General features: G+C 60.8%; 48 protein-coding genes and 1 pseudogene (1 of these 49 only partly in view). 18 read left to right on the top strand and 31 right to left on the bottom strand.

From position 1 onward, the window contains the following. A pseudogene (locus tag NKH70_RS25220) lies at positions 1 to 131 on the top strand (IS5/IS1182 family transposase); the annotation flags it as partial. Positions 132 to 618: 487 nt separating this feature from the next. On the opposite strand, the gene NKH70_RS25215 reads toward NKH70_RS25220, so the two are convergent. The 6 genes from NKH70_RS25215 to NKH70_RS25190 all read right to left on the bottom strand — a co-directional run bounded on the left by NKH70_RS25215 (position 619) and on the right by NKH70_RS25190 (position 8,379). Next, positions 619 to 1,233, bottom strand: coding sequence for an AAA family ATPase (locus NKH70_RS25215; RefSeq protein ID WP_353026296.1), 615 nt, complete (start codon positions 1,231 to 1,233; stop codon positions 619 to 621). Between the two features lie 4 nt (positions 1,234 to 1,237). Then, positions 1,238 to 1,837 (bottom strand): AAA family ATPase, encoded by a 600-nt coding sequence (locus tag NKH70_RS25210; protein ID WP_353026294.1) that lies wholly within the window; start codon positions 1,835 to 1,837, stop codon positions 1,238 to 1,240. A 226-nt stretch (positions 1,838 to 2,063) separates the two neighbouring features. Next, positions 2,064 to 4,397: a M23 family metallopeptidase gene (locus tag NKH70_RS25205; protein WP_353026293.1), complete on the bottom strand. Its 2,334-nt coding sequence runs from the start codon at positions 4,395 to 4,397 to the stop codon at positions 2,064 to 2,066. Further along, a complete protein-coding gene (locus NKH70_RS25200) occupies positions 4,394 to 4,804 on the bottom strand; it encodes a DUF1036 domain-containing protein (protein WP_352530738.1) in 411 nt (136 codons plus the stop codon). The genes NKH70_RS25205 and NKH70_RS25200 overlap by 4 nt, the downstream gene beginning before the upstream one ends. 108 nt (positions 4,805 to 4,912) lie before the next feature. After that, the gene (locus tag NKH70_RS25195) at positions 4,913 to 7,600 is read right to left on the bottom strand and encodes a serine/threonine-protein kinase (protein WP_353026292.1); all 2,688 of its coding nucleotides are present in this window, start codon (positions 7,598 to 7,600) and stop codon (positions 4,913 to 4,915) included. 5 nt (positions 7,601 to 7,605) lie between these two features. After that, positions 7,606 to 8,379 (bottom strand): PP2C family protein-serine/threonine phosphatase, encoded by a 774-nt coding sequence (locus NKH70_RS25190; protein WP_352778884.1) that lies wholly within the window; start codon positions 8,377 to 8,379, stop codon positions 7,606 to 7,608. A 260-nt stretch (positions 8,380 to 8,639) separates the two neighbouring features. On the opposite strand from NKH70_RS25190, the gene NKH70_RS25185 reads away from it, so the two are divergent. Beyond that, positions 8,640 to 9,245, top strand: a complete 606-nt coding sequence (locus NKH70_RS25185; RefSeq protein ID WP_353026290.1) for a helix-turn-helix domain-containing protein — start codon at positions 8,640 to 8,642, stop codon at positions 9,243 to 9,245. 5 nt (positions 9,246 to 9,250) lie between these two features. Then, on the top strand, positions 9,251 to 9,886 hold the full coding sequence (locus NKH70_RS25180) for an RES family NAD+ phosphorylase (RefSeq protein WP_353026300.1): 636 nt from the start codon (positions 9,251 to 9,253) through the stop codon (positions 9,884 to 9,886). A 132-nt stretch (positions 9,887 to 10,018) separates the two neighbouring features. On the opposite strand, the gene tssM (NKH70_RS25175) is transcribed toward NKH70_RS25180, so the two are convergent. The 3 genes from tssM (NKH70_RS25175) to tagH (NKH70_RS25165) all read right to left on the bottom strand — a co-directional run bounded on the left by tssM (NKH70_RS25175) (position 10,019) and on the right by tagH (NKH70_RS25165) (position 16,451). Then, positions 10,019 to 13,579 (bottom strand): type VI secretion system membrane subunit TssM, encoded by a 3,561-nt coding sequence (gene tssM, locus NKH70_RS25175; RefSeq protein WP_353026288.1) that lies wholly within the window; start codon positions 13,577 to 13,579, stop codon positions 10,019 to 10,021. Between the two features lie 22 nt (positions 13,580 to 13,601). Beyond that, complete coding sequence (gene tssL, locus NKH70_RS25170) at positions 13,602 to 15,107, bottom strand: type VI secretion system protein TssL, long form (RefSeq protein ID WP_353026287.1); 1,506 nt, start codon at positions 15,105 to 15,107, stop codon at positions 13,602 to 13,604. Positions 15,108 to 15,407: 300 nt separating this feature from the next. Beyond that, complete coding sequence (tagH, locus tag NKH70_RS25165) at positions 15,408 to 16,451, bottom strand: type VI secretion system-associated FHA domain protein TagH (protein ID WP_353026286.1); 1,044 nt, start codon at positions 16,449 to 16,451, stop codon at positions 15,408 to 15,410. Between the two features lie 294 nt (positions 16,452 to 16,745). Here tagH (NKH70_RS25165) and NKH70_RS25160 point away from each other — a divergent pair, with 294 nt between their 5' ends. The 3 genes from NKH70_RS25160 to NKH70_RS25150 are packed head-to-tail and all read left to right on the top strand — an operon-like array spanning position 16,746 to position 20,595. Continuing rightward, positions 16,746 to 19,073 carry a type VI secretion system Vgr family protein gene (locus NKH70_RS25160; protein ID WP_353026285.1) on the top strand — a complete coding sequence of 776 codons (2,328 nt, stop codon included), beginning with the start codon at positions 16,746 to 16,748 and terminating at the stop codon, positions 19,071 to 19,073. Between the two features lie 8 nt (positions 19,074 to 19,081). Continuing rightward, entirely contained in the window at positions 19,082 to 19,510 is a 429-nt protein-coding gene (locus NKH70_RS25155; protein WP_352778896.1) for a DUF6484 domain-containing protein, read from the top strand. Positions 19,511 to 19,554: 44 nt separating this feature from the next. Next, complete coding sequence (locus tag NKH70_RS25150) at positions 19,555 to 20,595, top strand: HEAT repeat domain-containing protein (protein ID WP_353026283.1); 1,041 nt, start codon at positions 19,555 to 19,557, stop codon at positions 20,593 to 20,595. A 28-nt stretch (positions 20,596 to 20,623) separates the two neighbouring features. Here the strand turns inward: NKH70_RS25150 and NKH70_RS25145 are convergent, their stop codons facing one another. The 17 genes from NKH70_RS25145 to tssA are packed head-to-tail and all read right to left on the bottom strand — an operon-like array spanning position 20,624 to position 40,788. Beyond that, the gene (locus tag NKH70_RS25145; protein ID WP_352778900.1) at positions 20,624 to 21,493 is read right to left on the bottom strand and encodes a hypothetical protein; all 870 of its coding nucleotides are present in this window, start codon (positions 21,491 to 21,493) and stop codon (positions 20,624 to 20,626) included. An 8-nt stretch (positions 21,494 to 21,501) separates the two neighbouring features. Next, positions 21,502 to 22,584 carry a DUF4150 domain-containing protein gene (locus NKH70_RS25140; RefSeq protein ID WP_352778903.1) on the bottom strand — a complete coding sequence of 361 codons (1,083 nt, stop codon included), beginning with the start codon at positions 22,582 to 22,584 and terminating at the stop codon, positions 21,502 to 21,504. A gap of 13 nt (positions 22,585 to 22,597) precedes the next feature. Continuing rightward, positions 22,598 to 23,605, bottom strand: coding sequence for a hypothetical protein (locus NKH70_RS25135; RefSeq protein WP_352778905.1), 1,008 nt, complete (start codon positions 23,603 to 23,605; stop codon positions 22,598 to 22,600). After that, positions 23,602 to 24,690, bottom strand: a complete 1,089-nt coding sequence (locus tag NKH70_RS25130; protein ID WP_353026282.1) for a DUF2169 family type VI secretion system accessory protein — start codon at positions 24,688 to 24,690, stop codon at positions 23,602 to 23,604. The genes NKH70_RS25135 and NKH70_RS25130 overlap by 4 nt, the downstream gene beginning before the upstream one ends. After that, positions 24,690 to 25,250: a type VI secretion system-associated protein TagF gene (gene tagF / locus NKH70_RS25125; protein WP_353026280.1), complete on the bottom strand. Its 561-nt coding sequence runs from the start codon at positions 25,248 to 25,250 to the stop codon at positions 24,690 to 24,692. The genes NKH70_RS25130 and tagF overlap by 1 nt, the downstream gene beginning before the upstream one ends. Continuing rightward, positions 25,232 to 28,768, bottom strand: a complete 3,537-nt coding sequence (gene tssM / locus NKH70_RS25120) for a type VI secretion system membrane subunit TssM (RefSeq protein WP_352719898.1) — start codon at positions 28,766 to 28,768, stop codon at positions 25,232 to 25,234. Before tssM (NKH70_RS25120) ends, tagF begins: the two co-directional genes overlap by 19 nt. Before the next feature lies 1 nt (position 28,769). Beyond that, on the bottom strand, positions 28,770 to 30,092 hold the full coding sequence (icmH, locus tag NKH70_RS25115; RefSeq protein ID WP_352719896.1) for a type IVB secretion system protein IcmH/DotU: 1,323 nt from the start codon (positions 30,090 to 30,092) through the stop codon (positions 28,770 to 28,772). Between the two features lie 4 nt (positions 30,093 to 30,096). After that, the gene (gene tssK, locus NKH70_RS25110; RefSeq protein ID WP_352719894.1) at positions 30,097 to 31,431 is read right to left on the bottom strand and encodes a type VI secretion system baseplate subunit TssK; all 1,335 of its coding nucleotides are present in this window, start codon (positions 31,429 to 31,431) and stop codon (positions 30,097 to 30,099) included. Positions 31,432 to 31,470: 39 nt separating this feature from the next. Beyond that, positions 31,471 to 31,926, bottom strand: coding sequence for a type VI secretion system lipoprotein TssJ (tssJ, locus tag NKH70_RS25105; protein ID WP_352719892.1), 456 nt, complete (start codon positions 31,924 to 31,926; stop codon positions 31,471 to 31,473). A 3-nt stretch (positions 31,927 to 31,929) separates the two neighbouring features. After that, entirely contained in the window at positions 31,930 to 33,408 is a 1,479-nt protein-coding gene (tagH, locus tag NKH70_RS25100; protein ID WP_353026278.1) for a type VI secretion system-associated FHA domain protein TagH, read from the bottom strand. Next, complete coding sequence (tssG, locus tag NKH70_RS25095) at positions 33,405 to 34,472, bottom strand: type VI secretion system baseplate subunit TssG (protein ID WP_352977996.1); 1,068 nt, start codon at positions 34,470 to 34,472, stop codon at positions 33,405 to 33,407. The genes tagH (NKH70_RS25100) and tssG overlap by 4 nt, the downstream gene beginning before the upstream one ends. After that, positions 34,436 to 36,310: a type VI secretion system baseplate subunit TssF gene (gene tssF / locus NKH70_RS25090; RefSeq protein WP_353026277.1), complete on the bottom strand. Its 1,875-nt coding sequence runs from the start codon at positions 36,308 to 36,310 to the stop codon at positions 34,436 to 34,438. Before tssF ends, tssG begins: the two co-directional genes overlap by 37 nt. Before the next feature lies 1 nt (position 36,311). Continuing rightward, complete coding sequence (gene tssE, locus NKH70_RS25085; RefSeq protein WP_352623471.1) at positions 36,312 to 37,067, bottom strand: type VI secretion system baseplate subunit TssE; 756 nt, start codon at positions 37,065 to 37,067, stop codon at positions 36,312 to 36,314. After that, positions 37,054 to 37,515 carry an Hcp family type VI secretion system effector gene (locus tag NKH70_RS25080; RefSeq protein ID WP_023678576.1) on the bottom strand — a complete coding sequence of 154 codons (462 nt, stop codon included), beginning with the start codon at positions 37,513 to 37,515 and terminating at the stop codon, positions 37,054 to 37,056. Before NKH70_RS25080 ends, tssE begins: the two co-directional genes overlap by 14 nt. 46 nt (positions 37,516 to 37,561) lie before the next feature. Further along, on the bottom strand, positions 37,562 to 39,064 hold the full coding sequence (gene tssC / locus NKH70_RS25075) for a type VI secretion system contractile sheath large subunit (protein ID WP_352719882.1): 1,503 nt from the start codon (positions 39,062 to 39,064) through the stop codon (positions 37,562 to 37,564). Positions 39,065 to 39,066: 2 nt separating this feature from the next. Further along, positions 39,067 to 39,603 (bottom strand): type VI secretion system contractile sheath small subunit, encoded by a 537-nt coding sequence (gene tssB / locus NKH70_RS25070; protein WP_352665767.1) that lies wholly within the window; start codon positions 39,601 to 39,603, stop codon positions 39,067 to 39,069. Positions 39,604 to 39,609: 6 nt separating this feature from the next. Beyond that, complete coding sequence (gene tssA / locus NKH70_RS25065; RefSeq protein WP_352719879.1) at positions 39,610 to 40,788, bottom strand: type VI secretion system protein TssA; 1,179 nt, start codon at positions 40,786 to 40,788, stop codon at positions 39,610 to 39,612. Between the two features lie 337 nt (positions 40,789 to 41,125). On the opposite strand from tssA, the gene tssH reads away from it, so the two are divergent. From tssH to NKH70_RS25035, 6 genes are all read left to right on the top strand, one after another. Continuing rightward, positions 41,126 to 43,876, top strand: coding sequence for a type VI secretion system ATPase TssH (gene tssH / locus NKH70_RS25060; protein WP_352719876.1), 2,751 nt, complete (start codon positions 41,126 to 41,128; stop codon positions 43,874 to 43,876). A gap of 129 nt (positions 43,877 to 44,005) precedes the next feature. Further along, on the top strand, positions 44,006 to 44,239 hold the full coding sequence (locus NKH70_RS25055; RefSeq protein WP_352719874.1) for a plasmid stabilization protein: 234 nt from the start codon (positions 44,006 to 44,008) through the stop codon (positions 44,237 to 44,239). Between the two features lie 438 nt (positions 44,240 to 44,677). Next, entirely contained in the window at positions 44,678 to 44,974 is a 297-nt protein-coding gene (locus NKH70_RS25050; protein WP_292655791.1) for a nucleotidyltransferase family protein, read from the top strand. A 7-nt stretch (positions 44,975 to 44,981) separates the two neighbouring features. After that, the gene (locus NKH70_RS25045) at positions 44,982 to 45,275 is read left to right on the top strand and encodes a HepT-like ribonuclease domain-containing protein (RefSeq protein WP_352719871.1); all 294 of its coding nucleotides are present in this window, start codon (positions 44,982 to 44,984) and stop codon (positions 45,273 to 45,275) included. 179 nt (positions 45,276 to 45,454) lie between these two features. Then, positions 45,455 to 46,552, top strand: a complete 1,098-nt coding sequence (locus NKH70_RS25040; protein ID WP_353026276.1) for an AI-2E family transporter — start codon at positions 45,455 to 45,457, stop codon at positions 46,550 to 46,552. A 271-nt stretch (positions 46,553 to 46,823) separates the two neighbouring features. Further along, positions 46,824 to 47,033 (top strand): hypothetical protein, encoded by a 210-nt coding sequence (locus NKH70_RS25035; RefSeq protein ID WP_352719867.1) that lies wholly within the window; start codon positions 46,824 to 46,826, stop codon positions 47,031 to 47,033. A 94-nt stretch (positions 47,034 to 47,127) separates the two neighbouring features. Here NKH70_RS25035 and NKH70_RS25030 read toward each other — a convergent pair whose 3' ends face one another. Continuing rightward, the gene (locus tag NKH70_RS25030; RefSeq protein ID WP_353026298.1) at positions 47,128 to 48,117 is read right to left on the bottom strand and encodes a Tim44 domain-containing protein; all 990 of its coding nucleotides are present in this window, start codon (positions 48,115 to 48,117) and stop codon (positions 47,128 to 47,130) included. On the opposite strand from NKH70_RS25030, the gene NKH70_RS25025 reads away from it, so the two are divergent. The 6 genes from NKH70_RS25025 to NKH70_RS25000 all read left to right on the top strand — a co-directional run bounded on the left by NKH70_RS25025 (position 48,056) and on the right by NKH70_RS25000 (position 53,314). After that, positions 48,056 to 48,376 carry a hypothetical protein gene (locus NKH70_RS25025; RefSeq protein WP_353026301.1) on the top strand — a complete coding sequence of 107 codons (321 nt, stop codon included), beginning with the start codon at positions 48,056 to 48,058 and terminating at the stop codon, positions 48,374 to 48,376. The genes NKH70_RS25030 and NKH70_RS25025 overlap by 62 nt on opposite strands. Before the next feature lie 79 nt (positions 48,377 to 48,455). Then, positions 48,456 to 49,175 carry a FadR/GntR family transcriptional regulator gene (locus tag NKH70_RS25020; RefSeq protein WP_352719865.1) on the top strand — a complete coding sequence of 240 codons (720 nt, stop codon included), beginning with the start codon at positions 48,456 to 48,458 and terminating at the stop codon, positions 49,173 to 49,175. 14 nt (positions 49,176 to 49,189) lie between these two features. After that, positions 49,190 to 50,395: a mandelate racemase/muconate lactonizing enzyme family protein gene (locus NKH70_RS25015; RefSeq protein ID WP_353026275.1), complete on the top strand. Its 1,206-nt coding sequence runs from the start codon at positions 49,190 to 49,192 to the stop codon at positions 50,393 to 50,395. A gap of 39 nt (positions 50,396 to 50,434) precedes the next feature. Further along, positions 50,435 to 51,418, top strand: a complete 984-nt coding sequence (locus NKH70_RS25010; protein ID WP_502908395.1) for a sugar ABC transporter substrate-binding protein — start codon at positions 50,435 to 50,437, stop codon at positions 51,416 to 51,418. 181 nt (positions 51,419 to 51,599) lie between these two features. After that, positions 51,600 to 52,580, top strand: coding sequence for an ABC transporter permease (locus NKH70_RS25005; protein WP_352978149.1), 981 nt, complete (start codon positions 51,600 to 51,602; stop codon positions 52,578 to 52,580). Between the two features lie 2 nt (positions 52,581 to 52,582). After that, positions 52,583 to 53,314 (top strand): ATP-binding cassette domain-containing protein, encoded by a 732-nt coding sequence (locus NKH70_RS25000; RefSeq protein ID WP_254819755.1) that lies wholly within the window; start codon positions 52,583 to 52,585, stop codon positions 53,312 to 53,314. Between the two features lie 52 nt (positions 53,315 to 53,366). Here the strand turns inward: NKH70_RS25000 and NKH70_RS24995 are convergent, their stop codons facing one another. The 4 genes from NKH70_RS24995 to NKH70_RS24980 form a co-directional block, all read right to left on the bottom strand. After that, complete coding sequence (locus tag NKH70_RS24995; protein ID WP_352719856.1) at positions 53,367 to 54,365, bottom strand: sugar-binding transcriptional regulator; 999 nt, start codon at positions 54,363 to 54,365, stop codon at positions 53,367 to 53,369. 99 nt (positions 54,366 to 54,464) lie between these two features. After that, positions 54,465 to 55,520, bottom strand: a complete 1,056-nt coding sequence (locus tag NKH70_RS24990; protein ID WP_353026274.1) for a hypothetical protein — start codon at positions 55,518 to 55,520, stop codon at positions 54,465 to 54,467. Then, positions 55,521 to 56,603 (bottom strand): ABC transporter ATP-binding protein, encoded by a 1,083-nt coding sequence (locus NKH70_RS24985; RefSeq protein ID WP_352719852.1) that lies wholly within the window; start codon positions 56,601 to 56,603, stop codon positions 55,521 to 55,523. Positions 56,604 to 56,678: 75 nt separating this feature from the next. Further along, positions 56,679 to 56,946, bottom strand: the final stretch of a protein-coding gene (locus NKH70_RS24980; protein WP_353026273.1) for an iron-containing alcohol dehydrogenase. 1,055 nt of this gene lie beyond the right edge of the window; only the last 268 of its 1,323 coding nucleotides appear in the window; its start codon lies beyond the right edge, outside the window; it ends in the stop codon at positions 56,679 to 56,681.

The following is a 56,946-nucleotide window of genomic DNA, read 5'->3' as shown; positions in this document are numbered from 1 at the left end:
AGCGCACATTCGCATGGCTGGGGCGATGCCGCAGGCTGGCCAAGGACTGGGAGAAATCCCTCGCTTCCGCAGAAGCCTGGATATACGTCGCTCACATTCGCCTGCTCACCCGCAGGCTCGCAAGAAGTTGATATCAAAACACTCTTTTTGATTCAGGCTCTTAGATATCACCGGCCTTGTGGTTGCCCTATTATGCCCCCGGCCGCTTGTTCTTGACGTAGTCCAAAGCCTCGATCCGTGCACGTCAGTCACAAGTACAATTAACTTCGGCCCGAAGGCGCAGGAGCCGTCGGTGCCGACGACTTTTACACTCTTACCGTTGTCAGGATGAAGCGCGTCGATCGGATTGCTGAGCGGTATCATTTCAATTTCCATTCGTGTTCTCCTCGTTTCTTGTTTTGGTGTGTCGAAGTGCCCGCCGGATTCCACCGGCGGTAGGTGCTTCCACCGCCAGCGGGGTATAAGGGGTGGTGGTGGCTAGATCGGTGGAAGGCGATGGTATGGCGGTAGTAGTCCGGTGGAAGGCCGCGGTGGAATCATGCCGCACCGTAATTTTCAGATGCCAAGATGAGCCGCTTTCTCTGTCGAGAAGGCGGGCCGTCCATAACAATCTTGATTTCATCCGATTCCAAAAGGCGCTGCGTCGCGTCGGGCAAATTGGCGTTTTGATACCCCGCCGGCATCGGTGTGCTTGGCCATCTTCGCAGGCGCATGATTTGTGCCAGTGAGGTCGGAAACGGTCGGGCCAGTTCGATTGAACGTTGACAGCAGCTTCTTGAACGTCTCGTCAGCGCGTCTGCTTATAATACCGGCAACAGCGGACGGCTTGCCGTCATCCAACGCGAACACACCTTCTTGCCAGCGCATGCGTATCTCTCCGCCCTTCTTGCCGTAGTTGGCCTTCATGGTGGTAAGGGTACGAACATCTGGGTCTGCCCCGTCTCCGCTTGCCGTGGTGAGGTACAGCCGCGATCGGGCGCTATTATTCCAGGCGGTGCTACCGGACGAGCCAGTGCCGGTCTGCATACCCGCGACCGACGGGTGGGAGAGCAAAAGGACGGCCATGTCCAATTCGATGGCCGGCTTGCGGAGCATGCCGATGAACTGGCGGACGTGATGGCGCTTTATCTCATCGCCCCCAAAGAGGTCCGCTGACGTGTCCAACACTAAAAAGCCGGGGCGGAATTCGATAAGTCCCTCCACCAGCTTGACCATGTTTTCGGTCGGCTGCATTACGCTAGCCTTGTTCGGAACGGGCAAGCAAAGCGTCGCGGCCGGCCATGGGGAGAAGGCGAAAATCCGACATGTCTGACAGGCTGCGCTGATGTTCGTACGTTATGGCGGCTAGTCGCCGGTGGAATTCGTCACTTTCGTCCTCAGCGCCTAAGTACATCACTCGACCGGTCATCGGCCGAAGCCCAACCGTTTCGCACCCCATCGCGCTCGCCGCCGCAATCTGTAGTGCCAAGAGGGACTTTCCGACGCCACCATCGCCGTTAAGAATCGTTATCTGGCGACGCGGTATCAGCCCGTCCAGAAACCATTCCCGAGTCGGGACCGGCATGCCTTGCCAGTCTACAGGGTTGATGAAGGGAGGTGGATCGTTGTCGTTGGCAGCTAATGGTTCGCCGTCCTCTAGGCTGTATCGGATGGACTGCTGCACACCCTTCAACCAACGGGTTGAAAATTTCAGTTTGAGACGCCCGATCGTGCTTACAAAATTGTAAACACAAGTAGCGCCGTCGGGATCGACTACGTGAGTGCCACCGCGGTCGGACTGCCACTCTCGAGCGCTTTCCAGGTCGAACTCTGCCGCCTCAGGCTGCGGTGCGGTCATGCGGCGTCGGCTCCATGAGCGCGGCGATAGCGGCGCTGGCGATTTCGGCAACAAGTGGGCGTCAGAAAGTGACGACGCGGCCGCCGAGGGCGTTCGGCGCAAACAGGCTGTGGCCCCCGTCTGGCCGCCGAGAGAGTTTCAGATTGAATACCCTCACATCATCGCGGAAACCCAGTCGTGTGCGTGTACCGAAAGCGGTTACGATTTGCCGGGGCCATGCACAGGCTCAAAGCGCATTCTGAACAGAGCTCAGCATCGCCGTGATCGCCTGTTTGTACTTCGCGAACTCGGGCGATGTCTGCCGGACCTCCGTGGTGGTCGTCGTCTGCTGGCCCGCCGTGGTTGTGGCTGGGCTCAGCTTGCGACCCATCTTTCTTTCGGCCCAGTCCACGACATAGCTGGCGGACTTGCCGGTCAGAAAGGGATTGGCCTGAATGACGGCTGACCCGAGCACGGCGCTCAATTGCGCCGAACCCGATGCCGACAGCACCTGATGCGCGCCCTCCATGCCGAGAAAATGGCAGAGATAGAGCCGGCCGGCTGTGATCTGGTGGCCGCGCGCCCGAAGATAGGCTTCGCCTTCTCGCGCCAGATTGCGAACCATCTCGCGCGAGATCGTGGCGTCGTATCGCAGGGCGAGCAGGTCGGCGGTCGAGAGTGTGCGTGCAAGTTCGGGGCGGTAAGTGTTCATCATCCGGATCCAGGTCTTTGTGATGAATTGGCCGGCGCCTGTCGCTGAAGAATTTGGGTTCTTGGCACGGGCGCTGCCGCCACTTTCGACATGGACGATGCGGTCGGTGAGTGTTTCCACGGCGGAAAGATCCGAAGCGACTGCGGTAACCGTGCCCAGTGGGTCGATCGCCGCGCCATTCTGGTAGAGTTCGAAATGCAAATGCGGTCCGGTCGAAAGGCCGGTGGTGCCGATATAACCGATGATGTCGCCAGCCTTCACCTTGGTGCCGACGCCGCCCTCGATTGCGAATTTCTGCATATGAGCGTAGCGCGTCTCGCGCCCGTTTCCGTGCGATATCTTGACCAGATTGCCGTAGCCGCCTCCATCGCCCTGGAAGGTAATTTCGCCATCAAAGGCCGCGGCGATCGGCGTGCCTACGGGCGCCGCCCAGTCGACGCCCTTGTGAATGCGAACGGTCCCGAGAATTGGATGTTTGCGAGGCCCGAAGGTGGACGTCAAGACCCCGTTGACTGGCGTGACCATGCCGTTGGTGACCGTCAGCGAACGAACCTGGTCGTCGCCTGTGACGCATGCAAACTGACCATCGCCCTGCTGGAAGACGAAACAGTCGAGGCTTTTCGTCGTCCCCTGGACACCCACATACAGCACCCGCCCGGCGCCTTCGTCCTTGCCGCGCGGCGTCTGCGAATAGATCAGCACAAGACGCTGGTCCTCGCTTGCGAAAGCGTCCAGATCCTGTCCTCTCGACAGATACATGATCGCTTCGCCGATCACGCCGGTCGGAACGCTGTTGCGTGCCGCTGTCGAGTAGATCGCGTCGAGCAGACGATATTGCCTTTTGTGTGCGCCTTCCTCCGGCGCACCCGAGTAGTTGAACAGATCTTCGCGTACCCAAGGATCAACCCCCGAGACGAACACGCCTGCGGCATTGCGCGTCAGCGTGCCGACGAAAACGTTCTTGGCGTAGATCGACACCTGCATGAGGGATATCGTTGTCGTCTCGCGGTTCGGCCGGTATCCACGCAGGGCGACGACATAACCCGGTTCCAGGCCGTCCCGGCTAAAGAGCGCCTTCAGGGCCTCGCCTGCCAGCCTGGCGTCGTCGGCGGAGAAATGCGCATCGAGCGCAACGCTGTCCAAACTGCGATTGTTGAGGATCTTCACGAAAGTGTCTTCGGTGGCCTCGAACCGCTGATATTCATTCATGACAGTTGCGACGCTGGTGTTGTTTTCGATCTGGGTCTTCTGGAATGCGGGAAGGGCTGCATCGCCTGCATCGATTGTTTCACCCCAGCCAGCTTCGGGATCGTCCGTGCCTGCCTGTTGATCCGAAGCCGGCGCGAGCTCACCCGCGGCAGGAGATGGCTCAAGGTCGTTCTGCAGATCGCTGGAGGGCGCGGGCGCGGTCTTTCGTTGCGCCTGGAAAAATGCAAAATCCTCCTGCGTCGACGGTATCGTCGTCATGAATTTTTCGCTGGCGCTAAGCATGACATCGGACAGGATCTCGATCTGTGGCGAAACCTCGGCCTGGTCGAGTTCTGCCGGACGCGGAATCACGCGGCCTTTCGTTGCTGCGCCGCTATCGGGTGCGAGCGTGATCCACATAGGATCCCCCGCTAGACCGATAATGGCAGGCACATAGACAGATGCATCGGCCGGCACATCATCCGCTCCTTCCACCGCGTGCAACTCCTCGTCTTCGTCGCCAAACGACCAATAGTCCGCGGTGAGGTAGAAGCCGACGGCGATCGAACACAGGAAAATCAAGGCGAAGCCGGCGATAAGCCGGCGCCAAAGTGTGCGCCGGCGAAGGGCGGCGCGCGCCTGCTTTTTCGCCTTGAAGCTGGTGTCGATCGCGTGCGTCACGGACTGCTTCCGGTCAGGAAAAACGTCCACCGCACCTGTTCAAGCGTATCGACTTCAACAAATCGCGCCGCGATATGGCCGCGCTGCCAGCACTCCTCGATGCCGCGTATCGAGAAACGTCGCCGCTCGATGCACATTTCGGTCGACCCGGTCAGGATCGCGTGGCCAAAAACGTCCGTGGCATAGATGTAGATGTAGCGGTTCGTCAGTTCCTCGCGAATGACGTTCACGCACTGATTTGCGCCGATGGTCCACCAGCCGTCGGTCTGGTCGGCATTGTCGATTGTCTGGCCGACGGCGAGGTTGACGACGTCGAGCGTCTGATTGCAGACCGTGAATTCGGCGCGCGCTTCGTTGCATGAGAGCACGGCCAGCAGTGCCGCGGCCGAAACCACCGCAAGCCTCATGCCGCCTCTCAAGGCAAGCAAGGCGCGAGCCCGATCACGCTGCTTTACGGGCAGGCCGGCAGACGAGCGGGGCAAACGCGAGCGGCAGAGTTCCATTGCACGCCCATGCTACCCGCCGAGCCGGAAATATTTGGCACTGGCCGAGAACTGTGATCCGTTGGTCTCGATTTCTTCGAGAATTTTGGGCAACAGCTGCGAGGCAGGCACCGGCGTGGAGAACGCAGCCGCCTGAATATCCTGGGGGCCGGTGATCACCATGATGATCTGCGGCACGGCCTTGCCTGCAGCCCTGTCGGCCGCGCCGAGGCCGATCGGGATGCTGAAGGTAGCCTTGTCTGACTGTACGACCATGCGGTCGTCGAGGTTGAACATCATGCCTTTGTGGTCGATCAGCAGCACGCTGGAAATGAGCCCGCCATGCGTCACCAGCGTGCCGCTGATCGGCGTACCGTTCGGCACCGATGTTCGATCGAGAACCAGCTGCGGCTTGTCGACCGCAGTCTGGCCCAGAAAGCGCAGGAAGTTGGTGACTTCGCACTGGGTTGGCTCGATGAGGCGCACGCTTATGTCCGGCTCAACGTGGAACTTTGCCTGGAAATCAGTCAGCATCTGTTCGAATGGCTGAACCGCCGTTCCAAATCCTTCGATGGCCGCCGTCTTGTCGGTTATCGACGTGACGGCCGCATAGAAACAGTCGCCGCCGCTGAAGTCGCGAACCCACGAGACCCGTTGCGCCATGTCGTCGATGACCGGAGGAACTTCCGGCTTGGGCACGTTCAAGGCGACCGTGGCCTGGCCTGGCTGTTTGGCAGCCGGCTGGTCGGCCTGCTGCCCCTTTGCGCCCGTCGCATCTGCTTGGCCTGCAGCCGGTTCGGAAACGGGCGTAGCCGATTTCGCCTCCGCCGGGTGGCTGGCCTGTCGTTCAGGCTTTTGGCTCACCGCAACGTCGGGCTGGCGGGGTGGCGGCGTTAAAGCTTTTTCGGCTGGTGGAGCGATTGGAGCGATCTTGCCAAGCGGCGGAGGCGTCTTCGGGCTGTCGCCGGCCGCGATGTCGGGCTGAACTGCCGGCGACATTTTTTCGGCCGGCGGTTGTGCCGCGCTTGCTGGCGATTTCGGTGTTTCCCTGGCTTGCAGGGGGATCTTGGCGGGCTCTGCCGGCTGCAGCTTTTGGCTCTCCGCGACGTCGGGCTGGGGCGCTGCCGGCGTTGACGTTTTTTCGGCTGGTGTTGGGGTTGGAACGAGTTTGTCAGGCGGCGGAAGCGTCTTCGGGCTGGCGTTGGCAGCGGTATCGGGCTGAATTGCCGGCGGTACGTTTTCGGCCGGCGGCAGCGCTGCGCTAGCTGATGGCTTCGGGGCTTCCCCGGTTTGTGGGAGCATCTTGGGCGACTCTTTCGGCTGCGGCCGTTGAGGCGCAGCCGCCTCTGCCTGATTTTCAGTTGGCGATGCGGTGGTCTGCGTTTGCGGCTGCGCGGGTGGAACTACCTCTGGCGGCCTAGGGGCGTTCGCAACATTATCCGTCGCGACCGGCTTTGATGCCTCTGGTGCGGGCTCTGATGGTTCTGGGGCGGACAGCGATGTCGTGCCGGCGGTCGGCGTGGTACGCGTCATAAAACCGCTGACATAGAGGCCGGCAACCGCGGCGAGAGCCAGCGTCGCGAAGGCAGAAATCGCGATGGTTCGGCTCTTTGTGGATTTTCCGGGCCCGCCACGTGCGACCGCGCGTGGCGGGCTGGCGACTGCTGAAGGCCGCGGTTCGGACAGCAGCGCAGGCCGGACATGCGGGACGAAGCGCTGCCCACCGGAACCTGCCGTCACAGGCGCGTCACGCCCCAAATCATAGGAAGGCTGGGCCTTGGGCTCAGGCGCAAGGGTTTGCCCCGCTCGTGGCAAACCCGGCCGATCGCGGGTCGGCATGAACGTTGGCGGCGTTGTCCCTTCGTCCTCGTCACGCGTCATTCTGGCGATTTCCGCCATGCTCGCCGGGCGGTCTCGCGGATCCGGCTGCAGCATGGCTTCAACAATGCCACGAAAATCGTCGTCGATGTCGGACAGGTCGGGCACGGTCCGGCGCTTTTCGATGATCTCGAATTGGGACCCGCTCATGTCGATCGGCTTCCCGCGCAGAGCGGCAACCAGCACCAGCCCCAGGCTGTAGATGTCGGATTGCTCGCTGACATCGCCGCTGTAGAGCCCAAGCTGTTCGGGCGAAACATAGTTGTACTTTCCCGCGAATTTTCCGCCGATCAGGGTCTCCCCACCGACGGTCGCCGATCGCGCAATACCGAAATCGATGATCTTGGCGCGGTCGACTCTACCCCCTGGCAAGATGATGTTATCGGGGGAGAGGTCGCGGTGAATTGCTCCCGCTTGATGCACGGCGCTCAGACCCGAAGTGAGGCGATGGCAGAGCTTGCGTACCTCTTCAGTCGGCATCGGGCCACGTCGCATGATGTCGTACAGCGACTCGCCGTCGACAAATTCCATGGCAAGGTAGGGACGACCGATGCCTGGATCGATGGTGAAGACGTGGTATCGCACGACCGCATCATGCGACAGGTGATTGAGGATTGACGCTTCCTTGCGGAACAAGGACAAGATCGTCGGGTCGCGGGCAAATTCGGGCAGGACGATCTTGATCGCGACGTGGTCGCCAGTCTGGATGTTGTGGCCACGGTAGACCTCGCCCATGCCACCGAATGCGATCCGCTCGTCAAGTTCGTAGATGCCGCTGAGTTGCGTGCCGACGGCGGTGTTGGCCAGCTGCGGCGATATTCGCGTCTTGTCGTCGGCGCTCATCAGCCTCAACCCTCCGCTCTGGACAGATCAGGGTAGGGGGGGTGTCTGTTGTGCCCGTTTGCGAACTTCACCAGCACAATGGTGACATTGTCTGTTCCGCCCCGCGCCAGCACCATTTGCAGCAGATTTTCGCAAGCCGCCTGAGGCGTCGCGGACACCACCGCGGCTCCGATCTCGGCGTCGGTCAAATGCGCCGTCAGCCCATCTGTGCACAACACAAAGATGTCTCCCGGCATGATTTCGCCTTGCTGGAAATCGATGACGATTTCGTCGCTGACGCCTACCGCATGCGTGATGACATTGCGGCGCGGCCAGGTGAGCGCCTCGGCTGCGCTGATCATGCCGCGATCGAGAAGTTCCTGAACTTCGGTGTGGTCCCTCGAGATCTGCGAGATCGAGGCGTTGCGGACCAGATAAACCCGGCTGTCGCCCGCCCACAGGCAGGCAAATCGCCCATCCATCGCCAAGAGGGCGGCAACGGTGGAGCCGATGGTTATGCCGCGGGATTCGGAGATCCTGCGGATCTCGGCGTTGGCGCGGCTCAGCCTGTCCTCGAAGCGCGCCCGAAGATCTGGGGCGGAGCTGGCAATCCCGATCGTGGCCAGATGATCGACAATGCTGGCTGAAGCGACCTCTCCGGCTTCATGTCCACCCATTCCGTCGGCCACCACCCACAGGCCGGTTCGTGGCTCGACCAGATAGTTGTCTTCATTATGCTCACGGACACAGCCATTGTGGCTCACGCCGAAGCTTTCAAAGGAAAGGGCGACATCGCTCACCTTGCCACCAAGCGCTTCTCAAAGCGTCCTCTGCGGCGCACCTTCAGGCGCTCGCTGCCGCCACTTTGCCACAGGCTGGAATATTAAAGTATCGAAATTTCTGGAGCGCGTCACTGCAAGGAAAAGCCCGAGAAATGGTCACGACGCGACGCGGCTGTCAGCTGCCCCTACTGCGATCTCCCCGGATATCGCGGGGCCGCGCTGGTTGACTTAGGCAGTACCGTATCTATATGTTCCTCATGTAAACCATTGAGGTCATCATGGCTCGGACAGCGCCAAACACAACTGTTCTCCGGTCTGATAGCCTTCAGGCGATGTTTCTTCGACGCGCCACGTCAGCGCTGGAGCGCATAGCAGCCACTGCCTCTTCGAAGGTTCTCTCTGACGCTTTGTCAGCCCCGACCGATGCCGGTTCGCTCGCCCGGCTTCTCAGCCAGTCTGACGTCATCGGGTCAGCTGTCATAGAACTCGACCCACTCGTTCCCGCCCTTGCAAGGAACGTCGAACACCGCAAGATTCTGATCGAGCGTGCGGGTGGCACCTTGTCGGCCGAGGATGCTGGACGGCTGCTCGGCATTTCGCGACAGGCAGTGGACAAGCGCCGGCGGGCCGGGTCGTTGCTTGCCGTTCGGGAGGGAAGCGACTGGCGATATCCTGCTTGTCAATTTGACGAAACAGATGTGGTCGCCGGCATCGCGGACGTTGTGCGGGCCTACACTTCAGCCGGACCGTGGATGGCGCTGGACTTCTTGCTCGCCCCAGACTCGGTGCTTGGTGGGCGCACGCCACTTGAGGCGTTGAGGGCCGGCGATCGAGATTCAGTGCTGCGCGTTTTACGCAGTGAGGCTGCGGATGGGTTTGCGTGATTTCCATGGAGCGGGCAGCACGCCGAGGTCCACTAGGTGTGGCGCCTGCTCCTCCCGATTGGCTTGACGATATCTCGCTTCCTATTGATGAAATAGAAGCCGGTCAGGTGTTGCACCGTATTCACCGAACTTGGCTCGACCCGATTTTTTTCGGCCCGGGACGAGGCGTGCCGCCGGCCGGTCGTTTTGACAGCGCGGGCGGGTGGTTCGGAGTCATTTATGCCGGGCTGACGCTTCGCGGCGCGCTGGCCGAAACACTGCTCCGCAATCCGCAACGCCTCATGGTCAGCATGGCAGATATACTGGAGCGCTCCGCATCAGCGTTGGTCTCGGACCGGCCGTTGCAGGTTGTGCGTTTGTATGGACCGGGACTTCAAGCCGTGGGCACGGACAACGCGATTTCGACCGGGCCTTATGAGTCTTGCGGACTTTGGTCTGACGCGCTGTGGCGTCATCGAGATCAGCCGGACGGATTGGCCTACCAATCGCGACACGATTCCAGCGAGATCTGCCTCGCTCTCTTTGAGAGACCTGACTTTCAACTTCTGCCGCAGGAAACCCGATCCTTGTCGAGCATGTTCGACGAAGTTGCAGCGGTGCTCGACAGTTATGGAAAATCCGTTTCGCTACCCACCAGATAGGGCATCAGCTAGCGCTGCCAGCGACACACGCTTGTCGGGGGCCTGGCGCGGCGGTTGCTTGCCTGGATTGCTGGCGGACGGTCTGGGCATGCACACAAACCAGGCGCTTTGGACTTTGAGCCGCTACCAATCTCAAAACGCCTTCGGACAGCTAAATGCCGAAAGTGCCGGAAGGAAGAAGGGAGTGGGACCGGAACCGGCCTGAATCGTGTAGGCCACGTCACGTCCGCCGATTACGAAGCGGGCTTCAACAATGCTGTCCTTGGTGGTGATCGTGGCCTTGTCCAGCAACCGTTTCAGCGACCACGGCCCTTCGAACTTGATGGCGGATTCGCGGCCCGGCATTTCCGGGGTCAGTCTCAGACTGGCAGATCCCGCGGCCATGCCGTTCGGCCAGGACACGGTGCTTGGCGCATTACCCGCCTGCTTGCTCTGGACGATCTGGCCATCGACATCGAGCACCGCAGCATCTGCATCGCCGTGCAGCGAGAACGGGGTAAAGGTTAGGTCGACCGAGGGCGCTGACCCGCCCGAGGGAAAAAATGCGCCGCGGATTTCCGCAGCCAGCTGGAAGTCTTTCAGCGTTGGCTTCGAGAGGTCGCGCCCGAAGCGCGCATCCTGTTTCCAGCTCCAGTCCTGGCCGCTCATGTCGATCAACGATGCGAGATTTTGTGCGAAGAACCGGTCCATCAGGCCGCCCGGAGCGAACAACTTTGCAAAATCCGCCATCGCAATATCCTCGGTGGCGTCGCTGGCGAAAGGATAGCGGCCGTTGACCGCCTCCTCGCAGGGCTGTGTGACGGCCTGGTCGAGCATCTGGTTCAAATTCGCCACCGAAATTTCGGCCGCGTTGCCGTCAAACTCGTCTGCCGTCGCATTGACCATTCTGCCGAGTTGCTTGGGCAGACGCGATACATTGGCGCGAAGGGTGGCTATCTGCAGCTGCAGGTTCGTGTTGACGCGTTCGGTCTGTGAAGGGACCTCCGTCGCCAGTTGCAGGCTCTGGTAGATATCACGAAAATTCTGGGTCAATGCATCGATCGGACGGTGTCCGACAGGACCGCTCACCAGGGCTTGAAACGACCTGAACTGCGCTTCGATGTTTGCCCCGGGATTCTGGCTTTGTGAGCTCGCCGATCCCGTACCGGCACGGCTTTGCGATTTTGCGGTGCCGATTTGAATGCCGATGCGAGCGAGGCCCTTGGCCATGTGTGCGGCGTCCTGGGACTGGCTCTGGGCGATGCCTTTTGCCCCGGCGTCCGAGTCTCTGCCGGACACCGGGTCGCGCGTCAGAGCTGTTTCGTTGGCGATCGCCGTAAAAAGCTGTTCGATCGGCGAGGTTGGTGAGGCGACGGCGGAAAGCGCGACATAGTGCGGCGCGTCGTTCAGCATTGCTTTGAATTTCAAGCCGTCGAGAACGCTGTTCCACGCGGCTGTAAACTCCTTGCCGTAGCGATCGAGAAGTTCGGGGCCGAGCTTGAGCAAATCCTGATCGATACTGCCTTGCTCGCCGCCACCGCCCAGAACCCACTGATCGTCGACGAGCATCTGCGCAACGCGCGAAAGTTGTCCAAGATAGAAGTTGTTGAAGCCGGCATAGGTGTAGAGACCGGGAACACGAAGTTTCGACAGATCGCCGCCATCGACGCGCTCGAACACAAACTGCGCTTCCGGCCCACCTTTGAGGGAAACAGCAAAATCGTCCAGCGCAGCCGCGTACACCGCCGACTTGATCAAAGCGGACGCACGATCGGCAAGGCTCATGCGCCCGAGTGAGCGTTGAGCCGCTTCGACAAGTGGCTGGTTGAGTTCGAAAACCGGATCATAGGCATCGTCCAACGCAAGCATGGCGCGCAGGTGCTTTTCGAGCTGCCCGCGTCCTTCGCGGTTGCTCTCGCCCGGATACCGGTGCTGCTCCCAATCCTGCTTCATCCAGGAAATGATCAAGGCGTCGTCGACCTTAGGTGCCTTGCCGCCGAGCATCAGATAGATCTTCAGCGGTTCATAGAGCTGGGCCGGGTCAGCCATCGTCGCTTGGACGGTCCGCTCAGCCTGAATCAGCAGACGCGATCGGAACATTCGTTCCAGTGCTTGCCGGTAAGCCGTTTTGGATGCTGAAAGAAGCCTTTCCCGCTGGCTTAGGCCGAACGTTTCTTTGATCGGCGTCGGTAAGTCACTGCTTTCGAAGCCGGCCGGCAGGTTGCGCAGTTGATCGAGCGGCCCAATGACGTTTTCGAGGTCAACATCGGTAACCGTGGTGCTTTTGAGCAGGGCGTCCGTCGTGTCGCGATACTGGCTCGTGGCCTGCATGGTGGAGGCGATCAGCGAGCGGTTAGCCGTAAAGCTCAAGCCGAGCGTTCCAAGTGTCGCCGCGGTGAGCAACGCTATGAGGCCAAAGCCGCCATATCTGATGGCCGCTGTCCGCCTCTCAGCCGACCTGTCGTACGAAACCCATCCGGATTCGGCGAAAATGACCTTAGTCAGAAGATCATGCAAAAAAAAGCTTTTGCCGGTTCCTGACAGATGGTCGTGGGAATTGTTGCCGAAACTGCGGCCGATTGCGCCCAGCAGCTGATCAATCGGCGTTCCCTCTTGGGTGCCTGACGAAAAATAGAACCCACGCAAGCTGACATTCACCTGGCTGCGGACCGGATCGAACAGGCTGGTGACGAAACTGGCAATTCGGCCCTTTATAGCGCCAAACTGAGCCGGGAAGCCAAAGATCGATATGCGCGCGACCGGATCAGCCTCCTCCTGCAGGCGGTCAGCCATCTCTTCCGCCAAACGTCTTGCCAGTGCATCGAATTCGGCCGGAGCCTCACCAGCCATATTCTTGTTGCGGTCTGTGGTCTGGAATGTCGCGCCCCAGACCTTGCGCCTGCGCGGCTCGTCGAAATCGCCGAAATAATCCATGAAGCCGGAAACAAGATCGGCCTTGGTGAAAAGCAGGTACACCGGAAACTGGATTTTCAGCGTTTCGTAGATTTCCCTCAGGCGACTGCGTATTTCCAGGACGTGGGCGTCGAGCTGCTGGTCGTCGAGACTGATGAGGTCGACAAGGCTGATGGCCAGGATGACCCCGTTTATCGGGTGCCTGGCGCGGTATTTCTTAAGCAGGGACAAGAAGGCGAGCCAGCTCTTGCTGTCGCTTCCGGCATTGGAATCCTGCGTCGTGTAGCGTCCTGCCGTATCGATCAGCACTGCCTCTTCGGTGAACCACCAGTCGCAGGAGCGGGTGCCGCCGACACCGGCCACCGGCTGGGCGTTTCCCGAACCGGCAAGCGGAAAATTCAGGCCCGAATTGACCAGTGCCGTCGTCTTGCCTGCGCCAGGCGGACCAATGATGACGTACCAGGGGATATCGTAGAGGAAATTGCGCTTGCCGCTCGACCGCTTCAACGCTGCGATGGCTTCATTCATGCGCGCCTCGAGTACCGGCGAATCGTCATTGCTGCCCTCGGCGCGAGCGACGACCGTCTCGAGCGCTTTTTGCGCCTTTCTCCTCTGCCAAAAGCCCACTGCGTAAAAGAGGGCCGCGATCGCCACGATCGTGCCGATGATTGTCGCGCGCAGCCAGACGGATCCCAGAGGCCGGATATCGGCGAAGCGGATCAAAGGTCCGGCAAACCAGACCGCCGCCGCGAAACCGGCCAACGCGAACGTGCTGAATATCCGCAGCAGCCAACGCGTCATGGGCGTTTCCCACCGGCGGTGTTCACAGCGTTTCCTCCTTGGGGATCATCACGTCGACACGGCGGTTCTTGGCGCGGCCTTCGGGCGTCGCGTTGTCGGCAATTGGCTCGTCTTCGCCCTTGCCGTCGGTGGTTATTCGCGAGGGATTGCTGAATTTCGGGGCGATCATTGTTTCAACGGCCTTCGCCCGGGCGACGGAAAGGTCGAAGTTGGATTTGAACGGGCTCGATTTCCGTGGCTTCACATTGTCCGTGTGGCCGACGATCCTGATTGGCCCGGGCTCGCGCTCCAGGGCTGCGGCGATCTCTGCGGCTAGTGGCTGAAACTCAGGCTTCACTTCGGCCTTGCCAGGCTGGAACAACACGAGATTGTTGATCTCCACCACGATGAAGTCGCCCTTAGTGCCGATGGTCAGCCCGCCGCGCTCGATTTGCGTGACCAGCGCCGAACGGATGCGATCGATCTGCGTGGTTGCGGCCGGCGGGACGACTTTCGCCGGTTCGGCAAGCGGCGCCACGCTGGCGCGCTCGATGGTCAGCGGCGTCGATGGGTTGAGCGCCAGCAATTGGCTGGCGGCAGCATCGCCCTCGTCCGTCATGAAGACCCGCAACGTGAAGAACGCCGCCGTCAGCAGGGCCGACGCCGTTGCCGCAACGACCCAGAGCGGCAGGCGGCCCGAAGACGGCACCATCGTCGCCGCCATGCCTTGCCAGCGCGGTGAGATGTCCTCTCCGGCGCGGGCCCTGAAGTAGCGGAGCGTCTCATAGACATCGCCCCGGACACGTTCAAGACTGGTGTCTTCGCGCGCCAGGCCCCGATACTGGCCCTCAAATCCCAGGGACAGGCAGACATGCATCAGCTCGAGCAGATCGTAGTGCGGCTCCGGATTGGCCAATACCTTGTTCAGTGCTTCGAAGAAGCCCGCGCCAGTGGGCTCAACGTGAAAGAACTGTAATAGCATGCTGTGCTGCGCCCAGGCGTCTTTGCCGGCCCAGGGCAGGTTGCCGATAAGATCGTCGGCGGTTTCGCAAAGAGCGAATTTTGCGATGCGTGCGTCCTCTTCGGCAACGCCTGACTTCTCCAGTGTCCGGTCGAACCTCTCCAGCGCTTCGGCGATATGTTCCGCCAATGGCTCTGCTTGCCTTTCGACGGAGATAAGCCTGAGTTGCGCAAACAGCATGAGCAGTGGCGCTGACGCGGCGAGCATCTGATTTGCCGCCGAATATTTAATGCTGTCCGCGGCCTCCAGCAGGACCTCCTGCTGGATGGCCTGCCTTGATGCGACCGCCCCGGTTTTCGCCGCAGCACCGGATGGTGCTCCTTGATAAAGAACGGTTCCGGATGTCCAGCCCGGTGGCGCATGGCTGCCGATACCAGGATCGAAAACCGTCGAGTCCTTGACTTGCGAGGGACTGACACTGTCCGCGATGGGCTCCTTTGGGGGTAGGCCTGGATTCTGCGCGCGCCGGGGATTGGCGCGAATGACAGTCTTGCCCGCTGGGCCGAAAGGACCGTCCTTCGAGCTCATCGTCCGGGTTCCGTCGCCATGCGGTGTCGGCTTCTGTGGGTGAGAGGCGCCAGACGTTTCCTGGCCGGACCGGGCAAGCAAGGGGCCTGCCGGCGAGAGTGTGCTCCTGACGAAGCCTGCCTACAGGATGCTATGCCGCCGTAACATGACATTTGCCGCGACCCCCAGGTCAATCAGGCTTACCCGCTTGGCGAACTGTCGTAGGTGATCGTAGTCTCAGATATTGCCGATTGGAACATGATGCGGCACGCCAACGATTTTTTCTTGGTCAGCTGCAGCGCCGCGGTCCCTTGGATTGTTTTATTTTTGCTTGTCGGCTTTGGCATAGGCCTCGCTGAAATAAGCCAGGAATATGTCCAGCATACCGTTTTCGTGGCCCTCCTCCATCGTCCGCCATGTCGTGACAAAGGCGTCCCATGCCTGACTTTTCTTGGAGGTAAACGATGACGGCGGGAGCTTTTTGCCGATCGCTTCCGGCGACAGGTCGTCAAGCAGTCGCGACAGCGCAGCTTGCATGGCGGCATAAGTCGCAAATTCGTGCGTCTTGAGATCGCGGAACGCGTCTTCGATACTGTTCCTGGCATCGAGATAGCCGGCTCTGCGCCGTGCAAACATGATTTCGAGTATGTCGTCGATATCCGGCACGAACTTCAGGGGGTTGTTGTCGGCCGAGCTTATCATTGTTCGGTGTGGGCTCTTGGCCAATGTCTTTGCAGCCGCACGTGCCTTCAGCAGCAAGGCCAGTTGTTCGACCACGACCCGAAGGACCGAGCCGATTTCGGCCGCAACTTCGTGCGGGTCCCGCGACTGCAGCAGTTCCGGGGAAATACCCGCTCCAATCGCGATTTCCCGCAGCACCTCGTCTCTCGTCGAAGGAACGGACGCGGGCAGCGACGGTGCTTGTTGCCCGAGCCATCGCTCTGCCGAACCCAAGAAAGGCTCGCCTCCAGAGTCAAGCTGCCGATCGACCACGACGGGCATGTGTCGTTGCGTCGAATCTTGGTTGCCTTGCGGATGAGTTGGCGTGGCGCGCTCGTCAATCGATACAGAGATGACGTAGCGGCCGACCAGGAGCCTGTCGCCGTGGTCCAGCCGGTGCGGACCGGTGATGCGTTGGCTCGATCCGTTAATGAAAGTGCCATTGCGCGAAATATCGTGAAGCCAAAACGCGCCTGCCTCGTATCGGATCTGGCAATGCCGGCCGGAGATGAACTTGTCAGGGTCGGGTAAGATCCAGTCGCAATTTTCGCGCCCGATTTTGAAGCTGCGATCACGCGATCTGTAGCCGGGCGACACGCCAGCGGGCAGGGCATCGACATTGCTGATCTGCAGACTGATTAACATGCGAAATCGCCTGTGTGATCGCTGGCGGCCTTGTCGGCACGATACTCCATGTTTTTAGCGTGGCTAATCCAAATTCGCATCACTTTGGCGCAAGGCAGCGGGCGAACCCTGGATCTTGCAGATTCGCCCAGCTCTGCATGGTCTCTTTGGCCGGCGCAACAACATGTGATACGCTCAACACGGACCAGCAACCCAGCGAGAATTGGTGTGGGCTTTGAGTTCCTGAACCTGATGTCGTTAATATAGCAGGACCTTCAAATCCACTGGGGGGCGGGTCCAGGAGGGGCACGACCAATGCCGAATGAACGTGCCACGGTTGTGCAGACGCCGCTTGGCGCCGAACTGTTGACCTTCACGCATCTTGTCGGGCGCGATGAGATAAGCCGTTCTTTCGCCTATACGGTTGGGTTCGTAAGCACCGACCACGACATCGATCCGCTGAAGATGCTGGGTGGGGCTGTCTCGATCGAAGGTGAATCCGATCCGAAACGTTGGTTCAGCGGCCTTGTGTCCGAGTTCAGACTTACCCGGATCGAGGACCGATTGGCCTATTACGAAGCGGTCGCCAGACCATGGCTCTGGTTTCTCGCCAACACGACCGATTGCCGTATTTTTCAAAACATGAGCGTTGTCGAAATCGTCGAAGAAGTGTTTTCGAAATACAGCACGGCAAAATTCGAGAAGCGTCTGCAAGGCTCCTATCCATCGCGCGAATACTGCGTGCAATATGACGAGACCGATCTCGATTTCGTGCAGCGGCTGCTCGAGCACGAGGGCATTCTGTATTTCTTCGAGCATGACGATGGCAAGCACACGCTTGTGCTCGCCGATGCCATGAGCAAGCTGAAGCCGGCGCCAGGTTATGAGAAAGTGCCTTACCACTTTGAGGGGCAGGGCTCCCGGCGCGATGTCGAATATATCACCGAATGGATCCCGGGCAGTTCGGTGCGGCCGGGCGCCTATGTCCATACCGATTATGATTTCAAGAAGCCGGGCGCCGACCTGATGGCCAAATCGGCCCAGCCGTTCAGTCACAAGTTGGCCGCGGGCGAGAATTTCCGTCAGCCCGGCGCGCATCTCGAGGTGGGCCGCGGCGACAGCCTGGCGGCGATCCGACGCGAGGAAATCCAGGCGGTGCACCAGCGCATCGCCGCGGTTGGAACCGTGCGCGGCCTGTATTCAGGCTGCACGTTCAAACTGGACGGCTTTCCGCGCGAGGACCAGAACCAGGAGTATCTGGTGGTCAGCGCCGAATACAGGCTGTTCGACCCTGGCTACAGAGCCCATGCGGATATCGACAGCGAGAACTTCAAGGTGATCCTTGGTGTGGCGCCAATGGCCTTGCCCTATCGTCCGCCGCGGGTCACGACACGGCCGATCATGCGTGGCCCTCAGACGGCGACGGTGGTCGGTCCGTCCGGCGAGGAGATATTCACCGACAAATATGCACGGGTGAAAGTGCAGTTCCATTGGGATCGGCTGGGCAAGAAGGACCAGAACAGCTCCTGTTTCGTGCGGGTCTCGCAAACCTGGGCCGGCAGCGGCTGGGGTTTCATCCAGATACCGCGCATCGGGCAGGAGGTCATCGTCGACTTTATCGAAGGTGATCCTGACCTGCCGATCATTACCGGCAGGGTCTACAACGCCGCGCAGATGCCGCCCTACGGACTGCCCGGCAATGCCACGCAATCCGGCTGGAAATCCGATTCATCGAAAGGCGGCGGCGGCTACAACGAGCTGATGTTCGAGGACAAGGCCGGCTCCGAGCTGGTCAATTTCCAAGCGCAGAAGGACCACCACCTTCTGATCAAGCACGACCGCAACAAGCTGGTACAGCATGACCAGTCGGACCGCATCGATCACGACGCCAAGCACTCCGTAGGGCACAACCTCGACGAGGACGTCGGCAACAACAAGACGGTCAAGGTCGGCGTCGACCAGACAACGAATATCGGCTCGAACGACACCGAGACGGTGGGCGTGAACCGTTCGCTGACAGTCGAGGCCAACGAAACCATCCATGTAGTGTCGAACTCGACAGAGAATATCGACGCCAATCATTCGCAGACAGTAGGGATTGTGCAGACCATCACGGTGGGTGCTGCTCGCGTCGATACGGTCGGGGCGGCCGAGACGCGAAGCGTCGGCGGTCCGCAGGTGAATACAATCGGCGCGACAAGGTCGGTGACTGTTGGCTCCGCTCAAAGTCACAGTATCGGGGCCTCCGACACTTGGACCATTGCCGCCGATCAGAGCGTAAGCATCGGTGCCGGACAGACCATCGCAATAGCCGCCTCACAGGCAATCGACGTAGGGGCCTCGCGCATCTCGAACATCAAGTCCAATGACAGCACTGACGTCGGCGGCGGGTACATACTGAAAGTCGCCAAGGGAAGCTTGACGGACGTGAAGGAAAGCGGCGTCGTCAATATCGGGAAGGAATTTACGCTCGAGGCAGCGGATTCAATCACCTTTAAATGCGGCAGCGCCAAGATTGTCATGAAAAAAGATGGAACCATTACCATCGACGGCAAGGACATCTTCACGAAGGCGTCCGGCAAGATCAACACCAAAGCCTCGGGTGACATCGTCATGAAGGGCTCGAGCATTAATCAAAATTGAGGTTAGCTATGAGCAAGGTGAAGCAGAGCATCGACGGCGTCGTGATTGGTGTTTTTCTCGGCTACGGTGACGATGGCCCACTTGTCGTTTTTCCCGGCAATCCGCAAGAGCAGGCGCTTTCGGCGCGCGCTCTCGTTGAGCTGACCCTGGATATGGTCGGGTCCGAAGTGGCTCTTCTGTTCGAGGATGGCAATCTGCTGCGTCCTTTGATCATGGGGCGTATCGTCGACCCCGCGCGCAAAGCAGCTGCCTTTACGCAGGTCCTGAGCGATGGTGAATATGTTCGGGTGAAAGCCCAGAAACGAATCGAGCTTCGATGCGGCAAAGCAAGCATCATCATGGACAGCGACGGTCATATTGTCATTCGGGGGACTTACGTCGTCAGCCATGCCAGCGGTGCTAACAACATTCGCGGCGGCTCGATCAATCTGAATTAATGTCCGCCTCCGAGCATCGCACCAGGGCGTGGCCCAAGAGACGTGTGGCAACGGATATCGTTCGCCAGCATGCGGAGCGGGCTGCATTCCTCTGGGCGCAGCGTGACAATTTGTTGGCAAGTGATCCCCCGGACCCAAAAGCTATCGACAGCGTAGGTCAGCGTCTGGCAATCAACTTAGACGGATTGCGAATCGCAAGTGCGAGTGCCTGGCCGTTTTTGCTGAAGCAATATGAAGACTTCTCTGAAAAGGGCGAGCTGTTTGCCTTGGGCTGGGCTGCGCTCGAGCTGATGGACAACGGGCGTGTCGGCCAGGTGGTCGAATTTGGACGTCTCGCTCCAGACAGTACGCCTGGCCTGTTGGGAGCTCTCGCCTGGCATGATGCAATGACGATTGCTCCCTTTGTGCGCGAATGGATAGGCAGCGGCGATGCCTTCAAACGCCTGCTGGCCGTTTCGGCTTGCCAGGAACATAGCGTGGATCCTAAGCACATTCTTGTACGATTGGTTCGTGATTCAGATGCCAAGGTTTGTGCCACGAGCGCACGATTGGCCGGCACGCTGAAACGGACGGACCTCGCACGCGAGCTCTTCGATCGACTTGTCGATCGCGACGAATTCGTGCGTTTGTGGGCGGCTTGGGCTCTGACGGAACTTGGCTCCGGCGATGCCGCACGCGACAACCTCAAGAAGGCTGTGCCTACTGCTGGAGTAAATGCGCTAGTTGCTATGCGCGCCGTTGTGAAGGCAGGCCCCGAAAAGGAAGTTCGTGCATGGATGGGCCGAATGATGACTGCCCCCGTGACGGCACCGCTTGCGGTGCGCGGCATCGGAATGCTGGGCGACCGCAGAGTATTGAATTGGCTGGTTGATCGCATGCGCGAGCCGCAGCTGGCAATTGCTGCCGGCGCCGCGTTTCTCGAGCTGTTTCCCGAGGCGAGGGAAGATGGCGATCTCTTCACCATCGACGCCACAGAGGCCGGAAAGCCCTTTCTCGCATGCTTTGTCGACGGCATGGCGAAAGTGCCTTTAGCGGACAAGGTCGAAGCCTGGGGCAGGGCAGCCGGCCTGCTGGTCACGCGGTAGAGCACGGAGGGTCAACCCGCTGGAGTTTTCAGGTCGCAATCGGATGGCCGAAAAAGTAACGCTGACCTGATGCAAATTTGTGTACGTCATTGCTCTCGAGGAACGTCTCAAGAATGCCGGCGGCCTGAAGCGGATTCAGGTCGGCCTCCTCATTGAAGAAACCCGAGCAGTTGACGCCCGTCGTCGCTTCGAAGAGCAGTCGTTCGCGATAGAGCCGCCCCAATTGAAAGTCACCAATCCCCGAGCGTATTCTACCAAGCATGCTCTTTGCAATATTTACAATATCAAGTATTTCCCCCCCGAAGATGGGCACTTCGGGTGACGCAATCTTCTGGATCAGGTTGCCGCGCGAACTTGCAACGCGAGGAAAATATGCCTCGCGATTGATCCTCTCCCCATCCTCGAGCTCCTCAGTGGCGCCAGCCATGATTGCGTTGTCATCTGCTTCGAGCAAATAGGAGAGTTCACGTTCTATCTGGCGCCTCGGCTCGATATCTAAGGCTCTATTGTGGAGGTCCAAGAGACGATCAATCGCCCTAATATTGGATGTAGCACCCAATGCCATCGCCAAAAAGTACAAGTAATTATCGGAGTCCTTGTTTTCTATATAGTTAAAAACGTCCAAAACGATTTCAATTGTTCCTGCATATCCAGAAAGTGTGGATGCGGCATGCCAAACCACGTATAGGGGATTTTCCCTTATTAGCGGCCCGAGTTTCGAGAGGTCTGTAAATCTTCCTCGTTCACAGGCGAGGAATTGGCCGGCAATTCTCTCCCAAAGCCTGTTGCTGGAGAGAAGTTCTGCCAAATCAAGTGATTGAAGATCGAGCTTGTTGATGTGAAATCCAACAGCCAGGTCCTGGAAGTCATAGTCAGAAATTTTCGGGTATTTAGCCATATGTACGCCTACGGAAGAAGATCATTTACTTTTTCGAGCTCACTCTGTAAGTTTTCGATCTCATTGCATTCCGGGTAGTCCATGAAATGCTGCGGAACGACATTGCCTTTGTTGTTGCAGCCGCCCGCCATCCTCGGGGTTTTGTGATTGAGTTTGCCCGGATTGGGTGTACCTGGCGGGCTTCCTGCTGGTGGGGCTGCCGGAACTGTTTGTTTCGTAACTCTTTCCCATGCTCTTGTGACCTGGGTTTTCTTAAGAGGCGTGAATGCATCATAAGCAGCCTGTGCGGGCGTCGGACCCGCCGGCTTGGCTGGGGTTGCAAGAGAAGGTATTCGCGCACCTTTGGGAATGTCAAAGTACAAGGCGCAACCTTGATTGTCTGCCTTGTGCACATTCGGACAACTGGGCTTTCCTTCTTTGGCCAGACGCCTGTTTTTCGCTTTCAGCCTATTCATCTTTTTAAGAACGCCTGATAAATGGGCCTGTTCGGTGGCCTTAGTTGGCTTGATACTCGCGACCTTCTTCTTCCAGAAGTCGTTTTCCTTCATCACAGGGTAGGCCTTGTTGGTTGCAGGGTCTTTCTGCCAGGAGTGGAGATTAAGACCACAGCAAGGGCACTTACCAGCCTCGACTGCCTTCTTCGCTTGCTTAAAATTCTGCGTCTCTCTTGAAGGCTGAGGCGGTGTGGCTCCAACATGTGATGCGTGGTTGCTCGTTGTCAGGTCGATGTGACGACAAACGTTCTTGTCCTCGAATTTCACGCTCATGCACCAGGATTGGAAGTAGGTCTTTCCTGTGATCTGGTGCGTAATGACCGATGCCCCGAACGTGCGGGTTGCGGCCTCGTTTCCGAGCGGGGATGTTTTGTAGTAAGATTTCTGTGCCAGCGCGACGGGCTTGCCTCCGATATAGACGGTTTCGGAGCCTTCCTTCAGGTCACTTGAAAAGGACGTGTTGGGGTAAGGAACGGGAATTGGACCCGCCGGCGGCGAGGGCGGTGACATGCAAACATCTGGGAACCGGGCGATGGACTGGTTCATGCCGTTCTTGCCGGCAATTTCCCATTTTTCCGCGAAGACGTCTTTCGTCACCTGTTGCCCCGCCCTACGCTGTCACAATGGCGGCGGCCCGGCCACCGAAGCTTGAGCTTCCATGCAGCGCTGCGATTGCTCCAGGAGCATAGTTTCTCTTATAGGCCTGCTCCGCCCAGGCAAACTGGATAAGGCCGGCAGCCGCCCCGCTGTCGCCGATACAGTCGGCCGCATGCCACACCGGTTGTTCAGGCCGGGTTTTTCGCATCGTTCTCATCTGGGCAAGAACGAGCTCTTCGAACGCATAAGACTCGCCCGCGACATCGGACAGGCGGAATGCCACGTCATGCATGTGCACGCCGGCCTCTTCCAAGGCGATCTTCAGCGCTGCGGTAAGGCCATTGGCGCGGAGAGGCTCCTCGTTGTAAATTGTTGCTGTTTCACGACCGAGCCCAAGACCCCTTACGATAACGTGGCTCTGGGTAATTGGCTGCCGGCTGACAACGGTTATGCAGGCACCTTCTCCGGGAATAAGACCGTCGGTCTCGATTGTGGTCTTTAAGCGTGCCCTGGCATCCAGCCAGCCGAGGGTGCGCGCATCGATGAGACTGTCCACGGCCAAAACGATGCAAGCGGGCACGTCACGGTTTTGCAGCAGGTCGCGGGCACGCGAAATTGCCGCGAAGGCTGAAATCGGGCCGGCTGCTATATGTCCCGATTTCGGACCGGCCAGCGGCGCTCCGTGCGGTAGCGTGATACCGCCGAGGATGCCGTTTATCCGGCCCCCGGGCATCTCGGGCTCCCGCGTGCACAGGATCAGCGGCATCTGCCCCCAAGGCAACGCCTCAGTAGCGTCGGGATCCAACTGATCAATTGCGAACTCTACCAGTGCGGAAAGTCGGTCTCGGCCCCGCAAATCAGGCGCAAATGCATTAACAACAGCACCAAGAATCGCCTCACCATTAGCGTCGCGGTATGGCAACTCACCAAAGGCCGCAATACCCGCGCGCATCGCCGCGACCGCACTAGCGGGAGAATAACCGACCGGAGAGACGAGGCTGAGACAGGAGATTGCGGTCACGACCAGCGCCGCATTTTCTTGAGTTCTTTGATGGCCACTGCCAAGCCGGCATAGTGCGGCTTGTCGCCGTCCTCCGGGATAAGGCTTACACCGACATGAACTTCTTGCAGCTTGGTCATCTTACGCGGCAACTTCGTCGCAACCCGTCCAACAAGCACGATTCGGTTCTCGTGGGGCACAAGGACCAGTGTGTCAGGGCGCAATGCCCTGGACTCGGTTATGTCATTGAAAAGGAAACGCACCGGGATCGAGAGCGCAGGCAGTCTTACCTTGAACTTCCCGCTTTTGTTCATGTTCAGGCAGCCGAACATCAGACCTTCGGTGAGCTGATCCACCCATTGATCCTGCGGCGCCGCCTGGAAATAACGGTCGTCGAAGTCGTGCGGCAGGAAGGGCAAGACGTTGTCCATCCAATGCTTGTCGTATGTGCCAGCATATAGCGCTCTCTCCTTCGCGAAGCGCGGTACAGGGCCGAAGCCGATCGGGCGCGGTCGGTCGTTCCAGATGCGCATCCGCGAATGCGGGTGCTCGATACAAGGCAGTGTCGTTCCGTCGATGTTGCTCTGGCCGACCAGATAGCCGGTGCCAATCGGGTTGACAGCATCGCTGCTATGCTTGGCGGGATCAGGATTGGTGCGGTCGGTGCCGCCGAAAGCAAGATGCCAGGCGAGTGGCATCGATATGAACGGAGTCGGCGGCGACGCCTGAATGCCAAGGCCGCCCCGGAACCAACGCCGCTGCCCGGTTACGATTGCACGTTTTTGTAGGTTGGGTCCAAATAGTCCTACCTCGAGCGACTCAATGGGTCGCCCGCCCGGCGCCATTGCCGCTGCGTCGAGCAGAACCTCGCACTTCGGCTTGACAGGGACAAAGTCTGTCTCGACTCGAATTGAAGTCGTTTCCGGGTCACCATAGTGCGTATCGGAATAGACGAATGGCGACTGCTGTTTGCTGGGCGTGCATTTTCCGTCTGTATCGACATCGAATGTAGCGCGGACGACAGCCACACAGTGTCTTACGCAGTGCTTGTCCTGATAGGGAAAAGCTTCTGCCAAAAATGGCGTGGTATTGCCGCTAACAAACATCAGTGTTCGCCCCCGTATAAGCTGGTCTCCCAGCTCTCCGCAAAGATTTGTTCCAACGTCGTCTGCGGCGACAGCGGGTCGATGTCGAAAATGTCCGAACGCGCTGTCCACATCGCCATATCGCTGATGAGCTCTTCGCCCGGCTCAACCTGCGGCACTGGTAGCGCAGCCAGCGCGCCATCCAATTCATCCGGCGTCAGCTCGCCGTCTTGGGCGGCGATGGCCACCTTTTCGATCTCGGCAAACCATGCATCGGCATACGCTAGCTCGACGGGAGCCTCGGAAAGCTGCACGACGACGCTCAACGGGAACTGCCTGCCAACTCTGTCGGCGCTCTGCACGATGACGCCTGCCGATGCGCCGAGAAAATCCGGACCGGTCAGGAACCGCAGCGGTGTGCCGCGCGCCCAGGATTCCGAGCCAATGAGCGGGACGACATGCTGCGCCAGCCAGCGGTCCCAGGCGCGAACAAAATCTCCCGGCAGCCGCCGGGTGACAAAATCGCCGGTCGCGGGCATTTTGCCGTAAAAGCCAGGCAGGATCATATCTGTGGCGGACATGAAAATTTCTTGAACATCTGCAGGTTGTAAGGGTTTTCGACGCTGGCAGCCTTGAGTTGGAAGTCGGCATACATCCCTTTGGTGCCCAGGCGCAGGCTGTAGACGTCCGACAGCGAGGTGCCGGTGAAGCGACCGCTGCGCAACATTCTCAGCCACGCCCAGCTGCCGGTCTCGTTGAGCAAGATTTCGGGCGAGCCATCGATCGGCTGGAAGGCAAGCGAGATGACCCCTGTGCCGTCCTTGCCGGGCCACGTCATCGGCTGCGGCCTCGTTGCATTGTTATAGTAGACGAGATTCTGCCCATCGAGGTTGAGCGTCACGCGCGCGACATTGGGCGACAGGTCCTTCGGTTCGAGCGTGAAGCTCATCAGCGGGCCTGAACCGCCGGGAAAGAGATCATCGCGGATCCGCCTTGCCTGTTCGAACGCGGCCAGTGCCGACGGGTCGAGGCCGAAATCGGCGCGCCATTTCCATGGCTGCGCTGACGTGTCGACATAGCTGATCAGGTGGTCGTTAATGAAGGTGTCGATCAGGCCTGCCGGTCCGAACAGGCGGGCGAAGTCGCGGACATTGACGTCGACGGCGCTGTCAGGGCTGAAGGGATAGCGGTTGTTGAGTGCTGCCTGGCAGAACGGCAGGATGTCGGCGCGCCAGATGGCGTTGAGCTCCGAGGTGACCGCCTTCTGCGTCAGCCCGCTCGTATCGCCGGCAATACCGCCCAACCAATCATCGATCGGGTCGGGCAGGATCTGCGCCTGCCTGGCAACCGCTCCAGTCAGTTCGGCAAGGCCGCCCTGTTTCTTGATGGCGTCCTGAGGATCGGGATTGGCCGTCACGGTCTGCAGCACATTGGACAGTGCGGTCAGCGCGACAATGGCGGCGTCGAGCGCCGGCGGCTGACCGTCGACCTCGGCGATGGCGCCCCTGAGCGGCTTGAAATGCTCGGCCACCAGACTGCCGGTAAGATCCACTTCGTCGGCGGAGCCGGCACGCGGCAAAAGCTTTGCTCCGGTTTTTACGATCTTGCCAAGCTTGCCCAGCTTGCCAAGCAGTTTCGAGCCACCTGCCGCCGCTGCCTTGTCGTTTGCCGGCGCGTCATCGGACCGCGTAAGCTCGGTCTCCTGGACCACCGCGGTGACCAAGCGCTTCAGCGCGGAGTCGGCACTTGAAAGATCCTTGAGGTTCTCACTGGCGACGTTGAGGTCGGTCAATGGCGCCAGCCTCATGTCGCGCAGGAAGCTGTCCCATTGCGCGATATAGTCGTCGTAATAGAGCTTCAGAATATCCTCTGACAGCGCTGACACCGAGGTTTCGGAATTTTCCGAGCAACCGCCGGCGAACACCGCCCGGTCGAGTGCTGCCTGGGCGGCGACATCCTCAACCCGGTCGAGAATGGCGTCATGGAAGCCGGCATAGGTAAACGCTCCCGAAATGCCGACCCGAAGCGTCTTGTCGGAACGCCGCGCAAAGACCTTTGCGCCGTTGGGGCCGGCGAAGTTGGCAGGAATCCATTCCTTGAGCGCAGTCACCGCCGGGTCGGCCAGCAGTTGTTTATAGGCACGCGCCGGCAAGGAAATCGTACAGACGGTTTTCAGTGCCTCTGCAACCAACGCCTGGTCCGGGGCGATATAACTGGCGTCAACCGCCATGCGACGGATCGCGGCAAGCTGGTGCTCTTCGGCGTCAGCTGTCGGAAAGGGGGCAGCCGCGGCGAATTCAGGCAGCTTGTTCACCCACCAGTCCTGGGCGAAATCCGGATCCATCTGAGAAAGGCCGGTCATCATGCGATAGGTCTTCAGCGCGCCAAGCATGAAGTCCGGATCGCGGATCTGCCGCCACATCGTCGCCTCGAGCAGCGCCACCATGTGCGGCTCGAGAACGTTGCGCAAAGCATGGTCGTAAGTGTCGGTCTGTGCCCGCACCAGTTCCGCCGAGGCTGATGGCCCCAGCAAATCCTGTGCTGCGCCAGGCGGCGGGGTACGGGCATTTGCGACCTCATCCATCGCACTGAGGGCGCCATCGATCGCGGGCTGTTCTACGGATGCCGGGTTTGCCGCGGCCGAGGTCAGTGGCGTTTGCAGCGCCTCGAACTGGCTTGCCTGGGCCGTGATCGCGTTGCGGTTGTCGTAATAGGACCAGGTGAACAGCCCGCTGACCAGTAGGGCGGCTGCGGCACATGCGGCGGCCGCGCCACGCCAGATCCAGGCGCGGCGGCGTTGCGCCAGCGGATCGAAGGTGCCGAGGCCGGCTTCCTTGAAGATGACTTCTGTAAGCAGGTTCTTCAGGAAGAAGCTGCGTTTTTCGACACGCGGCGCGGCCAACGCCCGGCGCGGCGGAAGACCGAAGGAGGCAGACAGCGCCGCGGTCAGCCGGTCGATGGGCGCCCCTTCCTGGGTCGCCGATGTCAGATAAAGGCCACGCAGCCAGGCGGCCTCCTCATACCGGCTTTCGCCGAACATCGCCTCGATCAGTACCTGGATCGGCTCGGACAGGCTGGCGAGTTGGGCGGGAAACCTGAAGATTTCGGCGCGGGCAGCAAGCTTGTCTTCGTCCTCCAGCCGGGGCACCAGCCGCCGCTCGAGCTCGGTTGCTAACGTCGCGATTTCCCGCTCGATGGTCTTTGCATCGACATGCGCATCGAGTGCGAACGTCGTCCCCCAGACCTGCTCGCGCGCAGCCGTCGACAAACCGCCGAAGAAAGCCTCGAACCCCTTGATCAGGTCGGCTTTGGTCAGCATCAGATAGACGGGAAGGCGGATTTCGAGGCGATCGTTGAGTTCGGCCAGCCGACGGCGGATCTTGCGGCCATGCGCCTTGATGGCGTCGTCGCCCTCCGAAAGCACATCGATCGAAAGCGCGACGATCACACCATTGAGCGCGCGACGGCCCCGGTGCTTCTTCAAAAGGTCGAGAAAGCCCAGCCACTCCACCGCGTCGACGTCGGGTTGGCTCTCCTGTTGGACATAGCGGCCCGCAGTGTCGATCAGAACGGCGCTCTCCGAAAAGAACCAATCGCAATTGCGCGTGCCGCCGACCCCTTGCAGGTCGTCGGTCAGGTCGATCGGAAAGTTCAACCCCGACTGCCGCAAGGCTGTGGTCTTGCCGGTGGCCGGCGGCCCGACGATCACGTACCAGGGCATCTCGCGCAGGAACTTGCGACCGCCCAGTTTGCGGCGCTTCAACTCGGCCATGACCTCAGCGAACTTGGCTCCGACGGCAGCAACATTCTCTTCGCCGGGGCTGAGTGGCTTCTCTACCGCCGGCGCGGCGATTTCGGCGACGAACATCCGGTTGGCACGGATCGCCCGACGCTGGGCAACGATCAGCCAGATCAGCCAGAAGATGACCAGCAGCGCGATGATGACGATGCGCACATTGTCCGAGGCGAAAGGGTCGTAAGGTCCGACCCTGACGATCGGCCCGAATATCCAGATCACCAAGGAAAGCAGCGTGATGCCAATCAGTGTCCACAGCCAGCGCGATGTCAGGACCGCCCAGAGGAAGCGCAGGATGAACATCTCACAGCCTCTTTTCGACCAGCACCTCAACGCGCCGGTTCAGAGCCCGGCCCTCGCGCGTGCCGTCATCGGCCACTGGATCCGTGGCTGCCCGGCCCTCGGAATGGACGCGTTCCTGCGGCACTCCGTTTTGTACCAGCATGTCGGCAATGGTCTGGGCGCGAGCCTCTGACAGTCGCTGGTTGGTCGACAGCGGATTGGTTCTTTGCAGAGGAACGCTGTCCGTATGTCCGACCACAGTGATGTTGCCGATCAGGTCACGATTGGCGAGGATCACCTTGGCGATCGAGCCGATCAGCGGCTCGAATCCTTCCGTCAGTGTTGGCCGCGACGACTGGAATAGTTCGGGGTTGGAGGCCTGGATGACCAGCTTGGCCAGTGAAACGCTCTCCGTGCCGCTGAGAGCCGATCTCAGATTGCCCGGCGCCCCGGCCTCAAATTCGGGCAGCAGTGCAAAATCCACAGTCTCCGGCGGCGGGACATCGACCGTTGGCGACACGCGACTGATGTCGCCACGGGTCGGCGGCGGCAAGGCGCGGACCAGGGCCGAAAGCTCCACCGCCTGGCTGCTTAGTCCCATTGAGAGCCCGACATAGGTCGCGGTGGCGATGACCGCCGCGGCAAGGGCCATCACCCAGATCGGAACGATGAAGCGCTGCGGCTCGTCGGATGCGATTACGCCCTTCCAGTTCGGCGACAGCGGCGCATTCTCGGCGTCAGCATCGCGCAGGAAACGTGCCGCGGCAACCCGAACGGCATTGAGCGAGCGATCGCCCGAGCGGCCGGGCACGCGATACTTGCCGCGAAAACCCAGTGCCAGGCAGTCATACTGGAGTTCCAGCAATTCGCGATCTCGGTTCGGATGGCGTTCCAGTTCGTCGAGCCGTGTGAAGAACTGCGTGCCGGCGTCGACATCGCCGCGCAACATGACCACAAGCGGCTGACGCGGCCACGCGCTGGCCCCGCCCCAGGGCGTGTTCAGGGCCAGATCGTCGAGCAAGGCCGCCACCACCCAGGCTGCCTGATCGGCCCGTTCCATCGACGACCCCGCCGCCATTGCCGTGTCGCGTGCCCGAACCAGTTCTTCGAGCAGCCGAGTGCGTAACACTTCCGGATTCTCCGGTGGCAGCGCGCTTTCAAGCTCAGGCGCAAACTCGAGCAGGGGCGCGAAGGCGTTGACAAGGCCGTTCGGGTGGGTGCGCGAGCGTTTTACCGGCCCGCCCGGCAAGGATGCCGCCATCGGTCGCGGCATCGGCGTGCCGGTCAGCCTGATGCGAGTGCGTTCGCGATCCTCCGACAGCCCGAAAGGATCATCCCGGCTCATGGTTTCACCTGTTCACCGAATAGCAGTCCACCTGCGGTTCGCTCGGCAGTACACCCGAAACGCCAATGACGAAGCCTGGGGCACCGAGCAGCGATGCCCAGTGCTCGCTTTTCTGGTCGAGCTCAAGGCACAGCCGATCGCCGTCGTAAGGAATCTCGCGAGGTTGCGAATGAAGCGGTTTCAGCGGGATGCCGGGCAGGCGGGACTTCCACAGGCCTTCGAACTCATCAGCCGAGCCCACAGTCGCCTGGTTGACGAATATCTTGCGTAGCGCGTCCTCCGACAGTTCCGAACCGACCCGGATGACGATCCGGCTGGCCACCAGCAGCTTCGGATTGTCGATGCGGATTTTCCAAACATTGGTCGAATGGCGCATAACGGGCAGCGCGCGCGATTTCGGCTCGATGTAGCGCAGGCTCAGGATCAGTGAGCGCAATGCATCCGCCAGCGCCGAAAACGGTGGGCCGGGCGCCATGTGATTGTAAGCCGGCAGCTCGCCCAGTCGCCGCGCGCTCGAGCCGTAGGTCGCCATCGAACCGGCAAGCCCGGCCAGTTCCAGGTAAAGTTCGGCCGGATGGAAAACATCCTGCGCCAGCATATGGGCCAGTCGCGGACGCGCCGCGTTGGCGAGGTTGAGCATCAACAGGTCTTCGACGCTGCGCCCTGGCCCGCCCATGACCATCTTGCCATGCGCCTCGGCGATTTGGTCAAGGCCCGTGACGACTTCCAGAAGCAATTGCCGGTACCAGGCCACTGCACCAGTAACCAGGGCCGGTGGCAGGAACGTCTCGTCCAGCGAAACGCCGCCATCGGCACGAACCCCCTTGATGTCGGCTATAGGCAGGGCGGTATAGCCGCCGACCGATTTGCCGGGTGCAAGCAACAGCGATTGCGGCCGGGCGATTTCGATTTCTTCGGGGTCTGCACCGCCCTGGACGGCATCGCGCACCGAAACAATCCGTCCATGATAGCGCGCACCGCTGGGTGGCGCATGCGCGGGATCGAAGCCAACGCCGCCGGCCGGCTCGAGCGGCAAGGCGACCAGCACCGGGCCGGCGCCTGTATCCGAGGTGACCGGCAGCGGACGCGGCGCGTCCATCAGATCCGGAATGGAGAAGGGGGTTCCGTCCGGGAAAATGCCTCGTGCAGACAGGATCGAGATCTGGCCGGCATCGAGCAATGCCTTATCCAGGGTCAATTGCTGAAAGCCGAACGTATGCAGCTGGCCGGCCTGCAACGCGCCGCGCACAGTCGCCTCCAAGAAACGATCCTGCTGCTGGAAATGCTGGGTCCGCAGGAAAAGGCCCTCGGACCACAGCACCCTGTTTGCATCGCTCATCCGCCTACTCTCTGCATCGAGCTCCCCTTGCCTTGGCCGTCAGGCGGAAATGCCGCCGCTGCCGAGTGTGACATTGATCGTAAAGTTTGATCCGGGCGAAACCGATTTTGTCGTCCGCCAGTTTCGCCCTCCAGGCTCACGGATGAGTGCAACGAAGCCCAGGGCCGTCGCATCCGGTTCAACCGTAATGGTCTTGGTCGCGGTTTTTCCAGGCCCGACGGCAATCTGGTCGGATCCGATGAGATCGCCTGCCAGTGCCGAGCCGGCATCCCCCTGCAAGGCAAAGTAGTCGGCGGAATTGAACTTACCGGTGCTGCGCAGCCGCATGACCAGCACCGTCACTGGCCGATCGCCGCCGCCTGGTCCAGGGTTCATGCCGGCCGCCCCTGACAGCTTCACCGTGATGACCGACGGTTTTGGCGGCCCGGCGCTTTGACAGGCCGTAAGCAGCCCGGTCGCACCCAAGGCAACGATAAATTCGCGTCGATCGATCATGTCTTACTCCTCCTCATATGCATCACGAAAATCGGCGCCGATTTCGCCGAGAAAGCTCTTTTCCGCGCTCTCGGCGATTTCACGATGGCGTTTCTGGTAGAGCTCCCACAGCTTGGCGCCGCGCCCGCCTGACAACAGCGTGCCGATCGCGGAACTCGATTTCAGCTCTGCTTCGATGGCTGCCGGCTCAAAACGGTCGACCATCCGCCGCAAGGCGGCCTGCACGCCGCGCCAGGCGCGCACGTGATGTTGTGCCAGGTCGCGAACCGCATCCGCGATAGCCGCTTCGCCGGCGAGAAATCCGGGGCTGCGTTCGGCAATAAGCGTCACGATTGCGTCGTCGACCGTCGGAAGAAACTTGAGTGGATTGACTTCGGAGGCTCCGACCATTGTCTGGGCAACGCGGGCATTTCCCTTTTCTTCGGCACGCTTGCGCAGCAGCTGCATCAATCCTTCCATCATAAGCCGATATTCGCGACCGAACTTCTCCATCTCGGCGACGGCGTCGCGCCCGGGAAAATCGGCTTCCGCGATGCCCATGCCGCGCAGGAATGCGGTGCGAAGCGCCATGTCGGCGTGCTGCCTCGCGGGCGGCTGGCGGGCGGAGCTGGCGGCTGCGCCTGCCCGCATTGGGGGAGGGGCATCTGCCGCTCGCACGGGCAGGTCCCAGGGATTGGCCGCTTGCAGTGGTTGGGCGTCGCGCTCGCGCTGACCGGTCGAGCCCGCATCGCGTCCCGGGCTGGGCGCCGCGGCAGGCCCAAAACCGAAATCGTCATTGAATTCCGGCATCTTTGCCGTCGCGGGCTCCGTTGCGCCGTTCGGGGACGACATAGGATCGAGGCCGAATGGGTCCGCGCGGCTGGGTGTGCTGTCTGGTTCCAGGTAGGCGTCGGCGCTTTTTGACAGGGGCGTTGAAACCGGATCGAGGCTGAACGGGTCGTCGAAAGCAGGCGAGCTTCGCTGTCTGGAATTGGCGCGTTCGAACGCACCCGGGATCGGCTGCTCAAACGGGTTCGGCAGCTCGGCTGGACGTGGCCGCTGCGGCTCTTCTTCCACGGTGGCTGAAAAGAAATCGTCACGGCCGATGCTGACCGGCGCCCGAGACGCCGGCGGCAAGCGCTCCGGAACTGGCCCTGCGGCTGCTGCTGCTGTGGCTTGGGCGCTCGACGTCTGCAGATCGACATACACGATGTAATCGCCCAGTCTCAGCCGCATGCCATTGCGAAGACGCGCCGACTTGCCGGCGCCGAGCGGGCTGTCGGAGTCGTCTATGAACAATCCGCTGCTCGACGTATCAGTGACGAAATATCCATCGCGCCCACCAGTGATCCTGCAATGGGCGCGTGAAACGAACATGTCGGGATCGTCGATCTGCCAGCCGGCATCCGCGCTGCGGCCGATCACCAGTTCCCCCTCGTCAAGCCGGGTCTGCCGTACCGCCTGGGTGCGTGGCCCTTGCTCCAGCGTCAGCAGCAGACTCATGCCGCGACCTCCGCCCCTTCCTGCCGCCAGCCGACTAATGTCCGCAGCCGCATGTCGTCAGCATCGCCCCTTTCAGCGGGCCGCGCAAGCCACGCGGTCCGGGCGAGTTGCACGGTTCCAATACGCGGCGGCGGAACGGCATCGCGCGCCAGCACGATGCGCAGATCGACGTCGAGCGATTCGCCGACCATGTCGCTAACGGCCTGCTTGAACAATTTGAGGCGCTGACCACCCGGCAGGAACGCCTTGAAGTCTTCATAGCCCAGCGGACCGACGCGGAGCTCGATCCTGCTTTGACGGTTGAAGACACGCGGACCGATCGTCGCTCCCCGACCGAGCCCTGCGTAGGCTTTGCCAAGGCGGGTCTGGAGCGCGGCTGGTATGGTCATCCAGGCAGCGATGAACTCCCTGATCTGGACCGGCACCTTGAACGCCTCAGCCAGGAACAGCGTCAGCCGCTCGGGGCCGTCGACCTGATTGGCAAGCGAAGCGGCCTGGCGCAGCTTAACGGCGTCCAGTTCGGGGTTGTGGGTGCCGGGAAGCCCTATTCCCGCCATGGCTTCAAGCATGGCGCGAACGCGCCCACCTACCGGGCGCTCGACCTGAACCGCCGGATGCGCATCCGCCCACGCCCTGTAATACAGCCCAATCATGCGGTTCTGAAGAATGTTGACGAAGTCCATGAAGGTCGTGTCGCTGGTCTGCTGCGCATCGGCGCCGGTGAACCAGCGTTGCGACAGGCGATCGAGCACCCAGCGCGTCAAATGCAGAGGCATCGGACCTTCAGGTCCCATCAGACCAATGTTTGCGACCGTAACCCGAGCGGGCGCTTTGTCAGTCGCTTCGCGGAATTCTGCCAAGTCCTTGGCGGAAAAGCTGAGACGAACATGCTGCCCGAGCCGCGAGGGTTCGCGCTCCGGCGGGCCTGAATAGCCGAACAACCCGCCTCTTCGTTCGAGTCGGCGCAACAGCTCGAAGAAGTCGAACGCATCCGACAGCTCTTCGGGCTGGTCCAGGCCAGGCTTGTCTAGATCAGGTAGCGATTGCCGGGCGTCATCGGCCATGGCACATCCTCCTGCTTCTGCAGCAGCCATGTGCGGGTTCGCACAAAGCCGTTTATTCCAGCGTGACGGGCAAACAGCCGTGCCAGCAGGGCCGAAAGCAGCAAGGTGCTCTGCCCCGCCAGGACAGACTGATCGACATGCAATGTCACCTCCGTGCCTCGTCCGAAGCACATCGGCCCATCGATCTGCAGTCGTTCGATGACGGACCGGGAGTCGATGCGCACGATCGAGTGCACATTGCGGGCGAGGTTCGGGTCACCCCTGTCGGCGTAGAGCTCAAGCAGCGCATGCAGCGGGTCGACGCCGCGCCCTTCCTTTGCAAGGCTTAGAAAGTTGAGCGCGAGCTGCGCTACAAGCCGCCAGGCGAGATTGTCGGCTCGCGATTCACCCGCCGCGCCCGCCGGCAGTGCTGCAGGGATGGCTGGGCGAGGCGGGCGCAATGCGCCGAGAAGCCGGATCATTTCGACCGGATCGCCGGCTTCCAGCGTCAAGGTAGGGTTGTCGTCAAGGATTGGCAGATCGCGGTTGGTGCAGAGCGCCACGATGTCGACGCGCTTCAGCGGCCGGTTAGGCGGATTTTCCGCTGGGCGTGAAATCGCCAGGAAAACGTCGTCGCCCGTGTATGAAGTGCGGGTGAGGCCGTCGCGCCGTTCCTCCTCCGTCGGGCGACGTGGGCGCCGTTCGGTGGAATAAACCCAACCGCTGCCGCGGTTCTGTCCCAGGCTGAAGAGCTCCGGGATTGCGGCGTCGCTCCCCTCGCTGTCGGCGTCCTCGACGCGGGTAACCCGATAGATTTCGAAGTCCCGCGCTCGCGTGCGGTCGGCATGCAGCACCTGCCGCGTCTTGCGCGGATCGAGCTCGACGACGTTGCACTCACGTTCGAACAGATTGATGATCGGCGTTGCGAAAAGTTCAAAATCGGCCGCCGCCAGATCGGCAAGTTCAGGCACCGGACGCCTGAAGATGAAGGTGATCTCGAGCTCGGCTGTGCATCTGCGCACAATGGGCTGCAACCCCGAAATCCGAGCATAGTGAAAGCGCTCCGGCATCATGAAGTATTCGCGCAGAAGACGATATCCTTCGAAGGTCGGACGTGTACGAGGCATCAGAGCCTCGTCGTCGCTGATGCCGACCATTTCAGGTACCGGCAACGGCGATATTGGGTTGGCCTTGCCTTCCGGTCGTGCACCAACGGCTGAGCAGGCGCCGAAAATCGCATCGAAAAGCAGTGGTGCCTTGGTGCGCGCGGCAAAGTAAAGATCAAGCCGGTCGAGCGACAGTTCATCGAGCTTGCCTTTTCCAGTACGGGCCAGCGTGATGCGAAGCGCCGCCTCGCCATCCACACCGCCGAGCCGCGTGATGCCGGCTGCCGCCAAGGCGCTACGATCCTGAAAATAGCCGACCGAGGTAATGGCTATCGGCCACAGCGTGATGTCCTGGGCGGTGGTGAACGTGCAACGCGTCGAAAGGCCAGGCTGGAGGCTGGAAACCAGCCGCGTATTGCGCTTGACGACATGGCCCCCAATCATTGTCTGGACCTGCTGGCCGGGTTTGAGCACTACCATGGCCGTTGCCGGCGCCGGCGTGACAAGGTCAGGATAGAGAACATCAAGGACGGCGCGCGAGAAGCGCGAGCGTTCCGCATCGACCTTGAGCCGGGTCCGCGCGGCCAAGAAAGCAACGCCGTCAAGCAGCCGCTCGACATAGGGGTCCGGACAGGGGACCGTATCGAGTGAAAGGTTGCGCGCCACCGCCGGATGCATGTCGGCGAATTCTGCCGCGAGCGCACGGATATGGATCAGTTCCTCCTCGTAATATTCTACGAAGACCCGATCCATCTCAGGCTTCCCTAAATTCGGTCCGAGCCAAGCCGTTATCGAGATTGATCGTGGTGCGCAGGCGCATGCGTTCGGGCGTCGGCGTCATGATCAACACCGCATCTATCTCGATCTTCAGGCCCACGGTTTTGTCGCCAAGGGTTACCGTAACCTTTGTTGCACTGTCCTTGAGACGCGGCTCGAAGGTGGCAAGCACCGAGCGGATCTCGCGCGCCAGCGCCTCGCGATCGAAGTCGCGGGAGGAACGGCCCGAGAAGGAAGGCACTCCGTAATTAACGACGCTGCGACGCACCTCCGGAAAATCGGCGAGCGACGGCGGGTTGTCCGCGGCCTGTTCGCTTTCAAGGTCGGAAAGAAGCGGAACGGCCTCGAAGCGCTCGGTGTTGAACAAAGCCTCGACATCGCGCCGCACGGCTTCCTTGAGCACACGAGCCGACACCACCACGCCACGGCTTTCAATTTCAGCGCGGTGCTGGCTCTGAAAGGCCAGGCGATGGAGACGCCGCTTCTGGTCGGCCGTCAACTCCGCGTCGGCGTCGATGAGCCGCGCGCTGGCCGCAACAAGATTGTCCAGCCGCTCCGCGCCAAGCTCGTCCTGCAGTGCCTGGCGCAGCCCGTCTATCTCGGAGGTCATACCCGGCAGATCGTTTACGAGGCGGTCCCATAAAGAGGGCTGGACCGCTTCGCGCTTTGCTCGCGAGCTGCCGCTACCCAGCGACTTGTCCGCGCCGGGCCGCCGGGCCTCACTTGCCGACATAGACATCCATTTCGATTTCGTCGTTGTCGTCGTAGACGAACTTTATCTTTTTGTAGGCAAAGCTGACCTCTTCCTCGATCAGGTCCTCCTCATCCTCGGCCTGCGACATGTCGTATTCCATGATCGAGGCGTCGGTGAGTGTGACGACCAGGTAATCCTTGGTCTCGCCATCGATGGTCCGCCGTGCAGAAAACACGACTTCGTCCAGGGCCTTGTTTTCGAACAGCGCCTTTTTCAGGTAGGGCGAAGACTTGTCATAGTGCTTGGTGAACTTGATCATACCCAAGGACACACGACCGCGACGCGAGAGCGAATTTGGATCATAGGGCGCGATCATCTTGTAATCGACGCCATGGATTTCGATTTCGTCCTCATGGCCATCTCGAGTGCTTGGACCCTTGATATCCGGAACCTTTAGAAAGCCATCAATCTTCGTATTTGTGGGCATTGTCTTTCTCCACCGCTTTCAAAAACCAAGATGTTGTTGCTGCAAATCAAGTCTTTACGGACGGAAGTTCCGAAACCAGTCGGAGCGAGGCATTGATACCCTCCAGCTGATAATGCGGGCGCAGATAGAAGCGGGCATTGTAGTAGCCGGGGCGCCCTTCCACGCTATCCACCTGAACCTCGGCGGCGGCGAGCGGGCGCTTGGCGCGCGCCTTGTCGTCGGCAAAGGCCGGGTTGGCCAGCACATACCGGTTGATCCATTCGGTCAGCCAGATCTGCATGTCGGAGCGCTCCTTGAACGAACCGACCTTGTCGCGCGCGATCGCCTTGAGGTAGTGGGCAAAGCGCGAGACCGGGAAAAGGTAGGGCAGGTTGGCGCTCAGCCGCTCGTTGGCCTGCGCATCGGGGTCGACCAGCCGTCCCGCCCTTGTCTCGTCGTCCTGCAGCGAATGGGCGCCAATGAAGGCGGCGAGATCGGTGTTCTTTCGATGCAGGATGGGCATCAGGCCGAGCTTGGCCAGCTCCGCCTCGCGCCGGTCGTCGATGGCGACCTCCGTCGGACATTTCATCGCTATCGAGCCATCATCGGTCGGGAAGCTGTGCACTGGCAGGTTGAGGACCGTGCCGCCATTTTCGACGCCGCGGATCTGCGTGCCCCAGCCATAGAGCTTGTGGCTGCGGTTTATGTTCACGCCCATCGGGAATGCGGCGTTCATCCAGACGTATTTGTTATGATCGCCATGTACCTCCTCCTCGAAGGTGAAGCCCTTCACCGGAACGGTATCGGTGCCATACGGCAACCGTGCCAGAACGCGAGGCATGGTCAGGCCGATGTAGCGTGCATCCTCGCTCTCGCGCAGCGCCTGCCACGAGGCATAGGCGGGGTTGGAGACGATCTGCTGCAGGTCCTGCGGGTTCGGCAATTCCTGCCAGCTGTCCATGCGGAACAGGCGAGGCGACGCAGCTGCGATAAAGGGCGTGTGCGCTGAGGCGCAGATACCGGAGATGTTGCGCAGCAGACCGACGTCGCGCGGGTGGTTGGAAAATTCGTACGCACCAATCACACAGCCGATCGGCTCGCCGCCAAGCATTGAGTACTCGTCCGTGTAGACTTTCTTGAAGATCGGGCTCTGATCCCACATCTGGCCCTCATAATCCTCAAGCGTGTCGGCCAGCTGCTCCTTGGAGATGTTCATCACCCGGATCTTCAGCTTCTGATCCGTCTCGGTATTGTTGACGAGATACCACAGGCCACGCCATGTGCCCTCCATTTCGCGCACTTCCGGCGCGTGCAGGATCTCGTTGACTTGTTCGGAGAGCATCTTGTCGATGCCGGCGATCAGCGACTTGATCGACTTGATCGCATTCGACGAGATGGTCGTGGTATCGGAGCGCGTCTGCGCTGCAAGTGCGAGATTGCGCACCAATTGCTGGAGCTTTTCGCTGTCGTCCTTCTTGACCTTGAAATCCTTCTCGAGGAGCCCGCTGAATTCTCCAAGATCGATGGTTTCCGCCTCGGCGACGGCGGCGGTTTTTTGCTGTTCGGCCATGGTCATTCCCCTGCCTTGTCGTCCGCCAGTGCCTGGCTGGCGATCTTGCCAAGAAGCGGTTCATTGTTCAGCAGTTGCGCAATGCGCTTTTCGGCGTCGACGCGCCCGTCCATGAAGCCGAGAAGTTCCTCGAGTTGGCGGCGCATCTTGAGGATTTCGGCCAATTGTGGGACCTGCTCGGCAATCTTGTCGGGCGCGAAATCGCCCATCTTGGTGAAGGTAAGATCGAGCGCCAGTTCCTCGTCCCGCTCGGCGCCTTCAGCCTGGGGCAGCGTATTCTTCACACGGGCTTTGACGCGTGGTCCAAGTGCCTCCATGAAACGCGGAAACCGGTTCGCATCGGTCTCGACAAAGGAGCGGTCCAGCACCGACTTCGCCGCTTCCTTCGTCTGCGAAGCCCCCGAAAGGTCGGCCATGACGGCCATGACAAACGGCAGCTCGATGGTCGTTGGACTGCCATAGGTTTCCACGTCATAGGCGATCTGCACCCGCGGCGCGCGATTTCGTTCGATGACCTTGGCTTTGCTTTCGGCTGGCATTGCTTGCTACCTTTCATCCTTCTGAGCCGTCTTCTTGGCATCGGGAACGCCGGCAAGAAGCCGGAACTCCTTCAGTCCCGACGGGGCAAGATCTTCCATCAGTTCAACAAAATCCATATGCACCATCCGGCGAACACGGCGGGCGAGGTGGGGGATCGGGCTCGATGGTTCGGTGCGGTCATAAAAGGCGACGACGAGGTCCAGGCATTTCACCACGTCGTCGCGCGAAGAAATCCGGTCGGGGAGTCCGGTGCTCGAGTCCGCGTAGCTAGCCACACTTGCCATTGTATCGGCTCCATGACCGTTTCGGGCAGGCATTACCGGTTCTGCAGGCGAAGGGGACGGCTTTGCCGAGCCATTCGCCATCGCGCCGGCAGCCGAGTTGCGCTCGAGGGTTGTCAGCAAACGCTGCAGGAACCGTTTTAATTCCGGAATGGTGGTCCCGCCGCTGCCTTCAAGGCGAGCGTTGAGGGCTGTCTCGACCGCTTCCAGTGCCGCGACCGCCGCGCGCGCATCGGCGATGAGCGACTGCATTTCCTCATTGGCTTGATCCGCCTGTGCCGCGCACCCGGCACGAACCCGGTTCAACAGTTGTCCGTGCGCACTGACAAGCGCTGCCTTTTCGGCCGCATTCAATCCTGACGCTGCTTCTTGCAGCATGACGCGGTCGTCGAGCGCAGCGTGTTCCAGGTCGCGTCCGCTGATCGGCCCGATCGAGCGTGGCGCAAAGAAAGTCATTTGCCGCAGGTTGGCCAGCAGCCCGTCCTGACCATTTTGAAGATCGAGCAGCGCGTTGATGCGGCGCAAGGCGGCCTCGCGAGGCGACGTGTTGGGCCGCAGCGCCGGGTGCATGCTTTCCCAATGCTGGTCGAATGTCCGCCCAATAAGCGTCAGACCCTGCGCCAAGCCGGCCAGTCCCTGCTCGTTGGCCAGTGCGCGTGTGACAATTACAATCAGGCGCAGGTCGCGGCCACGCGCGCGCAATTCCTCGGCCTTGGTGAGCACTGCTGGCCAGTCGACGGGAATGGTGCTTTGCGAGACCGGCCTGTTGTTGCCGTCATGAACAACCTTGACCTGGGGCTCCGTCAGGCGCTCCAGTTCGTGAAACGCCGGATCGTTACGCAAATCCTCTCCCGACGGATTTTCACCGTCGAGCGGAGCAAGCCAGAGTGCGACGTCGATCACACCGATCCCCCAGTCACCGGCCCTGAGGCCGACCTGCCCCTACGTTATCACACGGTTGCGCTTTTCCACAATTCAGCGAGTGCGGAAAAAATTAACAAAAGCTAATGCAGCCTTGTCTTGATTGTGGAATCCGGGGGCGTGATTGGCGAGCCCTGGACCAGGAACGCGTCGTGCTGGGATGTCAGGACCCGCGTTGTTTGCGGCCGGCGATGCAGGATCTTCCACCAATGATGGGAGCCCGCATAATCGGGCATTGAAACCTTTGTTCATCCCGCACTTTGTCAAGCGGCTGCTTATGTGGCAGGTTATCCACTTGCAGAGTGCAGGAGCACGTTCGATGGAACAGCGCCGGTCATCGCAGAGTTTCAAGCGCAAGGAACTGGTCGGCAAGCTCAATCCTCTAGGGTTGCGCGCCTTCAAGGCAGCGGCCGACAGTGCCAAGCTGCGCGGCAATCCCTACGTCGAACTCGTCCACTTCATCGAGCAGCTGGTGCTCTCCGACCGCTCGGATGTGCAAATGATGATCGGCGATGCGGGACTGGATGCGAGCCGACTTACGGCCGATATGACGCGTGCGGTGGACAAGCTGCCTTATGGCGCAACCTCGATCGAAGAGTTTTCCGACCATATCTTCCACGCCATCCAGGAGGCCTGGAATCTGGCAACACTGGAATTCGGCGTGGAGGAGGTCCGCAGCGCACATGTTCTGCTTGCTTGCCTGAAGACACCGGTGCTGGAAGGCCTGCTGTCGAAGATCAGCGGCGAGTTCGACAAGATCGACGCCGACGCCGTCGTGGCGCGCTTCGCCGATGTCACGGAGGGCTCACTCGAAGCCGGCGCTGCGCCAACGGTCACCGCGACAGAGGCGCCGCGGCGGGCTCCGGGCGGGGATTCGGCACTGGCCAAATATGCCACCGACCTGACCCAGCGCGCCCGCGACGGAAAGATCGACCCGGTCGTCGGCCGCGATCCGGAGATCAGGCAGATTGTCGACATATTGATGCGACGGCGGCAGAACAATCCGATCCTGACCGGCGAGGCGGGCGTCGGCAAGACTGCAGTCGTGGAGGGTTTTGCTCTGCGCATCGCCAAAGGCGATGTGCCGCCTCCACTGCAGGGAGTGAGCGTGCGCATGCTCGACGTCGGATTGATGCAGGCAGGCGCAAGCGTAAAAGGTGAATTCGAAAAACGGCTGAAGGCCGTAATCGACGAAGTTCAATCCTCTGAAGCGCCGGTCATCCTCTTCATCGACGAAGCCCATACCCTGATAGGCGCCGGTGGTGCTGCCGGAACCGGCGACGCTGCCAATCTGCTCAAGCCGGCGCTGGCGCGCGGCGAACTTCGCACGATAGCGGCAACGACCTGGGCGGAATACAAGCAGCACATCGAGAAAGACCCGGCACTGACCCGCCGCTTCCAGGTGATAAAGATCGACGAGCCTTCGGAATCGGTTGCCATCCTCATGTTGCGCGGCGTGGCTGGCGTTCTCGAACAGCACCACAAGGTCCAGATATTGGATGAGGCGATCGACGCGGCGGTCGCCCTGTCGCATCGCTACATCCCGGCGCGGCAGCTGCCGGACAAGGCGGTCAGCCTTCTCGACACCGCCTGCGCGCGTGTCGCCGTATCGCAGCACGCCACGCCGGCCGAGGTCGAGGACATTATGCGCCGTCGCCAGGCGCTGGAGGTCGAGCGCGGCATTATCGGCCGCGAGGCTGCAATCGGCATCGAAGTGGCCGAGCGGCAGGCACGGGTCGAGGCCGGACTGGCCGAGACCGAACGCACGCTCGCAGCCGCGCAGCAGCGCTGGGAGCGCGAAAAGGCGCTGGTGGCCGAGATACTCGAACTGCGTGCCAGGCTGCGCGGTGACGGCGTGCCGCTCGATGCCGTGGAAGGGCAGGAGGCCGCCACTGAGACAGAGAGCGTCGAGGTGCCAGGGACCGAACAGTCCACTGCCGGGACGAAGGTTCCGGCGGCAGATGGTACTCCGCCTCCCGATCCGGCTGCCGATCTCGCTCGGCTGCGCGAACTGATGAGCGAACTGGCCGAGGCGCAAGGCGAAACACCGCTGATCCTGCCATCGGTCGATCGCAACGCCGTGGCGGCCGTGGTTCAGGACTGGACGGGCATCCCGACGGGGCGGATGCTGTCGAGTCAGACCGAGAAGGCGCTGCGGCTCGCGGCCACTCTGTCCGAGCGCGTTGTGGGACAGGATCACGCCATGGAGATGATCGCCAAGCGCGTGCAGACCAGCCGCGCCGGTCTCGGCGCTCCGGAAAAGCCGGTGGGTGTATTCCTGCTTTGCGGTCCCTCGGGCGTCGGCAAGACCGAAACCGCCTTGGCACTGGCCGAAACGCTCTACGGCGGAGAGCAGAACCTGATCTCGATCAACATGTCCGAATTCCAGGAGGCGCATACGGTCTCCACCTTGAAGGGCGCGCCGCCCGGATATGTCGGCTATGGCAAAGGTGGAATTCTCACCGAGGCGGTGCGACGCAAGCCCTATTCGGTGATCCTGCTCGACGAGGTCGAGAAGGCGCATCCGGACGTGCACGAAATCTTCTTCCAGGTCTTTGATAAAGGGATGATGGACGACAGTGAAGGCCGACGGATCGATTTCAAGAACACGCTGATCCTGCTCACGTCGAATGTCGGCTCCGAAGTCATCATGGACCGGACAAGGAACGGGGCGGAACGGGCAGGGCTCGACGAATTGGACACCGCGTTGCGCAGTCCGTTGCTGAAGGTCTTTCCTGCGGCCTTTCTCGGCCGGGTGGTGACCATCCCTTACTTCCCGCTTTCGGATTCGATGATTGAAGCGATCACTCGTCACCAGTTCGCCAAGATTGCTCGCCGGCTGCACGCAACCAACCATGCGGAATTGGTCATCGGCGATGGTGTCATGGATCTGGTCAAGGCCCGCTGCACGGAAATCGAATCGGGCGGCAGGATGATTGACGCAATTCTGACCAACACTCTTCTTCCGGAATTGAGCCGCGGCGTGCTGAACCGGTCGCTCGCTGGTGAAAAGATGACGAAGGTGACGGTTGGCGCCTCAGCCCAAGGGTTTACCTATTCCTTCGAATAAGTGCGCGAATATTACGGGCGTCTCCTTTCGTCAGCTGTAGCGTTAATCGCTCATGCGGCAGCAAGCCAACACCACCCATCTTTGCTAGTAAGCCAAGTGGGTCTAAATAATGCCGCGAAGGAATCCGATATGACCGATCCACAGCTCTCAGTCCGTAGCGGCAAGGCGCGTGATCTTGCGCGCCGCCTGGCTCGCCGTCAAAATCGCACCATTGTGGACGTGGTCGAGCGCGCGCTCGAGTACTACGAGCTCCGAGAGGCCGGTCGTGAGCCTGCTTCGATCTTCTATCGGCGTCTTTCAGCGCAATCCGGTACAGACATCGATCTTGACGCAGTGATTCATGAAACCGGATCAGCCGGCTGAACGGCTGGAGCAAGGTTGCCCGACTGGCGCAGGCGTTTCGCAAACCGCATCTCTGACTGAAGAAGCTGCTCTGGCTTGCCGATTGATTATGGGTGCTGCTGTTCGCAAGAGGTGCAGCATAGCGGCATCCGCTGGTACAAAGGAAGATGCGCCGGCGCCGGTCAAGCACGGGGAAAGGGAGCGCCTACGGCAATATTTCCGTTCTCGCCGTAACTGCTGGCAGCTGATCTGATCCGTTCAGAGCCGGCCGCTGTCCAGCCCCGACGGTAGGCACGGCCTTTACGGGCTGCGGTCATCTTGCTGGCTCAGGTCGCGATGAACACGATGAACAATGACATCAGCTGCTTCGTTGGGGATTGCAGGCAGTGTGCTAAGCGCAGCCGGCACAGAAAGCGGGAAAAAGTGGATAAGTTGTGCTCGCTGATATGAGTTAAGGCCATGAACAGAGTGGATGCCATCAACAGGTTGCAGCGGACAGCTGATGCCGTGAGACGCATGGGCGCGACCGCGCTTTACCTGTTTGGGTCAACGGTTCGAGATGAAGCCGGACAAGGAAGCGATCTTGACCTTTTCATCGATTATGATCCCAAGAGCCGTTTCAATGCCTTCGATCTTGTGGGCATTAAGCTCCTTCTGGAGGATGAACTGCACGTCCCGGTCGACGTAACCACGCGGGATGGCCTGCATCCCCGGTTGCGGCCGCAAATCGAACAATCGGCCGTGCGCATCTTCTGAATGGCACGTGAATTCCGCCATGCCTTGGACGATACCCCTCGAGGCCATCAACGGGATTCAGGCCGCTGTCGCAGGCAAAACCGTGGCCGACTATCAAGGCGACTGGGTTCTCAAGCACGCTGTGCAGCGCGGCACCGAAATTATTTCCGAGGCCAGCCGGGGCTTGCCAGATGAAGTCAAAGCCCTCCAGCCGGACATCCCAGGGCGTCAGGTGCGCACGATCGGAAATGTACTGCGGCATGAATACCACGGCCTGGCAGACAATATCATCTGGGTGTGGGTGTTGACGAAGCCGCGTTGAAAACCGCCATTGAAGCCCTGAGAGAGCGGTTTGCTGATGAATAGGCGGCAAATCCCTGAATTGCCCTAAGCACCCTACGCTTGCGATTTCGCCATCCTGCCTGCACCGTAACCGGCAGCCGACGCTGCCCTTTTTTCAAGAAACCAATTAGGCTCGCTGGGCTTGCGAGACAGCGAAAGGTGCCTGATCTGAAACAGATGCCGGACGTGAAACAATTGAGATTGCTCGGCGTCCTCACAGCGGCGGCAATCGGTCTATATGTCTGCTATCTGCTGGCGTGGCCTTTTTTGCCGGCATTGACCTGGGCGCTGGTCCTGGCAATCAGCCTGTCTCCGGCTCATCGATGGGTTGAGAGACGGGTCGGAAATCGAAACCTGGCCGCATTGATATCTGTAAGCGTTGCTGCGATTGCCGTCGGCCTGCCGCTGGTACTCGTCGCACAGCAGCTCGTTCGCGAGGCGGTAAACGGAGCCAATTATCTGCAGGAGGTCGTCCGTGGTTGGGACGCAGACGGCTTCATGTCTGACTATCCCACGCTTTCGACCGTTGCCCAATGGATTGAGAATCAATTCGATCCGGCCGGTTCGGTCGCGGCATTCGTACAATGGCTGACGGGACAAAGCACATCGCTGTTGCGTGGCTCCATCTATCAGGTCGCGATGTTCGGCCTGACATTTTATCTTCTGTTCTATTTTCTGCGGGATCGCCAACAGGGCCTGCAAGCCGTTGCGGGCCTTTCGCCCCTGCGCGCTCCCGAGACGGCACACGTCTTGTCCCGCTTTGCGGAGACGGTTCATGCAACACTGCTCGGCACCGTGTTCGTCGCCGCCGTCCAGGGAACACTAGGTGGTCTGATGTTCTGGTGGCTCGGTCTGCCCACGCCGGTCTTTTGGGGCCTTGTCATGGGACTTCTTGCCATCGTGCCTGTGCTCGGGGCATTCGTGATCTGGGTGCCCGCGGCGGTCTATCTCGCTCTGGAGGGGGCTTGGGCCAGCGCGGCGATATTGACCGTCTGGGGCGGCGTCATTGTCGGTGGCATCGACAATCTGCTCTATCCGATGCTTGTCGGGAACAGGTTGCGCCTCCACACGGTGGTGGCCTTTATCGGCTCGATCGGTGGCATCGTCCTGTTCGGAGCATCCGGCCTTGTCCTCGGCCCCGCGGTGATCGCCATCACCGTCAGCCTCATTGATGTGCTGAAGAATCGATTGACTGACCAGCTCGAGACGGCGCCGACGCGCCCTACCGAGTTACCGCACCAGTCCGCAACGGATTGAACAACGACAACCGTGGGGTGCTCGCCGTCACCTTACTCAAGCACATCGGAGGCTTGTTGGCTCGCGGCCCACTCTCCAAGCGCCTCTCACCTGTTCGACCGCGGTGCGCCCACAGTGCGGCGGTGGCATCCGCGGCGCCACGCAATGCCCTTATTCCACGTGACGGGCGTTTTTCTGTGGCTATCCAGCATGATCTTAGCAAACTTTAATGCAAATCTTGGAGGGGCGGTTCTATCGTTCGGCTGAGAACATCCGAGACGGAGAATTGGCCATGCCGATCCATCGAAAAGCCCAGACTGCTGGTATTTTTAATCCATCCGAGCTGGCGCTTCTGGGCCGGGTATTCGACGGGCTCAAGGGTGACTGTCAATCCGAACATGAGCATGAAGCGCTCGCGTCGCGCATCATTGCAAATTACATGGCCGGAGTGATGGACGAGGCCGAACTGATTATGACTTCGAAGCTGCCACTGGGCCGATAGGGCGGCGCTGCTTCACCTCGGCTGACTGGGCTTCAAGCGCGCAGCCGGCAAAACTGAACAAGCCTCCTGGAGACATTCAATTCAGGCAAGCACATCAGCCAGGCTGCTGGATCGCGGCGAGCTTCCAGTCCCCGCCGTTCTGGCGCATGAAGGTCCACAGTTCGGTTGTCTCCGTCGGCTGATCGGGCTGGCCCTGGGCGATCTTGCCGCTTACGCGATCGCGGGTCACGTCACGAGATTCATAGCGCAAAGCAGCGGTCGCGTAGTCGCGATCACCCTCCCGCCAACTTTCCGCAATATCGGCCTCCAACAGGCTCACATCCGATACGTCGTTCCTGACGCCCTTTTTGGCGTTATCGGCAAGTTCCTCGGACAGATAGGAGACCATTTCCGGCGTCGCCAGCCGGCGCAAGGCAGCATGGTCCTCGCGCCCGAATGCTTCCTGAACTTCCGTCAGCCGCCGTTGGAACGTGTCGAGATCGGTTTGGGTGAGTGTGATCTCATCGGAAGCATTGTCTTGGCTCGTTCCGCCATATCCTGACCCAATACCTGGAGTGGGGAACGCTGTGGCGTTGCTCGGCTCAGGCCGGGCTGCTGCGCTTCGCCCAAACGTCCCCGTACCCCGCGAGGCACCGGCCATAGCGGGCGCCGGGCTTTGCGCCCCCTGCGAGCGGAAAAAGCGGATCGCCAGCATGATCGCGCCGCCGATCAGCAGTACTTGGAGCAAAAGACCCAACATGCCGGCCAAGCCGCCGAACCCATGGCCCAGTAGAACGCCGATCAAACCGCCAAGAAGCAGCCCCCGCATCATCGACCCGCCGAGGCCGTTGAAGAAGCCTGGACGCTGGAATGCCTGCGGCTGACGGGCCGCATTGTTCGTTGTCGCATTGGGTGTCATCGAGCGCTCGACCGGTGCGGCCGGTTGCGGCGCAACTCTGGTCGGCGGCGCCGGCTGGAACGTGCGCATGCCGCGACTGCCGAAGCTGCCGCCACGACGCGCATCGGCGTGATCCACAGCGACCATGGAAAATGCCAGGAACAACCCTGCAAACAAAACTGCAAACCGTCCTGAACGCGAAATCAGCATAGGCAAGTCCTCAAGTGACACTCTGTCCACCCATATGGGGTGGGTCGATCGAAATATCAGTGAATCATCCGCCGAGATATTTTCGGACGGCACGGTCGGCCGCCCGCCGGTGTCTTCCTACTCAAGCGAGATGATCGCCTGTCCGATCACGCAGGCGCCCCGCACCCGGCCGACCGGCATCGGTCGCGTCAAGAGCATCGGTCATGCAAGCCTCTGGTCATCGGTCTTTCTGGCGATGAGGCCGACCAGAGCTTGACATACAGCTTTCCTAGGTACTATCAACACATCTGGCAAACCTGCCATACAGGTTTGCCAGATCCTGAACTGGAGATTGCGTGAGCACGGCGGTATCCGCAAAACATTCCGACGCTGCGAGCCTGGTCAGCAATACGATCGGCGAGATCACGCGCCATATTCGCGCGCATGAACTCGGGCCGGGCGACCGGCTGCCCAGCGAGGCCGCGCTTTCGAGACAATTGAGCGTCTCGCGTACCGTGGTTCGCGAGGCCTTCAGCTCGCTCGCCGCCATGCGGCTTATCGACCTGAGGGCAGGCAGACGGGCTACCGTCGCCGAGCTGGATTATGGCGCCATGTCGCTGGTGATCGAGCATGGCGTCCACACCGAGCAGATCACGGTGCAGCAAATCTACGACGTGCGCCGCACGATTGAGACCCGCACCGCCATGCTGGCGGCCTTGCGCAGAACAGCCGACGAAGTGGAAAGGATCAGGACCCACGCGCTCGCCATGCGCGAGAATTTCCAGCGGCCGGAAGAGGTCATGGAGCACGATCTCGCCTTCCATCTCGAAATCGCCAAGGCTGCAAAGAATCCGGTTTTCAGCCTCATCGTCGGCGCGTTCGAGCGCGTATCGCGCCAGACCTGGCCGATCGGCTGGCGCAGCCGCCCTTCGGATGCCGAGCAGTTGGAGATGATCCAGATCCATATCGAACTCGCCGAAGCAATCGAGACCGGTGATCCCCAGTCGGCTCGTGACCTGATGGCGAGGCATTTTGACGAGAGCGTCAAGGCCCTGCTGGCGGCCGGCATCGCCTGAGGAGCGGGCGCGCAATGAAGATCACGAAACTGGAAACGCTGCGGCTCAAGGAGCGGCCCAACCTTCTCTGGGTTCTGGTTCACACGGACGAGGGCCTCGTCGGACTGGGCGAGACCTTCTTCATGGCTGAGACCGTCGAGACCTATCTGCACGAATACGTCGCGCCGTGCGTGATCGGGCGCGACCCCTTGCAGATCGATCTGCTTGCCGCCGACCTCGTCGGCTATCTCGGTTTCCGATCGACGGGCGCGGAAGTCAGGGGCAACTCCGCTTTCGATATCGCGCTTTGGGATCTGTTCGGAAAGGCGACGGGTCAGCCGATCGCACAGCTCCTCGGCGGTTTCACCCGGCACGAGATCAGGACCTACAACACGTGTGCCGGAACCGAATACATCAAGAAGGCCACCGGGCAGAAAACGGCCAACTACGGGCTCGATAAGGCCGGCGACGCCTATGATGATCTGAACGGCTTCCTTCACCGCGCCGACGAACTGGCGCATTCGTTGTTGGAGGAAGGCATCACGGCCATGAAGATCTGGCCCTTCGACATGGCCGCCGAGAAAACGCGCGGCCTTTACATATCGCAGCCCGACTTGAATTCCGCGCTGGCACCATTCGAGAAAATCCGCAATGCGGTCGGCGACAAGATGGACATCATGGTTGAATTCCATTCAATGTGGCAGCTGCTGCCGGCCATGCAAATCGCTCGCGAGCTTGCGCCCTACAAGACCTTCTGGCACGAAGATCCGATCAGGATGGACAGCCTGTCCAGCCTGAAACGCTATGCCGAGGCGTCGCTGGCACCGATATCGGCTTCGGAGACGCTCGGTTCCCGGTGGGCCTTCCGCGACCTTCTCGAAACCGGAGCGGCCGGTGTCATTATGCTCGATATCAGTTGGTGCGGCGGGCTCTCGGAAGCGCGCAAGATCGCTGCCATGGCTGAAGCATGGCACCTGCCGGTCGCGCCACATGACTGCACCGGTCCAGTTGTGCTCGGCGCATCGACCCACCTGTCACTGAATGCGCCGAACGCGCTTGTCCAGGAGAGCGTCAGGGCCTTTTACAAGACCTGGTACCGCGACCTTGTGACCGCTTTGCCGGAGGTGAAGAACGGCATGATCACCGTGCCTCCCGGACCGGGCCTCGGCATGGAACTGAACCCGGAAATCGATCGCGCCTTCACAGCGCTTCGACGGGTGACCGACGTATCGACTCTCTGAAAATGAACCTAAAGCAGCTTTCTACGGAGGAGGAGAACCATGAAGAAGCTACTTATCTCGGCAGCCTTGGGAGCAGTACTGGCTGGAGGCTCGGCAATCGGCTCACACGCGCAGGAGCCGATGAGCATCGTCTTCACGCATCATTCGTCGGCGTCGAACCCGTTCTGGCAGGCGGTGAAGAAGGGGTTTGACGACGCCTGCGCCAAGATCCAGGCCAATTGCCAGATGGTCTTCACGCAGACCGAAGGCTCGATCGAGCAACAATCGGCCAACATGCAGGCGGCTCTCGCGGCAAAACCGGACGCGCTGATCACCTCGATCGTCGACAACAATGCCTTCGACCAGATCATCGCCGACGCCCGCGCTGCCGGCGTCACGGTCATCGCGTCCAACGTCGACGACACCGAGGGTGCAGCCGGCAATGCCCGCCAGGCTTTCATCGGTCAGGGCTTCATTCCCGCCGGCTACGAACTCGGCAAGAAGATGTCCGAGTTCTTCCCCAAGCAAGGCAAGATCAGGGCGCTCGTCGGCGTCTCCGCGCCTGGTCAGAACTGGTCGGAACAGCGCGCTGCCGGCGTCATGAAGTTCCTTGAGGAATACAAGGCCGCGAATGCCGGACGCGAAGTGGTCATTGAACGGCTCGACACCGGCACAGATGGCGCTGTCGTCGCCGATCGTGTTGGCGCCTATCTGTCTGCCCACCCGGACACCACGGTGTATTTCGACACCGGCCTTTGGCATGCCTACGTGGCCCAGGTCCTGATCGATCGCGGCATCGAGCCGGGCAAGGTGCTGATGGGCGGCTTCGACATCGTCTCGGAGGTCCTGCAACAGATGGAAGCGGGTTACATCCAGGTCCAGGTCGACCAGCAGCCCTATATGCAGGGCTTCATGCCGGTGATGGAAGCCTATCTCGCCAAGAACGTCGGTCTGCTGCCGGCAGACATCGACACCGGCAAGGGCATCATCGTCAAGGAAGACGTGCCGAAGCTCAAGGAACTGGCCGCAAAAGGCGTGCGGTAGGCGCGAACCGGCGTCCTCTCCCCGTTGTTTACGCGGAGAGGGCAAGGGGAGGGCCAGGCAGCACGGCCTTGGGCCCATCCTCCAACGGCATCTCCCCGTCAAGGGTGGTAGAAGACAGACTGCCGCCATCCCCTTGCCGATGCGACAAGCCAGCGCAAACAATCCCAAGCCGGAGCGAATGATGAAGCGCTTGATGAAGATTTATCTGGAGAAGCCGGAGCTTGCGGCGGTCGTGTTCCTGCTCCTCCTCCTGCTCGTGTTTCAGATCCGCTCGAACGGCGTATTTCTGAACACACAGAACGTGCGCGGAATGCTTGGGCTGCTGCCCGAAATGGGGCTGGTCGCGATCGGCGTGACCCTGTTGATGATATGCGGCGAGTTTGATCTTTCCGTGGGCTCGGTCTTTGCGCTGACCCCGATGACCATGGCGGTGATGCTGGCGGCGGGCGTGCCGTTCGCGCCGGCCTTTGCCGCCGGCCTCGCGATCGCCGCCCTGATTGGCTTCTTCAACGGGTTCATAACGATTCGTTTCGCGATACCAAGCTTCATCACCACGCTTGGCATGCTGTTCATCGCGCGTTCGCTGACGGTGGTAATCTCCGGTGGCTTCCCTCCTGTCATCCCAGCTAACGCTCTGCCCAAATGGCTGTTTACGATCTACGTCGGGCCGGGCGACCTCTTTCGCATGTCGTTCTTCTGGTTTCTCGCCGTGGCAATCCTGGTGACGGTGCTTCTGTCGCGCACGAATTTCGGCAACTGGGTGCGCGCCACCGGCGGCTTTCTGCCCGCCGCGCAGTCGATGGGCATCCCGACGGCCCGGGTGAAGGTCGCCTGCTTCATGATCTGTTCGGTGCTCGCCGGTTTTGCCGGCACCATTCAGGTGATGCGGCTCGGCGCGCCGCTGCCCTCGATCGGCGAGGGGCTGGAGTTGCAAGCCGTATCGGCTGCCGTCATCGGTGGTGCCTCGCTGGCTGGTGGCATCGGCACCATCTTCGGCGGCATCATCGGGGCTGCCCTTATCCGCGTCATCGACAACGGACTGGTGCTGAGTCAGGTTGACGCCAACTGGTTCAAGATGGCAATCGGCTTTCTGACTATCTTCGCGGTCGTCATGAATGCCTGGCTTCGAAAGCGGGGCAGGGCAATGAAGGTGGAGACCTGATCATGGCGGCACCCATCATCGCGATCAAGGGACTCCAGAAATGGTATTCCGGCGTCCACGCCTTGAAGAACGTCACGCTGGACATCTACCCAGATGAGGCACTGGGCCTCGTCGGCGACAATGGCGCCGGCAAATCGACGCTGATCAACATCCTGTCAGGCACCCAAAAGCCCGATGGCGGCGAGATCAGGATCGAAGGCGAACCGGTCCGCTTCTCGAACCCGCGCGACGCCATGGATCGCGGCATCGAGACGATCTACCAGTATAATTCGATGGTCCCGACCATGACCATCGCCCGCAACGTTTTCATCGGACGCGAGCCGGTGAAGGGCTCGGTTTTCGGCATCGGCATCCTGGACCAGAAGCGCATGCGTGACGAAAGCGTCAAAGCGATCGCCGACGTCGATCTGCATCTGAGGTCGCCCGACGCGCTGGTCGGTGAACTGTCGGGCGGCCAGCGCCAAGGTGTGGCGATCGCCAGGGCCATGCACTTCAAGTCGAAAGTCATGATCCTCGACGAGCCGACCAATCATCTTTCGGTGAAAGAGACGCGAAAGGTGATCGGCTTCGTTCGCGCCCTCAAGGCCCAGAACATCACCAGCGTCTTCATCAGCCACAACATGCATCATGTTTTCGAATGCTGTGACCGGGTCGTTGCCATGGCGCGCGGCGAGATCGTTCTCGACAAGCGGATCGGCGAGACTTCGATCGAGGAAATCCACGAGGTTCTGTGACGTGAAGAAACGATCACTCGCGGGCCGCTCTGCTGGTAGAGGTCAGTCTGCGCTACGGCTTTTCCGCAAGGACCGCCTCAGCGGTTTTCTCGTCGGTGATCAGCACATCGACGACTCCGAGATGCAGTACGGCGCGCAGCACCGGAACCTTGTCGAGGCCGCCGGAGGGCAGGATCACAGTGTCGACGTCGCGCAGATGTTCGGGGGCGAGGCCGATGACGCGACTGTTTAGCGGGTGATCGACGAGTTGTCCGTCGGCGCCGATCCAATGGCCGCAAATATCGCCGACCGCTCCGGCTTCGCGGAGCGATCTGAGATCATCGTCTCCTACCAGTCCGATCCGAAAGATGGTGGCGTCCTTGTGCACCGCGCCCACCGAAACGAAAGCGGCGTCAACGTCGCGGGCATGAGTGAAGGCGTCTTCCAGAATGGACTGGCGCATAAGCAGGTCGCGCGTGGCCTCGGTGTCCGTGAACACCGGTGCTGCGATGTAGAAGCATTCCGCATCGAAAAGCGCCGCGAGCCGCGAAGCGATCTCGTAGATGTTGATCGCCGATCCACGCGTGAGGCCGCCAAGCAGGGAAACGACCGACATCCCTTTGACCGGGCGCACGGTCACTGACCGCAGGCTAAGCTGGAGCGTCCGTCCCCATCCCACGCCCACCGATATTCCGTCATGGATTCTAAGCGACAGGGCTTCACCGGCAGCGGCTGCGATGACCTGTGGCACCAGGGCAGGATCGGGCGGTGTCGGAACCACGATTGGTTCGGAGACGCCATAGGCGTCCCGCAGCCGGTGCTCTAGCTCGATGCAGTTCGCCACCTTGGAATTGATGCGAATCTGGACGATCCCCCGCTGGCGGGCATGCGCCAGCATCCGGTTGACGCGAAGGCGTGTCAGGCCAAGAGACTTGGCGATTTGCGCCTGGGTGAGGTCACCGACGTAAGCAAGCCAGGCGGCGCGCACGAGCAGGCCTTCCTCGCGATCGGCCGTGACGGAACTCGTTATGGCTTGGCGGCCGTCGCGTTTCTTTCGTGCTGGTTTCTCCATCAGATCATCCTGTCCACTCCGCGGCAGCGGGTCCAGAGCGGGCTCGGCGGAGCCATGTGCTCATCGATATGAGGCATCAATCGAGTTTCCCCGGCTCCGCTAGCCTCGATGATAGCGGTCGAAGGACAAAACCAGCGGAGCATCATGGCAAATCGCGTCGATGATGGCCCTCGTCAGCGGCAGGCGATCGTGGGGAAGTACACCCCGGCCCATCATATTCTTCAAAGCCGGACCAAGGTCCAGCGCCAGTTGCGCCCCCTCGACCGTGTCCAAACTCATATGTTCGCGCTTCGCCACGGAATAAGGCAGGCCGCGGCCGAGCAGGCGTCCCATGCGACCGTTACGGCCCGCCTGGCAGGTCACATAAAGATCGCCGGAGCCGGCCAGCCCCAGCACCGTTTCGATTTTTCCACCCAGAGCTTCGACCAGAATCGCCATCTCGGCGAGGGACTGCGAGAAAAGTGACGAGGCTAGGTTGTGCATGAGCGCGCCATTGGGCGCCTTGCCGTCGCGCTCGAGCAGCCCAACGGGGGCCGCAACGGCGAGTGTGTAGAAATTCTTGAAAGCAGCGCAGATCTCGACACCGACGAGATCGGATGACGATCGCGCATGATAGAAAGGCGCGCGCAGAGTGCGGGACGCCGCGGTCACTTGGTCGGGATCGTGCCCGGCCACGATCACAGACGTGTCGCGCTGTGCGGCCAGTTCGCCGGCAATGCACGGTCCGCCTATGGCCATCACAGGGACAGACAAGCCAGTGCGTTGCTCGATCTCGCGGGCAAGCGGATGTGGCAGGATTTCGATGCCTTCGTCGGTTGCCGCAAGTCCTTTCGTAATCATCAGGATCGGCACGGGCGACTTGATGCTTTCCGCAATGCGGTCGATCGCCCAAGGAATGCCGGCCGACGAAACACCGAGTACAAGCAGATCGGGTCCATCGTTCATCGCTGCCCCGAATTCGGTCCAGGAACAGGCGGTCACCGCGTCAGGCAGAGTGATGTTGAGGCGAGGGTGACGACCTGTGCTGGCCACCGAGCCGACGATCTCCTCGTCGAGATGGGTCCCGACAAGAGTGATGTGGTTACCGGCATGAGCGGCCGGAAGCGTCATGGCAGAGCCCATGACGCCGGCGCCGAGGATGATGATCCGCGCCATTCAGCTTCTTCCCTTGTCCAGCCGCTCGCCGCTATCCTCGTCGAACAGGTGGATTCGCTCAGGCGCCGGCTCCAGATGGATCACCGCTCCAGGAGAGGGCTCCATGCGGTCATGCAGCACCGAGCAGATCGCGGTGTTGCCCATGCTGGCAAAGATGTGGATTTCGGGGCCAGTCGGCTCGACAACCGTAATCCTCGCCGGAATGCCGCGCCCGTCGGCCACTGGTCGAAGATGTTCGGGGCGAATGCCGTAGATCACCTTTTGGCCGGGCCGGACCGCAGCCCCTGGCGGGAGCGGGAGGGATAGCTCGTCGGCCCGCACCACCCAGGCGCCGCGCTCGGAAGCCACCTCGCCATGAAACATGTTCATTGCGGGCGAGCCGATGAAAGAGGCGACGAAGAGGTTTGCCGGGCGATCGTAGACATCGAGCGGGCGCCCGATCTGCTCGATATGGCCGTCGCGCATGATGACGATGACATCGGCCATGGTCATGGCCTCGATCTGGTCATGCGTGACATAGACGGTGGTGGTCTTCAGCCGCTGGTGGAGCTCCTTGATTTCGGTGCGCATCTGCACGCGCAGCTTGGCATCGAGATTGGACAGCGGTTCGTCGAACAGGAACACAGTTGGGTCCCGCACGATGGCGCGGCCCATGGCGACGCGCTGCCGCTGACCGCCCGAAAGCTGGCGGGGGTACCGTTCCAGATAGGGGGTCAGATTGAGGATCGCCGCCGCCCATCCGACCTTCTGTTTGATTTCATCGGTTGGGCGTTTCTTCAACTGCATGGAAAAGGCCATGTTGTCGAAGACTGTCATGTGCGCGTAAAGCGCGTAATTCTGGAAGACCATCGCGATGTTGCGGTCTTTGGGATGGAGCGTGTTGACGACCCTGTCGCCTATGGCGATCTCACCGGACGTGATGGGCTCGAGACCGGCTATCATACGCAACAGCGTGGACTTGCCGCAGCCGGACGGTCCCAACAGAACGACGAACTGGCCATCCTCGATCGAGAGATCGAGTCCATCGATAATCGAGACGGCGCCATAGTCCTTCTTTATGTTGCTGATGGTGACAGACGCCATAAATTGCTACCCTTCGATTGCCCTTGCCGGTTGGATCTCATTTTCGCCATGCGAGCCATTGGCGATCGGATGCTCTCACCATTCGTTCTCCAGAAACTCTTCCAGCAACCCCCCATCGGCGGCCAGGTTGACAAAGGACCATCGGCCGCGGATTTCTCGCGAATAGCGAATGGCATCGTGCCAAAGCGCACGCGGCAGGCCTAGTTCCGCGCCGGTGACCGGCCCCCCCGCAGCCTTGAGCGCCGCCTCCATGCGGGCGACCGGCATTGCCATCGGCCGAACCTCCTGGCGCAACGCCGGCCAGATTTCCGCAAGCCTGCGGTTGAAGGTTTCCGTCTGGCTG

The sequence above is a fragment of the Mesorhizobium sp. M0991 genome (genome assembly GCF_040318915.1).
Classification (GTDB): domain Bacteria; phylum Pseudomonadota; class Alphaproteobacteria; order Rhizobiales; family Rhizobiaceae; genus Mesorhizobium.
Note: the sequence above shows the minus strand (reverse complement) of the source record. Positions and strands in the feature narration are given on the sequence as shown.

What these genes read in the sequence shown, in the direction of transcription:
- NKH70_RS25215 (WP_353026296.1), bottom strand. Translation starts at nt 1,233, where the DNA reads ATGCAGCCGACCGAAAACATGGTCAAGCTGGTGGAGGGACTTATCGAA.
- NKH70_RS25210 (WP_353026294.1), bottom strand. Translation starts at nt 1,837, where the DNA reads ATGACCGCACCGCAGCCTGAGGCGGCAGAGTTCGACCTGGAAAGCGCT.
- NKH70_RS25200 (WP_352530738.1), bottom strand. Translation starts at nt 4,804, where the DNA reads ATGAGGCTTGCGGTGGTTTCGGCCGCGGCACTGCTGGCCGTGCTCTCA.
- NKH70_RS25195 (WP_353026292.1), bottom strand. Translation starts at nt 7,600, where the DNA reads ATGAGCGCCGACGACAAGACGCGAATATCGCCGCAGCTGGCCAACACC.
- NKH70_RS25185 (WP_353026290.1), top strand. Translation starts at nt 8,640, where the DNA reads ATGGCTCGGACAGCGCCAAACACAACTGTTCTCCGGTCTGATAGCCTT.
- NKH70_RS25180 (WP_353026300.1), top strand. Translation starts at nt 9,251, where the DNA reads ATGGAGCGGGCAGCACGCCGAGGTCCACTAGGTGTGGCGCCTGCTCCT.
- tssM (WP_353026288.1), bottom strand. Translation starts at nt 13,579, where the DNA reads ATGACGCGTTGGCTGCTGCGGATATTCAGCACGTTCGCGTTGGCCGGT.
- tssL (WP_353026287.1), bottom strand. Translation starts at nt 15,107, where the DNA reads ATGAGCTCGAAGGACGGTCCTTTCGGCCCAGCGGGCAAGACTGTCATT.
- tagH (WP_353026286.1), bottom strand. Translation starts at nt 16,451, where the DNA reads ATGTTAATCAGTCTGCAGATCAGCAATGTCGATGCCCTGCCCGCTGGC.
- NKH70_RS25160 (WP_353026285.1), top strand. Translation starts at nt 16,746, where the DNA reads ATGCCGAATGAACGTGCCACGGTTGTGCAGACGCCGCTTGGCGCCGAA.
- NKH70_RS25155 (WP_352778896.1), top strand. Translation starts at nt 19,082, where the DNA reads ATGAGCAAGGTGAAGCAGAGCATCGACGGCGTCGTGATTGGTGTTTTT.
- NKH70_RS25145 (WP_352778900.1), bottom strand. Translation starts at nt 21,493, where the DNA reads ATGGCTAAATACCCGAAAATTTCTGACTATGACTTCCAGGACCTGGCT.
- NKH70_RS25130 (WP_353026282.1), bottom strand. Translation starts at nt 24,690, where the DNA reads ATGTTTGTTAGCGGCAATACCACGCCATTTTTGGCAGAAGCTTTTCCC.
- tagF (WP_353026280.1), bottom strand. Translation starts at nt 25,250, where the DNA reads ATGTCCGCCACAGATATGATCCTGCCTGGCTTTTACGGCAAAATGCCC.
- tssM (WP_352719898.1), bottom strand. Translation starts at nt 28,768, where the DNA reads ATGTTCATCCTGCGCTTCCTCTGGGCGGTCCTGACATCGCGCTGGCTG.
- icmH (WP_352719896.1), bottom strand. Translation starts at nt 30,092, where the DNA reads ATGAGCCGGGATGATCCTTTCGGGCTGTCGGAGGATCGCGAACGCACT.
- tssK (WP_352719894.1), bottom strand. Translation starts at nt 31,431, where the DNA reads ATGAGCGATGCAAACAGGGTGCTGTGGTCCGAGGGCCTTTTCCTGCGG.
- tssJ (WP_352719892.1), bottom strand. Translation starts at nt 31,926, where the DNA reads ATGATCGATCGACGCGAATTTATCGTTGCCTTGGGTGCGACCGGGCTG.
- tagH (WP_353026278.1), bottom strand. Translation starts at nt 33,408, where the DNA reads ATGAGTCTGCTGCTGACGCTGGAGCAAGGGCCACGCACCCAGGCGGTA.
- tssG (WP_352977996.1), bottom strand. Translation starts at nt 34,472, where the DNA reads ATGGCCGATGACGCCCGGCAATCGCTACCTGATCTAGACAAGCCTGGC.
- tssF (WP_353026277.1), bottom strand. Translation starts at nt 36,310, where the DNA reads ATGGATCGGGTCTTCGTAGAATATTACGAGGAGGAACTGATCCATATC.
- tssE (WP_352623471.1), bottom strand. Translation starts at nt 37,067, where the DNA reads ATGTCGGCAAGTGAGGCCCGGCGGCCCGGCGCGGACAAGTCGCTGGGT.
- NKH70_RS25080 (WP_023678576.1), bottom strand. Translation starts at nt 37,515, where the DNA reads ATGCCCACAAATACGAAGATTGATGGCTTTCTAAAGGTTCCGGATATC.
- tssC (WP_352719882.1), bottom strand. Translation starts at nt 39,064, where the DNA reads ATGGCCGAACAGCAAAAAACCGCCGCCGTCGCCGAGGCGGAAACCATC.
- tssB (WP_352665767.1), bottom strand. Translation starts at nt 39,603, where the DNA reads ATGCCAGCCGAAAGCAAAGCCAAGGTCATCGAACGAAATCGCGCGCCG.
- tssH (WP_352719876.1), top strand. Translation starts at nt 41,126, where the DNA reads ATGGAACAGCGCCGGTCATCGCAGAGTTTCAAGCGCAAGGAACTGGTC.
- NKH70_RS25055 (WP_352719874.1), top strand. Translation starts at nt 44,006, where the DNA reads ATGACCGATCCACAGCTCTCAGTCCGTAGCGGCAAGGCGCGTGATCTT.
- NKH70_RS25050 (WP_292655791.1), top strand. Translation starts at nt 44,678, where the DNA reads ATGAACAGAGTGGATGCCATCAACAGGTTGCAGCGGACAGCTGATGCC.
- NKH70_RS25035 (WP_352719867.1), top strand. Translation starts at nt 46,824, where the DNA reads ATGCCGATCCATCGAAAAGCCCAGACTGCTGGTATTTTTAATCCATCC.
- NKH70_RS25025 (WP_353026301.1), top strand. Translation starts at nt 48,056, where the DNA reads ATGGAAAATGCCAGGAACAACCCTGCAAACAAAACTGCAAACCGTCCT.
- NKH70_RS25015 (WP_353026275.1), top strand. Translation starts at nt 49,190, where the DNA reads ATGAAGATCACGAAACTGGAAACGCTGCGGCTCAAGGAGCGGCCCAAC.
- NKH70_RS25010 (WP_502908395.1), top strand. Translation starts at nt 50,435, where the DNA reads ATGAAGAAGCTACTTATCTCGGCAGCCTTGGGAGCAGTACTGGCTGGA.
- NKH70_RS25005 (WP_352978149.1), top strand. Translation starts at nt 51,600, where the DNA reads ATGAAGCGCTTGATGAAGATTTATCTGGAGAAGCCGGAGCTTGCGGCG.
- NKH70_RS25000 (WP_254819755.1), top strand. Translation starts at nt 52,583, where the DNA reads ATGGCGGCACCCATCATCGCGATCAAGGGACTCCAGAAATGGTATTCC.
- NKH70_RS24995 (WP_352719856.1), bottom strand. Translation starts at nt 54,365, where the DNA reads ATGGAGAAACCAGCACGAAAGAAACGCGACGGCCGCCAAGCCATAACG.
- NKH70_RS24990 (WP_353026274.1), bottom strand. Translation starts at nt 55,520, where the DNA reads ATGGCGCGGATCATCATCCTCGGCGCCGGCGTCATGGGCTCTGCCATG.
- NKH70_RS24985 (WP_352719852.1), bottom strand. Translation starts at nt 56,603, where the DNA reads ATGGCGTCTGTCACCATCAGCAACATAAAGAAGGACTATGGCGCCGTC.